Genomic DNA, 56,285 nt, shown 5'->3' with positions numbered 1-56,285 from the left:
CCCGGCGCAGATAGAAAGCCTTGAAGTCGACGGCGCGGCGCCGCGCGGCTTCCGTCATCAACTGAGTTCCAATGAGATAGCCGCTGAGCACGAAGAAGATGTCGACGCCGATCCAGCCATAGGGCCTAATGCCGGCGAGCGGCAGCGGCGTCGCCTCCACCGGCAGATGCACCAGCATGACGAGGAGGATGGCAAGCGCCCGCAACAGATCCGGCCCCAATGTCCTTGGAGTGGCGGCGGATTCGAGCGGTACCGCCTCGCCCAGCGGATCTGGCAGCTTGGAGCTGGCAACAGTTATGGTGTTCACGGCTGGGGTTCCCGTAAATGGCTGGTGAATACCGATGGACATGCAGGAGATACTGTTGATTGCCTGCCTTGTATCGGAATTCCCGCCAGCCGTAACGAGCCATCCCCGGCAAGATAGAATTAACCTAAAATTTTCGTAAAATCTTGTCGAATGGAGGTTAACGCGTCCAATTCGACACCCTTGCGGCCCATTCCCGGCGCAGTACGGCATAGACACATTCATCGCCCCATATGCCGTTGAAACGATCGTTTTCGATCAGGAGTGCCTCACGGCGAAGACCCAGCCGTTCGACGACGCCAATGGATCCGGCATTTTTCGCATCCAGCCGTGCAAAGATCCGCTGAAAGCCGAATTTTTCGAAGCCGAGAGTAATCATGGCTTGTGCCGCCTCGGTGGCATATCCCTTCCTGGCATAAGCGGGGTTGGAGGTATAGCCAAGCTCGGCTTGAAGCGCCGCCTTGTTTGCGAATGTCAGGCTGACATCACCGACCAAAGCATCATCCTCCCGCCGAATGGCAGCACATAGCAGCGTATCTCCGTCCTCGGCGAAAGGAGAGTTCAGATTGAGATCGAAACGCTCTCTCATCACTTCAGGCGAAGGCGGATCGCGATACAGGAACCGATAGATTTCCGGCAGGGAGCGGTAGGCGCTATAGGCTTTAAAATCCTCCGGCACAAAGCGGCGGAGGATGAGCCGTTCGGTCGATGCGAGGGATTTCGCCTCGTTGGACGTCATCGGGAAGGATATCCGGAAAATGATCCCCCCGGCCAAAGACCGGGAGGACGATTGAGACCAGCGCGCTTACTCGGCGTCCGCGCTCGACAGCGTTTCCAGCGTCGGCATGGAGGTGATGTTGTAGCCGGCATCGACAAAATGGACTTCGCCGGTGACGCCTGCCGCCAGATCCGACAGGAGGTAGAGCGACGACGAGCCGACCTGGTCGATGGTAACAGACTTGCGCAGCGGCGCGTTGCGCTGGTTCCACGACAGGATGGCACGGGCGTCGGAAATGCCGGCGCCGGCGAGCGTGCGGATCGGGCCGGCGGAAACGGCGTTGACGCGAATACCGCGCGGGCCGTAATCGGCGGCGAGATAACGAACGGAAGCCTCAAGCGCCGCCTTGGCGACGCCCATGACATTGTAGTTCGGAATGACGCGCGTCGAACCATTATAGGTCAGCGTCAGCATGCTGCCGCCTTCGGTCATCAGTTCGGCGGCGCGCTTGGCGATCTCGGTGAAGGAGAAGCAGGAAATCACCATGGTGCGGGTGAAATTCTCCCGCGTGGTGTTGGCATAGAGCCCCTTCAGCTCGTTCTTGTCGGAAAAGCCGATGGCGTGGACAATGAAATCAAGCCTGCCCCAGCGCTCCTTGATCGCGTCGAAGACGGCATCAACGGAAGCCAGATCCTCGACATCGCAAGGCAGCAGGAAATCCGAACCGACTTCGGCTGCGAGCGGCTTGACGCGCTTGCCGAGCGCCTCACCCTGAAAGGTGAAAGCCAGTTCCGCGCCTTCGGCTGCAAGCGCCTTCGAAATACCCCAGGCAATCGAGTGATTGTTTGCGACGCCCATGATGAGGCCGCGCTTACCCTGCATGATTCCCGTCATTGCCTTATCCGTTGTAGCGCTGGAACACGAGCGTGGCGTTGGTGCCGCCGAAGCCGAAGGAATTCGAAAGAGCGATATCGAACTTGGCGTTGTCGATGCGCTTGCGCACGACGGGCACGCCTTCGAATTCCGGATCGAGTTCGGTGATATGGGCGCTTTCGCCGATGAAGCGCTCCTGCATCATCAGGATCGAATAGATCGATTCCTGAACGCCTGCGGCGCCGAGCGAGTGGCCCGTCAGGGACTTGGTCGACTGGATCGGCGGGATCTTGTCGCCGAAGACCTCGCGGATCGCGCCGATTTCCTTGCTGTCGCCCACCGGCGTCGAAGTGCCGTGGGTGTTGATGTAATCGATATCGCCCTTCACGGTGGCGAGCGCCTGGCGCATGCAGCGCACGGCACCCTCGCCCGACGGTGCGACCATGTCGTAGCCGTCCGAAGTGGCGCCATAGCCGACAATCTCGGCATAGATCTTGGCGCCGCGGGCCTTGGCATGTTCCAGCTCTTCCAGAACCAGCACGCCAGCGCCGCCGGCGATGACGAATCCATCGCGCTTGACGTCATAGGCACGCGAGGCGGTTTCCGGGTGGTTGTCGTTGAAGTCCGAAGACATGGCGCCCATGGCGTCGAAGAGGTTCGACATGGTCCAGTCGAGATCCTCGTGGCCGCCGGCGAACATGACGTCCTGCTTGCCCCACTGGATCATCTCGGCGGCATTGCCGATGCAGTGCGCCGAGGTCGAGCAGGCGGACGAGATCGAGTAGTTGACGCCGTGGATCTTGAACCAGGTCGCCAGCGTTGCCGAGGCGGTCGAGGACATCGACTTCGGCACGGCGAAGGGGCCGATGCGCTTCGGGCTGTTGTTCTTGCGGGTGATGTCGGCCGCTTCGATCAGGGTGCGGGTCGACGGACCGCCGGAGCCCATGATGATGCCGGTGCGCTCGTTGGTGATATCGCCTTCCTCGAGGCCGCTGTCGGCGATCGCCTGCTTCATGGCGACATGGTTCCAGGCACCGCCCTGCGACAGGAAGCGCATGGCGCGGCGATCCACCAGATCGGTTGTGTCGATCTTCGGCGAGCCCCAGACCTGGCACTTGAAGCCGTGCTCGGCGAAATCGGGAGAGAAAGAAATGCCGGATTTGGCGTCGCGCAGCGAGGCGGTCACTTCTTGAGCATTGTTTCCAATCGAAGAGACAATACCCAGACCCGTAACAACTACCCGTCTCATGTCGATGACCTTTTCTAAAACGTCTGTCTTTGTGGAGGCGGCGGCGCCGCGGTTCAGGCGACCTTGTCCTTCGACAGGCCCACGCGCAGGTCCGTCGCCTGATAGATGGTTTCCCCATCGGCCTTTAGCCAGCCATCGGCGGTGCCGAGCACCAGACGGCCGCGCATGACGCGCTTGAAGTCGATGCCGTATTCGAGAAGCTTCGTATCCGGGCGGACCATGCCCTTGAACTTCACTTCGCCCGTCGAAAGCGCCATGCCGCGGCCGGGCTCGCCGAGCCAGCCGAGGAAGAAGCCGGTCAGCTGCCACATGCCGTCAAGGCCGAGGCAGCCCGGCATGATAGGATTGCCGGCAAAATGGCAGGGGAAATACCAGTCATCGGGGCGCACATCGTATTCGGCGCGGATGAAGCCTTTGTCGAAGGCACCGCCGGTCTCGGAAATTTCAGTAATGCGATGGACCATCAGCATCGGCGGCAGGGGAAGCTGCGCGTTGCCCGGGCCGAACAGTTCGCCGCGGCCGCAAGCCAGGATTTCCTCGTAATTGAAGCTGGACTGTCTCGTCGTCATAAAAATTCCGTTTCCCCCGCATGAATGCCGATGGATGTGAAGCTTTAGTGCAAGATGGACAGAAAATGAAGCGAAAGCATTGGACTCTCATTCATCCGTTCGATCGACCGCACTAGCCGTTATGTGGTGGTCGCATACAGGAACGCCAGAGCCGCGACCAGAGCGAATTGCGCCAAAAGCCGGTTTTTTGCGGCTTTTGAGCACCTTCCCACCCCATTGAAACTATTGAAAGCAATCAAGGCAAAAGTTATATGGCTTAGTAAAGAATTATAGAGATCAGGAATCCGGAGTCCCTGAATGGCAGAACATGCCGAAATCGCGATCGAAACCAGGCTGCGCAATGTGGGCCTGAGGCCGACCCGACAGCGGATTGCGCTGGGAGACCTTCTCTTCGCCAAGGGCGACCGCCATCTGACGGTGGAGGAGCTTCATGAAGAAGCCGTCGCCGCCGGCGTTCCAGTTTCGCTCGCGACCGTCTACAACACGCTGCATCAGTTCACCGAGGCCGGCCTGATCCGCGTGCTCGCCGTCGAAAGCACCAAAACCTATTTCGACACCAACGTCTCCGATCACCATCACTTTTTCGTGGAAGGCCACAATGAAGTGCTGGATATCCCGATCAGTAACCTGACGATCGACAACCTGCCCGAACCGCCGCAAGGGATGGAAATCGCCCATGTCGACGTGGTGATCCGCCTGCGCCGCAAGCAGAGGCAGTAGGCAGTAGAACGACTGCCTCTCAGCTCACATCACATCGTCCGGATGCCGGCCTGGCTTGTGATGATAGGTCGGAAATGTCCAGCCGAACCAGAGCGCGCCGCCGCGCACCGCAAAGGCGGCAATCACGCCCAGCCCCGCAGAGGCGTAAAGCGGCAACATCGTCGCATTGGCGGCGGTGAAGACGCCAGCGCCGACGATTGACGCCGTCACATAGATTTCCGGGCGCAGCAGGACCGAAGGCTCATTCGCCAGCAGATCGCGCAGGATGCCGCCGAACGTTGCCGTCAGCGCGCCGGTGACGATCGCGACGGTGGGTGAGCCTGTCGCCGCCATGCCCTTGGCGGCTCCCATCACGCAATAGGCCGATAGTCCCACGGCGTCGAGCCAGATGAGCAGCCTGTAGCGCGATTCAAAGAGATGCGCGGTGAAGAAGACCAGGACGCCGACCACGGCGCAGATGATGATATAGGTCGGATTCAGCACCCAAAAGACCGGCACTCGGCCCAGGACGATATCGCGCAGCGTGCCGCCGCCAATGCCGGTGACGGCGGCCAGGAACAGGAAGCCAATCAGATCGAGCTGTTTGCGCGAAGCCGCGAGCGCACCGGTTGCGGCAAAAAGAGCGACGCCGGCATAATCAAGAAACGAGAGAAGCGACATCGAAAACTCCAACGAGGCGCCGGCGATTTTCTCGAAATGAATCACGACGGCAAGGGCCGCGCAAGCCGGCTGATGCAAAGATCTCGCAGCGGCCGCTGCTGTTATCGTGGCCGCGACGGCGCTTCGAAGAGGAATCCCCCGTGAAATCCCTGCTGATCGTGATCCTCAATCTCATCGCATTCGTGATCATGCCCGCAGTGGCCGAGGCGCAGCAATCGATCCTGCAGGATCCCGTCGCATTCGAGAAGGATCACTTCACCAAAAGCTGCGACGGTCAGGCGAGCTTCGGCGACAATTTCGCCACTCAGCAGGATATCAATAACGACAAGCTGATGGATATCGTCGTTAACGAGGGCGAGATCACCTGCAAGGGCGAAAAAGGCCCCTACTGCACGGACGAAGGCTGCCCCTACAATTTCTACGTCCAGGTGGCCGAGGGCGGCTACCTGCTCGTCGCCACTGCGCGGATCTACAGCTACGATTTCATCCAGCGCTTCGGCAACATGGTGCTGGTCATGAAAATGCATCCGCGCTTCTGCGACCGCAAGGACGGCGAGGACCGCTGCGAGATCACCGTCAGGGTCCGCGGCGTCAAATTCGTCACGATCTCGAAGAAGTAGGCTTTACGGCCCGGGGGCGGGTGGTTACGCCCCGGGGCACGTAGTTACGGCCCGGGATAGAGCGCCGATGTCCGGCCGACGGCGTAATAGCCGACCAGGCCGACCCATTCGCGCAATCCTGTCGCCAGCAGCTGTGCGTTGCGCGAGGGCTGGGTAAAATCGAGGCCCGGCGTTTCCTTGCCGGTGCTTCGGTAGTCGACCGGCCAAGGCACGACATCGATGCCCTGCCTGCGGAAGATGCCCATCGAGCGGGGCATGTGGAAGCCTGATGTGATGAGCAGGCAATTCGAAAGCCCGTTCTGCGCCAGCAATTCCTTCGTGTTGACCGCATTCTCGAAGGTGGTGCGCGAGGTGGTGTCGGCAACCATGCGGTCTCTGGGAATGCCGAGTGCCGTAAAGAAGCGCTCGGAAATCACGGCATCCCCCTCATAGGTGCCGCCGATCGAGCCATCGCCGCCCGAGATCACGATGCGCGCCTGCGGATATTTCTGCGAGAGACGCAGCGCTTCGACCAGGCGATCGCCGGCCGAATCGAACTCATAGCCGCCACGCGCGGTCGTTACCTCGTTCTGCGTGGCGCCGCCGAGGACGATCATGCATTTGAGGTCGGCGGGATCGGTTGCGGGATGCGGAAAACGCTCCTCCAGCCCCTGGACGACATAGGCGCCGGCCGTCGTATAGAGCGAGACGAACAGGATAAGCACCGACAGCAGCGAGGAGACAATCACGGTGGCGCTCCAGCGCAGAAGAGCGGCGATAAATGCCAGCAGTACGAAGAGAAATGCCAGCGAGAGTGGCTGACCGAAAATCCAGACAAGTTTCGAAAAAACGAACACGGCATATCCTTAGGCTTGTCGGCAAAACGATTCGTTTTTCTCCCTAGCAGATTTTTGTGCACTGCAATGTGGCTATTTCGGTCGCCGCACCGTGGACGCCGAAATAACGAAGCGCTGATTGAAGCGGCGCTGCAGCGGGCGGGGGATGAAAAGCGTCGACAGCGCCAGGACGAGAGCGACCATAGAAACCAGCCAGAGCGCATGTGCGCCAAAGGCGCCGGCCAGAAGTGCGCCGATGATGGCGCCCGAGATCATGCCGCTCCAGGGCACGATCTGCACCGTCCAAAGAAAATCCCGATCCCCCAGGAGAAAACGGCCAAGACCGCGTCCGAAGCGCGACAGCGCGCCGGTGACATAGGTGAGGCCGATCGGCAGGCCCTCGATATGCTCGACCGTGGCATTGACCATGCCCATGGCAAGCACCACCAGATAGAACTGCACCAGAACCAGCGACGGCTCCGCGAAGCCCGCGGCGGCGGCCAGAAGGATGCTGACGCAGGCAAGCACCACGAAAGCTCGCCGGTCCGCCGCATGGGCAATGACGATGCCGAGCGCATTGCCGATGATGAATGTCAGGATGGCCGAGAACAGCACCGCCGCATGGCCGAACTCGCCCATTCCGAGGGCGATCGCCGCCCGTGTCGTATTGCCGGTCATGAAGGACACGAAATTGCCCGTCAGCATCAGGCCGACGGCATCGGTCATGCCCGCCAGAAAGGCGATCGAGGCAACGAGCAGAAACCCCGTCACGGTACGGCGGGTCTTGATGAGACGACGGCGGCGCTGTCTGGTCATGGGCGATTCGGAGTGGGTTGCGGACGGTCGGAGGCTAGCATGAAGTTGGGGGAATGCGGAGTATCTACCAAGTTGTCGATAGAGCGATACGGGCGTGTCTCTTAGAGCAACCTCTTCCTTGCAAATGCTCTGCCAGAATGAGACTTCAGATAGGCCTCAAACTCAAGAGCACGGTATTTGTCAGGAAAGGCAGAATACCAGGGAAGAACCCACGGCATGAACTTTGCGGTGTGGGTCGACTTACCGGCATTGTGGTCGGCAAGCCGCTGCCTGATGGTCCGAAGTCGATCCGGTATATTGCTGGTCGGGAAAATCCACGCTTTGAAGGATGTAAACGTACCACATCCCCATCTCGATCGATTGGCATCCGGTGATTCGAACGCAAATTCTATATGCAATCGAGCGTGTCTTTGTACCTGGAAATGTTTTATGGAGACTCCACCGCGTCGTCGCCCTACGGGCTTTACCGGGCACTGCTTCGGCCTAACGGTTTCCCGCGGCTGCGCCACGCGAAGCCCGTAAGGGCGAAGCGTGGTGGAGCTAAGCGGGATCGAACCGCTGACCTCTTGCATGCCATGCAAGCGCTCTCCCAGCTGAGCTATAGCCCCATCAAGATGGTGCCGTTTGACCGGCCCTGGGTCCCTTCCAAGCGCTTCGCCCGTCGGGGTGGCGGCTTATTACTTGTGGTTTTCACAGATAGCAAGCCGAAAAATTCGGCCCGGGAAAATTTTTCTTGAGACCCGGGCCGACTGTCGTTCAGATTAGACGTCGTCTTCGTCGCCGGTGACGCCGATGATGTCGCTCATGTCGTCATCGTCTTCATCTTCGTCGGCTTCCAGGAAGGTATCGTCGTCATCGTCGCCGATTTCGACATCGTCATCGCCGATATCCGGAATGTCGTCGCCGCCTGCCGCATCATCGGCGTCCTCGAGGGAGACCAGTTCGACTTCCGTGTTTTCGGTATCGACTTCGGCCACTTCGTCTTCTTCCGGAACTTCCTTGGAAGCGGAGGTTTCCTCGAAGAAGGACAAGGGCCAGGACTTGCCTGTATAGGGCGAGACCACCGGATCCCGGTTCAGGTCATAGAACTTCTTGCCGGTATCGGGGTCGGTACGTTTTGTTCCAAGTTCCGCTTTCGCCACTGTCAAAGCCTCATGAATGGCCGAATGAAAATTCGGCAATGCCGGGGAAGCCGGCGTTTTAAGGGAAATATCAGCCGGTCCCCTTAATCGTTGCGGCCGTTTCTGTCAAAGCTAAAGTTCATGCCGCTTCGCACGCAGTTTTCACGCATTGCGGGATGACTGGGGAATGGGCCTGTGCTAACCAGCCAGCGTGAACCGCAGAACATCTGGCCAAGAACGATCTCAGCCAGCACAGAATGCGGATGGAATACCGGCATCGCAAAGGAATTGCCTATGCCGCACGATACCCTCCCCCAACCAGCCGTGGCACGCCGCTCGGCCGGCCTTTCCGGTACGATCCGCATTCCCGGCGACAAATCCATTTCCCATCGCTCCCTCGTGTTCGGCGGCCTTGCTTCGGGCGAGACGCACATCAAAGGTCTGCTCGAAGGCGAGGACGTGCTTAACACCGCCGGGGCCATGCAGGCTCTTGGCGCTACGATCCGCAGGGACAGCGATGCCTGGATCGTCAACGGCACCGGCAATGGCGCGTTGCTCGCGCCCGAGGCACCGCTCGACTTCGGCAATGCCGGCACCGGCTCCCGCCTGACCATGGGCCTGGTCGGCTCCTACGATTTCAAAACAACCTTCGTCGGCGATGCTTCGCTGTCGAAACGGCCGATGGGCCGCATTCTCGATCCGCTGTGCCGCATGGGAACACAGGTCAGCGCCGCTACGGGCGACCGGCTGCCCGTCACCCTGCATGGGCCAGGTGTAACGAGCCCGCTGACCTATCGCGTGCCGATGGCCTCGGCACAGGTCAAATCCGCCGTGCTTCTGGCAGGACTCAATGCACCTGGCATTACGACGGTGATCGAGCCAGTCATGACCCGCGACCATACCGAAAGAATGCTCGCCGGTTTCGGCGCAGCACTTTCGGTCGAGACCGACGCAGCCGGCGTGCGCACCATCCGGCTCGAAGGCCAGGGCAGACTCACCGGCCAGACTATCGACGTTCCCGGCGATCCCTCCTCCGCCGCCTTCCCGCTAGTGGCGGCCTTGATCGTGCCCGGCTCCGACATTACCATCCGCAACGTGCTGATGAACACGACGCGCACCGGCCTCATCCTGACACTGCAGGAGATGGGCGCGGATATCGAGATCCTCGACCGGCGCGTGACGGGCGGCGAGGATGTCGCCGATCTCCATGTGCGCTCCTCGGCGCTCAAGGGTGTCACCGTGCCGGCCGAACGCGCGCCGTCGATGATCGACGAATATCCCGTGCTGGCCGTCGCGGCCGCTTTTGCGGAAGGCACAACGATCATGCAGGGGCTGGATGAGCTCCGGGTTAAGGAATCCGATCGGCTCTCGGCTGTCGCCGAAGGATTGAAGCTCAACGGTGTCGACTGTAGCGAAGGCAGGGATTCGCTGACGGTTCGCGGCAGACCTGACGGTAAGGGCCTGGGCAGTTCCAGCGGCACCGAAGTCAGGACTCATCTCGATCATCGCATCGCCATGAGCTTCCTCGTCATGGGGCTTGCCAGCGAGCACCCGGTTTCGATCGACGATTCGGCCATGATCGCCACCAGCTTTCCCGAATTTTTTGCTATGATGACAAGATTGGGCGCGACGATCGGGACCGGCGGTTAATAGACCGTGCAATGCCCAGGGCGGCGGAAGCTGCGCCGCCGGACTGCATTGCAGCCCCGATGGAAGACACATTACCGGCATTGAAATCGATGTCCAGACGATTGACGGCAAATGGAAGGTGAGCCAGAACCGGACGCTGGCTGACCGACTGGCATCGCCGAGGGCCTCGCTGTGCTCGATCGTACAGCCGTGGCGGAAGCGGCCGAACTGGTGCGTCGCTCCAGACAATAACGAGAGACCGCGTAGGGACGGAAGAAGACATGATCATCGCTATTGATGGGCCTGCGGCTGCCGGCAAGGGAACCCTGGCGCGCCGGATCGCCGAAACCTATGGTTTTCATCATCTCGATACCGGCCTCACCTACCGCGCCACCGCGAAGGCGCTGCTCGATGCTGGGCTGCCGCTCGACGACGAGGCTATCGCCGAAGGCACGGCGCGCAAGGTCGATCTGGCCGGGCTCGACCGGACGGTTCTGTCCAGGCACGAGATCGGCGAGGCCGCATCGAAGATCGCCGTCATGCCGGCAGTCCGCCGGGCGCTGGTGGAGGCTCAGCGACGCTTTGCCGAAAAGAAGCCGGGTGCGGTGCTCGACGGCCGCGACATCGGCACGGTGGTCTGCCCTGACGCACCGGTGAAGCTCTATGTGACGGCCTCGGCGGAAGTGCGCGCGAAGCGGCGCTATGAGGAGATCGTCGATGCCGGCGGCAGCGCCGATTACGACGCCATTTTCGAGGATGTGAAACGGCGCGACGAGCGCGACATGGGCCGCACCGACAGCCCTTTGAAACCAGCTGAAGACGCGTACTTGCTAGATACCTCAGAAATGAGTATAGAAGCGGCGTTTCAGACGGCAAAGTCGATCGTCGACGCCGCTCTGAGCCGAAATGCCTGAAAATTATGAGCGGCTTTCGCGCGCCCAGCGCCCGGAACCGCCGATTTCAAAATAGCCTGACATTCCGTCCAAGCGCCGGATAGCTTTCCTTGAATGGAAAGCGGACTGGGGTCAGGCCCGTTAACACGAACCACCGGCGCATCAGTGTCCAGATTGCATGAATCAAGGACACGCCAGGAGATTTTATGTCTGTAACTTCCCCCTCTCGCGAAGATTTCGCGGCCCTTCTCGAAGAATCCTTCGCCAAGAACGATCTGGCTGAAGGCTATGTCACCAAGGGCATCGTCACCGGCATCGAAAAGGATGTCGCGGTCGTTGACGTCGGCCTCAAGGTCGAAGGCCGTATCGCACTGAAGGAATTCGGTGCACGCGCCAAGGACGGCACGCTCAAGGTTGGCGATGAAGTCGAAGTCTACGTCGAGCGCATCGAAAACGCGCTTGGCGAAGCCGTTCTGTCGCGCGAAAAGGCTCGCCGCGAAGAAAGCTGGATCAAGCTCGAAGCCAAGTTCGAAGCTGGCGAGCGCGTTGAAGGCGTCATCTTCAACCAGGTCAAGGGCGGCTTCACCGTCGATCTCGACGGCGCTATCGCCTTCCTGCCGCGTTCGCAGGTCGACATCCGTCCGATCCGCGACGTCACCCCGCTGATGCACAACCCGCAGCCCTTCGAAATCCTCAAGATGGACAAGCGCCGCGGCAACATCGTCGTTTCGCGTCGCACGGTTCTGGAAGAGTCCCGTGCCGAGCAGCGTTCTGAAATCGTTCAGAACCTCGAAGAAGGCCAGGTTGTTGACGGCGTCGTCAAGAACATCACCGATTACGGTGCGTTCGTTGACCTCGGCGGCATCGACGGCCTGCTGCACGTCACCGACATGGCATGGCGCCGTGTGAACCATCCGTCGGAAATCCTGTCCATCGGCCAGCAGGTCAAGGTACAGATCATCCGCATCAACCAGGAAACCCACCGCATCTCGCTCGGCATGAAGCAGCTCGAGAGCGATCCGTGGGACGGCATCCAGGCCAAGTATCCGGAAGGCAAGAAGATCTCCGGTACCGTCACGAACATCACCGACTACGGTGCGTTCGTCGAGCTGGAGCCGGGCATCGAAGGCCTGATCCACATCTCGGAAATGTCCTGGACCAAGAAGAACGTTCACCCCGGCAAGATCCTGTCCACGAGCCAGGAAGTCGAAGTCGTCGTTCTCGAAGTCGATCCGACCAAGCGTCGTATCTCTCTCGGCCTGAAGCAGACGCTGGAAAATCCGTGGGCAGCATTCGCCCGCAATCATCCGGCTGGCACCGAAGTCGAAGGCGAAGTCAAGAACAAGACCGAATTCGGTCTGTTCATCGGCCTCGACGGCGATGTGGACGGCATGGTTCACCTCTCCGACCTCGACTGGAACCGTCCGGGCGAGCAGGTCATCGAAGAGTACAACAAGGGTGACGTCGTCAAGGCTGTCGTTCTCGACGTTGACGTCGAGAAGGAACGCATCTCGCTCGGCATCAAGCAGCTCGGCAAGGATAGCGTTGGTGAAGCTGCTGCTTCCGGCGACCTGCGCAAGAATGCAGTCGTTTCCTGCGAAGTCATCGCAGTCAACGACGGCGGCATCGAAGTGAAGCTCGTCAACCACGAAGACATCATCTCGTTCATTCGCCGCGCCGATCTGTCGCGTGACCGTGACGAACAGCGTCCGGAGCGTTTCTCGGTTGGTCAGGTTGTCGACGCCCGCGTCACCAACTTCTCCAAGAAAGACCGCAAGATCATGCTGTCGATCAAGGCTCTGGAAATCGCAGAAGAGAAGGAAGCCGTTGCTCAGTTCGGTTCTTCCGACTCGGGCGCTTCGCTCGGCGACATCTTGGGTGCGGCTCTGAAGAACCGCAACGCCGAATAATCTTCGGCAGACGCTTGGAAACAAAAGACCCGCCGGAGCGATCCGGCGGGTTTTTCTTTATCGGTTTAGCCGCGCCTATGCCGCCGTCCTCCGAGACGGCCTAAAGCGCATCGCGATCTTTCAGATTCGCTTCTTGCGCTTCAGGTCTTTGATTTTGCGGATGTCGTTGCCGCAAAATCGCTGCACACTTTTGCGCGACATGCTTTATTCCCACGCCACCATGCGCCGATAGAAATCGAAGGCGTGATCGTGCAGCGGATCGCGTGACGGCTGCGGCAAGGCAAGGTGATCCGGCGCGGCCTCGTCAAGAGGAGGCACAAGCCCCGCGTCTGCTTCGTCGGAAGTCTCTTCAGCTTTCTGCGACGCTTCTTCCGCTTGAGCTTCGTCTTGATCCTGCTGATGCGCCGTCTCTTCGTCCCGGGCGCCGCCGCCTTCTTCGTCGTCGACGGGATCGACGCGGTTGAGCAGTTTCGATTCGCCGGTTTTGACTGGGACATCGGCGGGCAAATAGTTCGCCACCACAAAGGGAACGCCGAGCGGCAGGGGTGCGGATAATCCCGTCTGCTCCGCAGCCTCGTACATTCCCATCGGCGCTGCGGACGACGGCTGCGGGCTGCCGGGGAGCGCGGCGGCAGGCGCGTCGAGCTGATCCGTCAACGATACCGGCACGGCCGAGGCCAGGCTTCTCGCGTTCTCGTTGACGACGGCCGGCTGTGATGGCGGTGGCATTGCCGCATTGGCCGTCAGCGCCTGTGCGATGATCTTCTCGACCGAGGACGCAGGATTGCTGATGATCTGCTCAAGGTCGGAACTGGTCGCCATCGCGGGCGGGTCGATGACGACCTGCAGCCCCTGCTTGATATCGGCTTGAATCTGCTGGATATCACGCGGCACCGACGGCGGCGTCAGCGGCGATCTGATCAAGGCGATTTCGGTCGGAAGTTCGGCTTCGTCACCGATCGCGGTCAGCAGTGCTACCATGGCAAGATCGTCGACAAGGGACGCAAGCTGCGAAGCAGCCGGGTGCGCACCGGCGGCAACGCTGCCGGTAACGGCAGCTTGCGGGGCAGACGGCGTCGCGCTTTGCGCGGACATCTGGACCGGAACCGTCTGGGCTGCAGCCAGTGCGGCTTGCGTGGGAGGTGCGGCTTGTGTGGGAGCACCCTGTTGCGACGTCTGCACCGGCGCGGATGTCGGCGGGGCCGCGGGCTCCGCTGCCGATGCGATGGGCGTGGGCGTGGGCGTGGGCGTGGGCGTGGGCGTGGGCGTGGGCGTGGGCGTGGGAAGCAACGGCTCTTCTGCGGCGGCCGCAAGGGCCGTTGCCAGGGTGGCCAGATCGGCCGCTCGCTGCAGCGGGGTCGAGGCCGGCGCCTGCGGGACCGGCGCTTCCGTCCTGCCGGCATTCTGACCGTAGGAATTGACGACGGCTTTCAGCACTGCGTCAGGTTCGGCGGCTGACGCCGGCTCCAGGCTGAGAGCCAGCTGGATCGCGTGCGGGGTCTCCGGATCCTCCAGCGCCTCGGCAAGAAGCGGCAATGACACCCGCATGTTCATCTGCGTATCCATTCGCTGTTGGGCGACGACGAGCTGTTGTGGCGTTAGGCTGCGGATCGCGGCGGCAACGCGCTGCGCATAGGCGGCATTGTTCTCGCCCGGTTCACGTGAAACGTTCACCACCTGACTCGCGGCATCGATAGCGGACAGGAGGCTATCGAGCATCCGTTCGCGGGCCGCAACCAGGAGCATGTTCAGCTTGCCCTCGACGCTGGCATTGATCGTGCTCGATAGAACGGCCAGCGGCGTCGCAGCAGTCTGGAGGCCGGAGGTCTCCGCTGTCGCAACGATCGGCTTTTCTATGGGCGCACCCACGGCGGACACGGCACCAACGGGAAGCAACATGACATGCTCCTTTGTCTGGCAAATCTGTCTGGCAATGCGACGATGGAAGCGGAGGCAGGTTCAATCAGGGTCCGCTCATGCGGCCGGTGGGTCTTCGAGCACCGGATAACCGGAAGAGCGAAACGCGAACGCGTCGGGCTGGAAGCCATATGGAAAGATAGCAGCCCGTTTCTTAACAGATTGCTAAATAAAAAAGGCCAATGCCGCTTTCACGGCACTGGCCTGTGGATTCTCCCGCGGAACGAGGCGATCAGCTGTGCGCGAAGATATCGGCTTCTTCCCAGCCGAGGAGATCGAGCTTGGCGCGGGTCGGAAGGAAGGCAAAGCAATCATCCGCATAGTCCATGCGGCCGTCGCGCAGCAGCCGTTCCGTCAGCTTGTCGCGAAGCGCATGTAGATAGAGAACGTCGGAAGCCGCATATTCGAGCTGCGCCGGTGACAGCGTTTCCGCGGCCCAATCGGAGGATTGCTGTGCCTTGGAGATATCGACGTCGAGCATCTCCTTGAGATTATCCTTCAGGCCGTGGCGGTCGGTATAGGTGCGGCACAGGCGCGAGGCGATCTTGGTGCAGAAGACCGGCGTAGTGGTGACGCCGAACGTATGGAACAGGACAGCAATGTCGAAGCGGCCATAATGAAAGATCTTCTGGCGGGCAGGATCGGCAAGCATGGCGACGAGGTTGGGTGCCTGCTTCTGGCCGGCGGCAATGCGGATGACATCAGCGGTGCCGTCACCCGACGAAAGCTGTACGACGCAAAGACGGTCGCGGCGCGGAATGAGGCCGAGGGTCTCGGTGTCGATGGCTATGGCGCCGGTATAGTGGGCGGCATCTTCGGCGGAAATATCACCTTCGTGATAGCGGATGGTGGCAGCCATGAAATTCTCCCGGCGCTGTATTCGAAATTCGCTTTTCGTCCGTTCTATAGAACAGACGAGGCGATAACGATACCGGATAACGATGCAGGCGCCGTTCAAAATGTCGGCGGGGTGTTGATCCAGAGCAATATGGTCTCGCCATCGTGGCGATTGCGCCAGGAATGATAGCGGCGGCTTTCGAAATAAAGGGAATCGCCGGGCAACAGATCGAAAAACTGGTTGCTGTCGAGCACCAGTTCCAAACGCCCGGCAAGGACATGGATGAACTCCTCGCCCTCGTGTCGATAAGCGCCCTCGCTCGCCGCGCCCGGCGCAAGCACGAAGCGATGGCAATCCATCATCCTCCTACCCTCGGCAAGCAGCTGGACGGTGACGCCCGGCGTCGTCTCCGGCCAGGCACGCCATTCGCCGGATCGGATGAGTGCCGGAACATCCTCGCGCTCCTCGCCAGAAAGGCGTGACACCGTCGTTCCGTAGTACTCCGCCAGGTCATGGAGGGTCTTGAAGCTGACACCCTGAGAGGTGCGCTCCAGGGTCGAGAGAGTCGAGGACGTCATGCCCATATCGGCGGCGACCTGCTCCAGCGTCTTACCGGCGGCATGGCGCAGCGAGCGAAGCCTGCGGCCGATCTCCGATGAAGCCGATTGCTCGCCATTCTCCAGGCTCGCTGCGCCACCCTCTTCTGCCTCCAGTGCCTCGCGAATCGCTGCCGGATTGAGACCGCGCTCCGCCCGAAACCATGCAATGCGCTTCAGGCGCGCCACGTCTTCGGCGCTATACTGACGGTGCCCGGTCTCGGAGCGAAAGGGCACGACAAGCCCCTGGCTTTCCCATAACCGCAGCGTGGAGGCCGATACGCCGGCAAGACGCGCCGCTTCCGCCACCTTATAGCGCACGGGGTAGCGCTCGGGCTCGATGCTGCTCATTGCCAATTTCCCTGATCCCTTGTCTGTCGACCCGTCTAGCATGGATGAAGCGCCTTAACGCGCCTTAAAAATGCACGACGCTGCATGAGAGCCTTTGGCGCCTTCTTGCCAGTCGCACAAAATCCCGCTTGAAATCTTGCAGGAAAAATGTAGGAGTTTTCTAAATAAATTGCAGAACTTCTGCAAGATAATTCGAAACAGCTTACTGGGAGCGACTGCGATGACTTTAACCGAGCGGAAGAACGCCGCCATTTCCCGCGGCGTCGGCATGACGACGCAGATCTATGCAGATCGCGCCGAAAACGCCGAAATCTGGGACAAGGAAGGTAATCGCTATATCGACTTTGCCTCCGGCATCGCCGTGGTGAATACCGGCCATCGGCATCCCCGCGTCATCGCCGCCGTCAAGGAACAGCTCGACCGCTTCACGCATACCTGCCACCAGGTCGTGCCTTATGAGAGCTATGTGCATCTTGCCGAGCGGCTGAACGCGATCGTCCCCGGCGATTTCGCCAAGAAGACGATTTTCGTGACGACGGGTGCCGAAGCGGTCGAAAACGCCGTCAAGATCGCCCGTGCCGCTACCGGCCGCTCCGCGATCGTCGCTTTCGGTGGCGGTTTCCACGGCCGCACCTTCATGGGTATGGCGCTGACCGGCAAGGTCGCGCCCTACAAGATCGGCTTCGGCCCGATGCCGGGTGACGTCTTCCATGCGCCCTTCCCGGTACCGCTGCACGGCATCAGTGTCGAACAGTCGCTGGCGGCGCTGAAGAAGCTCTTTGCCGCCGATGTCGATCCGCAGCGCGTGGCCGCAATCATCCTCGAACCCGTACAGGGCGAAGGCGGTTTCTATCCGGCGCCCTCAACCTTCATGAAGGCGTTGCGCGAGATCTGCGACCAGCACGGCATTCTCCTGATTGCCGACGAGGTACAGACCGGCTTTGCGCGCACCGGCAAAATGTTTGCGATGGATCACCACGAGGTGGCGGCCGATCTCGTTACCATGGCAAAGAGCCTTGCCGGCGGCTTCCCGCTTGCCGCCGTCACTGGCCGCGCCGAGATCATGGATGCACCCGCTCCAGGCGGCCTCGGCGGCACCTATGGCGGCAATCCGCTCGGCATCGCCGCATCCCATGCGGTGCTCGACGTCATCGCCGACGAAGGCCTGTGCGACCGCGCCAACCAGCTCGGCTCGCGCCTGAAACAGCGGCTGGAATCGCTGCGCGACAAGGTTCCCGAAATCGCCGATATCCGCGGTCCCGGCTTCATGAATGCCGTGGAATTCAACGACGCGGCGACTAAGCTGCCGAGCGCGGATTTCGCCAACAAGGTACGGCTGATCGCCCTCGACAAGGGGCTGATCCTGCTCACCTGCGGTGTCTATGGCAATGTCATCCGCTTCCTGTCGCCGATCACTATTCAGGACGGCGTCTTCAGCGAAGCGCTCGACATTCTCGAGGCATCGCTGATCGAGGCGAGCGTTTCCCGCTGATCGTCGCCATCAGCATTTTCTCATTTGTCCGTCCGTGCGCCCTGCCGGGCGAAACCTGTCGGAGTGCAGACCATGTCCTTTACAACAGCAATGACCAAGCATGTTCCCTTCTCCTCGCGCCTCCTGCGCGCCGCCGGCTATATCAACGGCGCCTGGACCGGCGGCGGGGCGACGAAGACTTTCGATGTCATCAATCCCGCGACCGGCGAAGTGCTTGCCTCGCTGCCGGATATGGGTGCTGCCGAAACGACGGCCGCCATCGACGCCGCCTATGCCGCGCAAGCCGCCTGGGCCGCCCGGCCGGCCAAGGAACGGGCCGCAATCTTACGCAAATGGTTCGACCTCATGGTCGCCAATGCCGACGAGCTAGCCGCAATCCTGACGGCCGAAATGGGCAAGCCGCTGCCGGAAGCGAAAGGCGAGATCCTCTACGCCGCCTCCTATGTCGAATGGTATGCGGAAGAAGCCAAGCGCATCTACGGCGAAACCATTCCCGCCCCCTCAAACGACAAGCGCATGGTCGTCATCAAGCAGCCGGTCGGCGTCGTCGGCACGATCACGCCGTGGAACTTCCCGGCGGCCATGATTGCTCGCAAGATCGCGCCGGCCCTTGCCGTCGGCTGCACCGTCGTCTCGAAGCCTGCCGAGCAGACGCCGCTGACGGCGATCACGCTTGCCGTGCTTGCCGAAGAGGCGGGCGTTCCCGCCGGCGTTCTTAACATCATCGTCGGCCTCGACGGGCCGGCGATCGGCCGCGAGCTCTGCGGCAATCCGAAGGTGCGCAAGATCAGTTTCACCGGCTCGACGGAGGTTGGCCGCATCCTGATGCGCCAGTGCGCCGACCAGATCAAGAAGGTCAGCCTCGAGCTCGGCGGCAATGCGCCCTTCATCGTCTTCGACGACGCCGACCTCGACGCCGCCGTCGAAGGGGCGATGGCTTCGAAATACCGCAATGCCGGCCAGACCTGCGTCTGCGCCAACCGCATCTATGTCCAGTCCAACGTCTATGACGCCTTCGCCGCCAAACTCGCAGCCAAGGTGGGCGAACTCTCTGTCGGCGACGGCTTCAAGGCGGGAGTATCAGTCGGGCCGCTGATCGACGAACAGGGTGTCGCCAAGGCCGAAGACCATGTGCGGGATGCCGTCTCGAAGGGTGCCCGCATCGTTGTCGGCGGCAAGCGCATCGAAGGTGCCGGCACCTTCTTCGCGCCGACCATCCTGACCGGCGTCGACCGGAGCATGAAGGTCGCCCGCGAGGAGACCTTCGGCCCGGTGGCGCCGCTCTTCCGCTTTGACACCGTTGAGGATGTCATCGCGCAGGCGAACGACACCGAATTCGGCCTCGCCGCCTATTTCTTCGCTGGCGACCTCAAGAAAGTCTGGCGCGTCGCCGAAGCGCTGGAATATGGCATGGTCGGCATCAATACCGGCCTGATATCGGCGGAGACGGCACCGTTCGGCGGCATCAAGCAATCGGGTCTCGGCCGCGAAGGCTCACGCCATGGCGCCGACGACTATCTGGAAATGAAGTACCTCTGCATCGGCAATCTATAGCCCGCACATCAAGTTGAGGTAATGTGAACGCGGCCCTGCCACAGCCGGGCCGCGCTCAAACGGCCGGTATAAAAGGCGCCGGTATCGAGATTGAGCCTGAGACCATCGACTTCGGCCTGCCGGATCGGTGTATGGCCGTGCACGATCAACTTCGGCAGCGGCTGCGCGCTGTCGTGGAAGCGCGAGCGGATGAAGACAAGATCGTCGTCCTGCTGCTCGGAAATCGGTCTGTCCGGATCGATGCCGGCATGAACGAACAGCACCTCGGGCGTGTCCAGCAGGATCGGCAGGCGCCGCAGAAAATTGACGTGATCATCAGGCAGCCAAGTCCTTATAAAAGTATCGAGCTGCTTCTGCTTGGGATATCGCTCCCTCAATTTCTGGATATCCACCCCATAGGACGCGAGCGTTGCATCGCCGCCGAGCGCCACCCAATCATCGAGCGATATCTCGCCGTCAATATAGGCGAGCATGGCCATCTCGTGATTGCCCGTCAAGCAGATGCGGTCGAAGCCATTCGGCGGCGACGCCATCAGGCGGCCGACCACCTGCGCCGAGGCTGGGCCGCGATCGATGAAATCGCCGAGCATGATTATGAGCTTTCGGCCCGGCAGCCCTGCCGCGTCTGCAAAAATCTTGCGCTCCAGTGCGCTAAGGAGATCGTAGCGGCCATGGACATCGCCGATGACGTAGGTGGGCATATCGAGATGTTCGAGCCATTCGCGACTCCGGCGATGAGCGAAGCCACTGGCCATTTTTTCGCGTATCCTAGATGCCGCCATGAAACTGCCTTTCGAGCGCACACCCCGGAACGCCTCAATTATGTCTGCAAAAAGGACTCAAAAGCGACGATTCTTTGCCAAGAAAGCAAGAATCGCGCCCATGATCGATATCGCGATCGGCCAAGGCCTGCGATAGCGGATTGCCTTACGGCAAAGCGTCCCGAATGACGCCTTTATGCATGGAGAAAGTTGACAGTGGGTATCCGCAATCCTATCGCGCTCGCCAAGCCGGCGAAATCGATACCGCATCAAACTGGAACTTCGCACTCATGGCGCCTGTAAACTTATCGTGAAGCCCTGATGGATCCGACGACAGCGCTCCAACTCTGCCGCTTTCTTCACGATGCGTCGCTGGTGCTTCTATGGGGTGCGAGCGCCTATCTCTGCCTGCTCGTGCCGAAAACGCTGGCCGACGCCGTCTGGCGCCTGTCCGCAAGGATGTTCGTCGCAGCGACCGCCATTACGGCCGTGACGGTGCTGGCGGCACTCCCCATAACCATGGCGAATCTCGGCAATGGATGGGGCGATGCGCTAGATGCCGGCATGATTCATGACGTGCTTTTCGAGACCACAGTCGGCCTGGCCTGGCAGGCACAGGCAGTTGCGGCCGCAGTCATGGCCGGCGCCTTCCTGCTGCCGGAAAGCTGGCGGCGGCGCGGGCTGGCGCTGGGTTCGGGCCTGGGGCTTGCCTTCCTTTCCTTGACCGGGCACGCCTCGATGCTGGAAGGCTGGCTGCGGCAGGTGCATCGTGCCAACGATGTCCTGCATGTGCTGACCGCCGGCGGCTGGCTGGGAGCGCTCGTGCCGCTGATCCCCATTCTGCGGCTTCTCGACCGAGCGGATTGCCGGGCGGAAGCGCTGCTGGCGCTGCGTCGTTTCTCCAGTGCTGGGCATGTCGCCGTCGCGCTCGTCATCATCTCCGGCGTCGTCAACGTGATGCTGATCCTGAAACGGCTACCGACGGACTGGTCGTCGCCCTATCAGAAGCTGCTTGCCATCAAGATTGCGCTGGTCGCCGTCATGGCGGTGGTGGCGATCGTCAATCGCTATGTCTTCGTTCCCTGGAGCGGCCGTAACCATAGCCGCGCTCTGCAGGCGCTCCGGCTTGGAAGCATCGCAGAGATCGTCATAGGCATTGTCGTCATCGGGCTGGTCGCCGTCTTCGGCATGATGGAGCCGGTCTAGCCGCCGAGCGATTTCACGACCGCGCGAACGGCCGCCGGATCTTGCATCGCCGGCTTGTATTCCAGACCCACCCTGCCCCGATAGCCTTGGGCGTACAGCCAATCCAGCCGCTTCGCCAGATCGATATGGCCGGTGCCGGGGTCGTTACGGCCGGGATGATCGGCGATATGGATATGGACGATGCGGTCGATGCGATCGCCGACGACCTCACGCGTATCCTCGCCCATGACGGCCGAATGATAGAGATCGTAGACGATGCCGATTTCCGGGCGACCGACCTCATCGACGATATCGAGGCCTTCCATGGTCGAGGACAGATAATAGCCGGGATGATCTATCCTCGTGTTCAGCGGCTCGAGGCCGAGCCGGACGGCGGACCCTTCGAGAATATCGGCACCGGCGCTGAGAGCAGCGACGATGGCCGCCCGCTGCTCGGCACGCGAAAACTCCGGCAGATCGTCGCCGGCCTGCGCAATCAGAACCGGTGCGCCGAGACGTTGGGCGACAGCAGCGGACTCCCGCAACCCCTTCAGCCATGCTTCCTTGTTTGCCGGATTTGTCAGCGCGATCATCGGCTCGGCGACGATGCTCGAAACGGCAATGCCGGTCTCGGCTGCGGCGGCGGCGATCGCATCGAGATCCTTGTCCGTCCAACGCCAGAACTCGACCGCATCGAGCCCGGCCGCATACGCCAGCCGGATACGATCGGCAAAAGCATCACCGTCGCGCGCAAACAGCCACTCGATACAAGCCGAAAACTGCCGCATGAGATCCTCCTCCCTCATCGGTCAGGAGCAATGCGCGAGATCATGCGTGACCGCAAGCCTCTCTAGCGATGATATTGCTGCGACGGCCGCGGCATCGAAGGTTTAATGGCCTCTACTTTCACTGCGGAGAGCACGCGCATGTCGCGCCGGAAATCGGAGGGCGTCATCCCGGCAATATGGCGGAAGGATTTGTTGAAAGCGCTGATCGAGCCGAAACCACTGTCCATCGCGACCTGCAGCACATTGGCGCCGTCGCGCATCAGCATCGCCTGGGCGCGCGAAAGGCGCAGCAGGCTCACATATTTCGCCAGCGTCATGCCTGTCGATTTCTTGAAGAGGTTCATGGCGTATTTCGGATGGAGATTCGCGGCCTTGGCAATATCGACCGTATCGATGTCATGCAGGAAATTTTCGGCGATGAAATCACACATGCGCGCCAGGCTGCGCGAGGATTGCGGATGAGCCTGCTCATTCACCGGATTCGCCGGCTTTTCCGGCACCATGCGATAGGGCTCGAAGGCGATGCGCTCCAGACGCAGGAGGAGTTCCGCGACGGCATGTTCTGCCTTGGCGCCGTCTTCGGACATGACATAGCGGTGCCACCGCGCGAAGTTCTCGTCATCGGCGGCATCGGTCGCCGAGCTGATCAGGGTCTGTCCGCGAATGAGGCGGCCGGAGATATCGAGCGGCAGCCGCAGGCGGAAGAAATGGACAAGCGGCAGATGCGCGCCGGCATAGATCGCATCCTCCGACAGTTCGTCCAACAGATGCGGCTGACCGCCCCAGAAAAGGCAGATCTCGCCCGCTCTCAAAGTAAGCTCGTGATCGCCGATGCGGTAATGCACGGTTCCGCGGACGATGTAATTGACTTCCACCTGTGCGTGCCAATGCGGCTTTGCCATCGGCAACGGGTGGTTATGAAACATCTGCAGGACGTTTGGGAGCCCTTCGACACTGCTCGCACCCGGCTGATAAACCGCCCTTTGACCCACCTTACTTTTCGCCAAGTCGATGTTCCCTTTTTAGGAGACAGAAGCGTACCGGCGGATAGTTTAAGCGTGTTCTACTGAGGACGGCAATTGAAAAGGGAGGATTTTCAATGCGTTTAAAACTTGCTGGAGCGACGGCACTTGCTGCCCTGCTCGCTTCCGGTTCTGCCTTTGCTGAGCAAACCACCATCACTGTCTGGAGCTGGAACATCGCCGCGTCGGCGCTGAAGTCCACTGTCGAGGGATTCAACAAGAAAAATCCTGATATCAAGGTCGAGGTTCAAGACATCGGCAATCCGCAGGTCTTCGACAAGATGCTGGCTGCTTGCGCTGCCGGCGGCGATGGCCTGCCTGATGTCATGTCGATCGAAAACCACAAGGCTTCGATCTTCTGGAATCGCTTTCCGGACTGCCTGACCGACCTGACGAAGCTTGGCTACAACGATCAACTGAAGAAGCAGTTTCCGGATTTCAAACGCGCGGAGCTTGAAGTCGGCGATGCCGCCTACGCGATGCCGTGGGATTCCGGTCCGGTCACCATGTTCTATCGCCGCGACATGTATGAAAAGGCAGGCGTCGATCCGGCAACGATCAAGACCTGGGACGATTTCATAGCCGCCGGCAAAAAGATCTCCGCCGCCAATCCGGGCGTGATCATGACGCAGGCCGATCTCAACGGCGACACCGAATGGTTCCGCATGCTCGCCAATGAACAGGGCTGCGGCTATTTCTCGTATGACAGCCAGAGCATCACCGTCAACCAACCGGCCTGCGTCAAGGCTCTGGACAAGGTGAAGGAGATCAAAGACGCCGGCCTGATGAGCGCGGCGAACTGGAACGAGAAAATTCAGGCGAACACGGCAAGCAAGGTGGCATCGCAGCTCTATGGCGGCTGGTATGAAGGCACCGTCCGCTCCACCTCGCCGGATCTTGCTGGCAAATGGGGTGTCTACCCGATGCCGAGCATGACGGCCGACGGTCCGCATGCGGCCAATCTCGGCGGCTCGTCACTCGCCATCGCCAGCGGCTCGAAGAACAAGGAAGCCGCCTGGAAATTCCTCGAATACACGCTTGGCACCAATGAGGGCCAGGTAACCATGCTGAAATCCTTCGGCCTCGTGCCGTCGCTGCTGACCGCGGTCCAGGATCCCTTCGTCAATCAGCCGCAGCCCTATTGGGGCGGTCAAAAGGTCTGGGCCGATATCCTCACAACCCTGCCGAAGATCCGCCCGAGCCCAGGCACTCAGTATTTCAGTGATGCCGACGAAGTCATAAAGGCTGTCCAGACGAAATATCTCGCCGGCGGATATCCGAATGGCAAGGCTGCGCTCGACGATGCGGCTCAGCAGATCGCTTCGGCGACGGGTCTGCCGATCGCGAAATGAGTGACACCGCCGGGCGTGCTTCCCAAGCCGCGCCCGGCCTCCCCGCCGCCCTAGAATCAAAGACGTAGAGCGTGACGTCGTCCGAAAACCGCCTACACTTTTCGGCGTCACGTTCTAGGGCGGCGGGGATGCGATGTTACGCATCATTTTCCTGCGTATAAAGGAGAAGGCTTTCATGCGGTTGCGAAACCGGAGCGCCTACGCGTTCCTTGCACCCTATCTTCTGGTATTCGCCGCTTTCTGGGTCTGGCCGATCATCGATTCGTTCCTGATCTCGTTCCAGAATACCCGGGTCAATCCGTGGACCTTCAATCTGTCGCTCAATTGGGGGCGGCTGTTCGGCGATCCGGCATTCTACAACGCGCTTGAAAATACGCTGATCATCCTGATCGTCCAGGTGCCGGTCATGATCACGCTCGCCACGGTCATGGCGGTGCTGCTGAATTCACCGCTGTTGAAGGCACGCGGCATTTTTCGCTTTGCTTTCTTCGCGCCCGTCGTCGTTGGAGAAGTGGCCTATGCCGCGGTCTTTCGCCTGATGTTCAACGTCGATTTCGGCATCATCAACAAGCTGCTCGGCAGTGTGAGCATCGCGCCGGTGTCGTGGTTCGCCGACTCCCACGCCGCCATGGTGCTCATCGTTATCGCCGTCACCTGGCGCTGGGCGGGTTACAACGCCATCATCATCCTGTCCGGGCTGCAATCGATCCCAGAGGATGTTTACGAGGCTGCAACCCTCGATCGCGTCAGCCGCTTCAAGCAGTTCATCCACATCACCCTGCCGCTCCTGAAGCCGATCATTCTGTTCTGCGTTGTCCTGTCCGTCATCGGCACCATGCAGCTCTTCACCGAGCCATATCTGATTACCAACAGAGGAGGCCCCGGCGGCGGGACGGAAACGCTCGGCCTGTTGCTGTATCGCCAGGCTTTCCAGTCGACCAACTTCGGCTATGCCTCCGCGATCGCCTATACGATGGCGGCGCTTGCGGTAGCCATCTCTCTCCTCAATCTCTGGGTAGGGCGCGAACCAAAATGAAATCAAAATCCAGATCCACTCTGATCCGCTCGATCGCGTTGCACGGCCTGCTGGCGCCGCTCGCCATCATCTGGCTGTTTCCGCTCTGGATGATGTTCGTCTTTTCGACCATGCCCGATTACGGCATTTTCAGCCCCGGCATCATCCTGACACCGTCGACGGGTTTCATGGACAACTTCCGAAACCTACAGGCCGACACCAACTTCGTCGGCGCGATGACGATCTCCATCGTCGTTGCGGTCACCTACACCTTCCTTTCGGTGCTGCTGACATCGATGGCCGGATGGGCTCTGGCGCGTTACCAGTTCGCCGGCCGTTCCGGCGTCATCGGCATCATCCTCGGCACGATCACCCTGCCCTACTCCGTTGTCGTCATCCCGCAATTCATCATGGTGGCGCGCGATTTCGGGCTGGCCAACTCATGGGTCGCGCTGATCGTACCACCGCTCTTCAACTCGCTCGGCGTGCTCTTCATGCGCCAGGCCTTCTCAATGATGCCGGGCGAGCTCTTTGATGCCGCCCGCGTCGAGGGCGTCAAGGAGTGGCAGATTTTCCTGCGCATCGCCCTGCCGCTTGCAAGGCCGACGATGGCAGCACTCGCCATCATCCTATTCCTGGCCTCCTGGAACAACTATCTCTGGCCGCTGCTCATTAACTCCCGGCCTGGGATGATGACGGCACCCGTGGCGCTCGGAACGCTGATCGGCCTCACCAGGGTCTCCTGGGGCGGCATCATGGCCGGTGCCGTGATGCTGACGGCGCCGATCCTGGTGGTCTTCGTTCTCCTGCAACGCCACTTCATCGCCGGCATTGCCGCCGGCGCAATCAAATAATTCCGGGAGATCCGTATGGCTGAACTTTCTCTCACCAATATCGTCAAACGCTACGGTTCGCTGGAAATCATCCACGGCGCCAATCTCGAGGTGAAGGACGGCGAGTTCGTCGTCTTCGTCGGACCGTCCGGATGCGGCAAGTCCACACTGCTGCGCATGATTGCCGGGCTGGAGGATATTTCCGGCGGCGAACTGAAGATCGGCGGGCGCGTGGTCAACGACATGGAGCCGGCCGACCGCGGCATCGCCATGGTCTTCCAGTCCTATGCCCTCTACCCGCACCTGACCGTCGAGCAGAACCTCAATTTCGGCCTGCGGATGAACGGCAATCCCAAGGCCGACACCGACCGCCGCGTCAAGCAGGCGGCCGAGATCCTGCAGATCACCGAACTGATGCAGCGCCGGCCGAAACAGCTTTCCGGTGGCCAGCGCCAGCGCGTCGCCATCGGCCGCGCCATCGTGCGCGAGCCGCAGATCTTCCTGTTCGACGAGCCGCTCTCCAACCTCGACGCCGAGCTGCGCGTGCAGATGCGCGTCGAAATCTCGCGCCTTCACAAGAAGCTCGGCACGACGATGATCTACGTCACACACGACCAGACCGAAGCCATGACGCTCGCTGACAAGATCGTCGTGCTGCGCGGCGGCAATATCGAACAGGTGGGCGCGCCGCTCGATCTCTATGACGACCCGGCAAACCAGTTCGTTGCCGGTTTCGTCGGCTCGCCTAAGATGAACTTTCTGCAGGCCGAGGTTACGGATAACCAACCCAGCCGCATCGCCGTGGTGCTCAAGGGCCAGCGCAATGTGCGCCTGACGCTGCCGATCACCTCCGCCAAGCTCGAGATCGGCCAGCCGGTGACACTCGGCGTTCGCCCGGAGCATTTCCTCGAAGGCGGGCGCGGGGAGGTCGACATGATCGTCGACGTCGATGTCGCCGAGCATCTCGGCAACACCAGCTATATCTACGCCAATATCGAAGGCGGCGAGCAGATCGTCATTGAGCGCGAGGAGTCCCGCAACACGGGCAACCGCGACAAGCTCACCGTGGCGCTGGCGGCCGCCAAGACATTCCTGTTCGACAGCGCCGGCAACCGATTGCGGTAGGCGCTTCCCATTCCCCCAAGACAGCATGCAGATTTAGGAAAGGATCGTTCCATGACCACTGAGACACCAATCCGCTGGGGCATTATCGGCCCCGGCAGGATCGCGCAGACTTTTGCCGATGGTATCGCCCATTCCCGCAGCGGCAAGCTGGTGGCCATCGCCAGCCGCAACCCGGACAAGCCAGGTCTCGGCGACGGTTTCCCGGGCGCGCGCATCGTTAGCGGTTATGAAGCCCTGCTCGCCGACAAGGAAATCGACGCCGTCTATATCGCTACGCCGCACACCGGCCATGCCGAATGGGCAATCAAGGCGATCCGTGCCGGCAAGCATGTGCTCGTTGAAAAGCCGATCGCGCTTTCGGCTTTCGATGCGGAAGCCATCTACTATGAAGCCAAGAAGGCCGGTGTCTTCGCCGGCGAAGCCTTCATGTATCGCGTCCATCCGCAGACGGCGAAACTGATCGAACTCGTCAAGAGCGGCGTGATCGGCGACTTGCGCATCATCCGCTCATCCTTTGGTTTCAATATGGGCAAGGTCAATCCGGATCACCGGCTGTTTGCCAATGAGACGGCCGGCGGCGGCATTCTTGATGTCGGCGGCTATCCGGTCTCTATGGCCCGCCTGATCGCCGGTGCGGTCGATGGCAAGCCGTTCCTCGATCCGGAAAAAGTCTCGGGCGTCGGCCACCTCGGCCAGACCGGTGTCGACGAATGGGCTTCCGCCGTCCTGAAGTTCCCGAACAACGTTATTGCCGAAGTGTCCTGCTCGATCATGGCGAACCAGGACAACACGCTGCGCATCATCGGCTCCGAAGGCCGTATCGAAGTCAAGGACTTCTGGTTCGCCTCAGGCCACAAGGGCGGCATCGGCAAGATCGACGTCATCAAGGGTGGCGAGACAGAGACGATCGAGGTCAAGGAAGATCGCTGGCTCTATTCTTTCGAGGTCGATGCGGCCGGCGATGCCATCCGCGCCGGAAACAAGGAATTCGCATATCCCGGCATCAGCTGGGCCGATTCGATCGGAAACCTCAAGGTGCTCGACCAATGGCGCACGTCGATCGGCCTGGAATATAGCGTCGAGAAGGCAGCAAAACGGACGAAGAACATCGCCGGCGCGACCGTCACCAAGGGCAACAGCATTCCGAAGCGCAGCATTCCGGGTATCTCAAAGCCGGCATCGATCGTCACGCTCGGCTTCGAATTCTTCCCGAATTTCGCAGCCGCCTCGCTGACGCTCGACGCCTTCTATGAAGCTGGCGGCAATGCCTTCGACACGGCCTATGTCTATGGTGGCGGCAAGACGGAGAGCATCTTCGGCGACTGGCACACCAGCCGCAACGTGCCGCGCGAGGAGATCGTGCTGATCGGCAAGGGTGCGCATTCGCCGCTCTGCTATCCGGATGTGATCGCCAAGCAGCTCGACCAATCCCTCAACCGCCTGAAGACCGACTATGTCGACATCTACTTCATGCATCGCGACAATACCGACGTTCCGGTCGGCGAGTTCGTCGATGCCATGGATGCCGAGGTGAAGGCCGGCCGCATCCGCGGCATCTTCGGTGGCTCGAACTGGACGCGCGCCCGCTTCGACGAGGCGATCGCCTATGCAGAGAAGAACGGCAAGACGGCACCGGCGGCCCTTTCCAACAACTTCTCGCTTGCGGAAATGCTCGACCCGATCTGGGCCGGCTGCATCGCCGCCTCGGACGATGAGTGGAAAGCCTGGCTGAATGCGAAGCAGATCCCGAACTTCGCCTGGTCGAGCCAGGGCCGCGGCTTCTTCACCGATCGCGCCGGCCGCGACAAGCGCGACGACGAGGAATTGGTTCGCGTCTGGTATTCCGACCGCAATTTCGGTCGTCGCGACAGGGCGATGGAACTGGCGCAGAAGCTTGGCCGCAACCCGATCCATATCGCACTGGCCTATGTCGTCGCGCAGCCCTTCCCGGTCATCCCGCTGATCGGCCCGCGTACGATCGCCGAGCTGGAGGATAGCCTTTCGGCGCTCGACATCAAGCTGACGCCGGAACAGGTGAAGTGGCTCGAGGGCTGAAATAGGTCTGGCGCCGTCAAGCAGCGCTGAAACAAAAAGCCCATCCGGAGGACTGGATGGGCTTTTTCGTGCCTGCCTGAATGACCATCAAACGATCACGCGGCAAAGTCGAATGTCGTCGCATCAGCCCCTTCGAGCCGCAGCAGATAGGCCTTGCGCTCGAGACCGCCGGCGAACCCGCGCAAATCACCGGCCGATCCCACGACGCGATGGCAGGGTGCGATGATCGAGATCGGGTTGCGACCATTGGCGGCACCGACCGCACGGATCGCCTTAGCCGAGCCGATCTCGGTCGCAATCTGGCGGTAGCTGCGCGTCTCGCCGAAAGGGATGGCGAGCAGGGCCTGCCATACCTTCTGCTGGAATTCCGTTCCGGCAAAATCGAGCGGCAGGTCGAAAACCTGTCGTTTGCCGGCGAAATATTCGCGGAGCTGCTGCTCGGTTTCCACGAGCACGGGATGGCTATCGTCTTCGGCCACGATCAGCAACGGCACACGCCCTGGGCGATCATTGTCCCAAAGGATCGCGGCAAGCCCATCATCGCTGCCGACGAGCTTCAAGGCGCCAACGGGCGAATCGATGATCCGATAGACATACTGCTTTTCCGCATTTTTCTGCGCTTTGGTCATGCCGATATCCTTTCTTTGAATTGCGCTCATGGCATCGGGCGAGATTGCCTCTGATGGAGCACTTATGTCGCTATTGGACCTCAAATGACGGTCGGCAACCACCCGAAAACGGCCAACGGGCACGAAAATCCCGGCATATCCGGATTCATGCGGACAGCCTTAAGATGACGCGGGCAACAGGCTCAGACTTGGGAAAGTGGCTGGGATTGTGTAAAACCATAGAGAGACAGATCATCAAGCATGCGGAGCCCGATATGACAGTTCGCCCGCCACGCAATTTCAATCCATCGCAAACCAAAGAAACCAGCCTCGGCATTCTCGAATATGAGATGCTATCGGAACGCGCCAGCACACTCGGCCATCATGGCATGAAGGTGGAGACAGCGCTTGCCGCGCTGCAGGAGGGCGAAGCCAAGGGCAAAGAGGGCGTGGAGCACGAGCGGCTGGTGGATATCGCGGCGCAAGCCGTCTGGGCCATGTTCATCCATCGCGAGATCTGCGGCCTGCGCAACGGCCGCGACGTCATCCAGCGCTACGGCATTCCGAATAAGGTGCTCGCGCGCCTCGGCGCCAGCCCGAGACATCCCTGACTATTAGGATTTCAAGATCGCCTGGAAACGCGGATCGAAGGCGTGGCCGATCGGCTCCGCCGCCGCACCGCGCGCCACTGCCCAAGGATCGGTCATGCCGAGCTGCAGGCGCGGCAGCAATCGATCGGGACGATCGGCATTGGAGGGCAACAGCGGCTGCATCGCAGCCATCAGCCGCGTTGCCAGCGCTGGGGGCGCGCCGCCGCACAGAATAACCGTCTGCGGATCGAAGATAGTTTCGATGAGCTGCACGCTCCAGCGTAGGTCGATCGCCGCCCTTTCGATCCAGGTAAGGATATCGGGATCGTCGGCAGCGGCGCGCTTATCTATCAGCGAATAAATATCAGGCGCCATCGGATCGACGCCGAGGTGATCGTAGAGAGAAGCCAGCGAGGCGCGATGCTCCAGCTGGGTCTGCCTCCCGCCTGATGTCAGCAGCGCCATGCCGATTTCGCCGGCATTGCCATGGGCGCCGCTATAGAGCTCGCCGCCGAGGATGAGCCCGGCACCGATACCATAGCCGACATAGAGGCAGACGGCATGGTCGAGGCCATGTGCGGCACCCACCATGCGCTCGGCGGTCGCGCAGGCCGCGGCGTCGTTCTGCAGAGTGACGTTGAGACCAGTGCCCGCAGAAAGCGTTTCCAGCAGCGGAAAGCGCTGCCAGGCACCCATCATCCAAGGATTGTCGGCATCCTCCTGCTCGATTCCGAACGGACCCGGCATCGCGGCACCGAGGCCGACGAGGCGCTTCTCCGCCTGAGCCACGCGCTCCTTCAATTCGCTGCGCACGTCTTCCACGAGCTGCAAGACGACGGGCGTACCTGTCGCCGGTCCACCTGCCGGTAGGTTCGCTTCCTTGCGTATCAGCACATTGCCGACGAGATCGACGGCGATGGCGCGGGTGATGTGACGGTCGATCTGCAGGCCGATGGCGAAAGCGCCCTCTGGCACAAGACTGTAGGGCGTCGAAGGCTGGCCGCGGCCGCGGCGCACCGTTTCCCTCGATGTGACGAGCCCATCGTTTTCCAGCTCCTCCATGATGTTGGAGACAGTCTGTTTCGTCAGGCGGGTGGCGCGGGCGAGATCGGCGCGAGAGAGCGCACCATTCAACCGCAGGGCATCGATGATCACCCGCCGGTTATGGGCGCTGGTGCCCTCGTGGTTCGTTCCGCTGGTAGCCCTGATCGGGCGAATATCGTTCATCTGTTTTTGCCTCTTGACAGCAATAGAATATTGAAGAACAAATTAGTCAAGACAATTGACTTAAAAGAAACCACAGAGTTTCATCAGGGAACGCAAGGGAGCCTCGAAGCTCCAAAACGCGCCGATCGATGCTCGGCAGCCAACCCGGCCAATTGCCTGCTCGACAACTGATGGCGACGTCAGCCGCCATTGGAAAAATCGCGTGACTGTCAAAAACCGGAGGCTGGAATGTTGAAATCATTGAACAAGACATTGCTCGGCGCAGCGCTGATCGGCGTATCCTTCGCCTCGCACGCCTTTGCCGAAACCACGATCAATGCCCTTTTCATGGCGCAGGCTGCCTATAGCGAAGCCGATGTGCGTGCCATGACGGATGCCTTCTCCAAGGCCAATCCAGACATCAAGGTCAATCTCGAATTCGTCCCTTATGAAGGCCTGCACGACAAGACCGTGCTCGCGCAAGGATCCGGCGGCGGCTACGACGTCGTGCTCTTCGATGTGATCTGGCCGGCCGAATACGCGACCAACAAGGTTCTGGTCGACGTTTCCTCGCGCATCTCTGACGACACGAAGAAGAACGTGCTGCCGGGTGCATGGACGACGGTCCAGTATGACGGCAAGTACTATGGCATGCCGTGGATCCTCGATACCAAGTACCTGTTCTATAACAAGGAAATCCTAGAAAAGGCCGGCATCAAGACGCCGCCGAAGACCTGGGACGAACTGAACGAACAGGCCAAGATCATCAAGGACAAGGGTCTTCTCGCCACCCCGATCGCCTGGAGCTGGTCACAGGCCGAAGCCGCAATCTGCGACTACGCCACGCTCGTCAGCGCCTATAAGGGCGACTTCATCAAGGACGGCAAGCCGGACTTCCAAACCGGTGGCGGCCTCGATGCCCTGAAATACATGGTCACCAGCTACAAGTCCGGCCTCACCAACCCGAACTCCAAGGAATTCCTCGAAGAGGATGTCCGCAAGGTCTTCGAAAACGGCGATGCCGCCTTCGCGCTGAACTGGACCTACATGTACAACATGGCGAACGACCCGAAGGACAGCAAGGTCGCTGGCAAGGTCGGCGTCGTGCCGGCGCCGGGCGTTGCCGGCAAGAGCGAGGCTTCCGCGGTGAACGGCTCGATGGGTCTCGGCATCACGTCGGCCAGCAAGCATCCCGACGAGGCGTGGAAGTACATCTCCTTCATGACCTCGCAGGCAACGCAGAACCAGTATGCGAAGCTCAGCCTGCCGATCTGGGCCTCGTCCTATAGCGATCCGGCCGTTACAAAAGGCCAGGAAGAACTGATCGCGGCCGCAAAGGTCGGCCTCGCTGCCATGTATCCGCGTCCGACGACGCCGAAATATCAGGAACTGTCGACCGCACTTCAGCAGGCGATCCAGGAATCGTTGCTCGGCCAGTCCTCTCCGGAAGATGCGTTGAAGTCTGCTGCCGACAATAGCGGTCTTTGATAATCTCATCGGGCGGCGCCAATCGCCGCCCGCCTCTTACCTCCTCCATGAAGAATGAAAGAAGGGGCCTGCCATGTCCGGCACCTCCATGACAACTCGCGCCTGGCTTTTGATGCTGCCGCTGCTTGTGGTGATGATCGCCGTCATCGGCTGGCCTCTCGTCGACACGGTCGGCCTTTCTTTCACTGATGCCAAGCTGGTGGGAACCGGCGGCAATTTCGTCGGCATCGACAACTACACCAAGATGCTGGCGAACTCCAATTTCCAGCGCACCCTGATTACCACGGCCTGGTTCGCGATCGTCTCCGTTGCCGCCGAAATGGTGCTCGGCGTGCTGGCCGCCCTGCTGCTGAACCAGAATTTCAAGGGCCGCGGCGTGCTGCGCGCGCTGATGATCCTGCCCTGGGCGCTGCCGACCGTCGTCAACGCGACACTGTGGCGGCTGATCTACAATCCCGAATATGGCGCGCTCAACGCAGCCCTCACTCAGCTTGGCCTCATCGACGCCTACCGCTCCTGGCTCGGCGAACCGGGCACGGCGCTGACGGCGCTCATCGTTGCCGACTGCTGGAAGAATTTCCCGCTCGTGGCGCTGATTGCGCTCGCCGCCCTGCAGGCCGTGCCGCGTGATATCACGGCTGCCTCGCTGGTTGATGGCGCCGGCCCCTTCAAGCGCTTCCGCTTCGTCATCCTTCCCTATCTTGTGGGGCCGCTTATGGTGGCGCTGGTACTGCGCACCATCGAGGCCTTCAAGGTCTTTGACATCATCTGGGTGATGACGCGCGGCGGCCCGGCAAACAGCACGCGCACACTATCGATCCTCGTCTATCAGGAGGCTTTCTCCTTCCAGCGAGCGGGGTCCGGCGCGTCACTCGCCCTCATCGTCACGCTGCTGGTCACGCTACTTGCCGCGGCCTATGCCGCCCTAGTGCGCAAAACCGCAGGGAGTGCCGCCTGATGGAACGCCAAAGCCCGCTCTTCACCTGTTTCATCTATGTCTGCGCCCTCCTCCTCGCCATCGTTATCCTGGCACCGATCGCCTGGCTCTTCATCATGAGCATTTCGCCGGCTGCCGATCTCGCTGCCAAGCCGTTGCGCTGGTGGCCGCAGACGGCGGATTTCTCGCGCTACAAGCTGCTGCTGTCGACGCTGGAAAACAGCGAGGGTGCCGCCTTCACCTCGTCGCTGCGCAACAGCATCGAAGTCGCAGGCATGGCGACCATCGCGGCGATCGCGCTCGCTATCCCCGCCGGCTGGGCCGTGTCGCGCACGCCGTCCGTCGGATGGTCGCTTTCCATGGTCATCGCCACCTATATGCTGCCGCCGGTGGCGCTTGCCGTGCCGCTCTATATGGGCCTTGCCCATCTCGGCATGCTCAACAACGTTTTCGGCCTGGCGCTCGTCTATCTGACGATTCTCGCGCCATTCACGACCTGGCTGATGAAATCCGGCTTCGATTCCATTCCGAAGGAGATCGAAGCGGCTGCCATGATCGATGGCGCCGGGCTGTTCCAGACGCTGCGAATCATTACGTTGCCGCTTGCGATGCCCGTGATGGCGACCTCAGCGCTTTTTGCCTTCCTGCTAGCCTGGGATGAATTCTTCTATGCGCTGCTCTTTACCTCGGACCAGCGCGCCAAGACCCTCACTGTCGCCATTGCCGATCTCGCCGGCGGCCGTGTCTCGGATTACGGACTGATCGCGACTGCCGGTGTGCTAGCCGCCCTGCCCCCGGTGCTGATCGGCCTTGTCATGCAACGTGCCCTGATCTCGGGCCTGACCAATGGCGGCGTCAAGGGATGACCATGACCCAAGAGAAAACCCGCCCCGCAGGCCTTGCTGCCATCGACCGCGAAATGGCCCGCCAGCATGCCGATGCACTTGCCTCCTTCGAGGCTGCGAGCGATATGGCCGCCAAGGCCGCTGCCTCGCTGAAGCGCACCGGCAGGCTCTTGCTACTCGGCATGGGCGGCTCGCATGCTGTCAACCGCGCCGTCGAGCCGCTCTATCGCGCCGCCGGCATCGATGCGATCGCCCTGCCGCTCTCCGAACAGCTCGGCCAGCCGCTGTCGCTTGATGGCCGCACGATCTTCATGACCTCGCAATCCGGTGAAAGCGCCGAAGTGCTGCGCTGGTTCAACGAGACGGGCGGCACTGCCGATACTTTCGGCCTGACGCTGGAGGGCAGCTCCTTTCTTGCAAAAAACGCGCTTTCTCTTGTCGGCGCCGGCGGTACCGAGCTTGCCTTTGCGGCAACCCGCAGCCTCACCGTCACCTTCGCGCTGCATCTGGCGATCTTCACCGCCCTCGGGCAGGATCCGGCGCCTGCGCTCGCCGTGCTTCGCACGCCTGAAACGCTCGATATTAAGCCTGCGCTCGCAGCACTCGCCAATGTCGCCACAGTCGTCACCTCGGGCCGCCGCCTGCAGGGCGTGGCCGAGGCTCTTGCGCTCGGCCTCACCGAACTGTCCCGCCGTCCGTGCTTCTCGCTCGAAGGAGGCCAGCTGCGACATGGTCCGATGGAAATGCTTGGCCCCACGATCGGCGCGGTGCTGTTCCGGGGCAATGATGCGACGGCGGACCTCGTAACGGCCATGGCCGTTTCCGCAGTCGAGACGGGTGCCCCAGTGATCGTCTTCGATGGCTCCGAGGAAGAACCGGTGCCCGGCTGTGTCACGCTGCGCTTCAAGCCGGAAACCGGACTTGCCGCCATCTTCCAGATGCTGCCCGTCGCCCAGTCGCTGATGATCGCCTTTGCCGACGAGCGCGTGGAGAATGCCGGCACGCCGATACGCTCCACCAAGATCACCCGGAGCGAATGAATGAAGCCGCTTGCAGTCATCGGCAATGTCAATATTGACCTGATCCTCGGACCGGCGGCGCCATGGCCAAGGGCCGGCACGGAGATCATCGTCGATCATGACGAACTGCGCGTCGGCGGTCAGGCGGGCAATAGCGCGCTTGCCTGGGAGGGCCTCGGCGTTGATTACGAGATCGCGGCCAATGTCGGCAGCGATCAGTTCGGACGCTGGCTCAGCGAGGCATTTGGCGCGCGCAGCAGCAAATGGCCTGTCAGCCCTGAGAGCACGACGCTCTCGGTCGGCATCACCCATCCCGATGGCGAGCGTACGTTCTTCACCACGCGCGGCCACCTGCCGAGGTTCAATCTCGATGACGTGTTTACGGTTCTCAACGGCGAGAAGCTTGCTGGCGGCTATGCGCTGCTCTGCGGCGCCTTCCTCACAGAAGATCTCACGCGGGATTACGATGCCTTGTTCGACTGGGCTGACAAGCACGGGATCACCGTCGCACTCGACACCGGTTGGCCGCTCGATGGCTGGACCAAGGAGAATTGCGACGCCACGCGGCGCTGGCTTTCCCGCTGCGGCGTAGCGCTCATGAACGAGGTCGAGACGACGACCTTGGCCGGCATGAATGATCCGGCCGAAGCCGCTCGCGCGCTCCATACCCTGATGCCCGAAGGCGCGATCTTCGTCGTCAAGCGCGGTCCGGACGGTGCGATCGCCATCGATGCCGACGGCGTGCTGGCTTCGGCCGCGGCACCAAAGGTTACCGTCGTCGACACGATCGGCGCCGGCGATGTCTTCAATGCCGGCTTCCTGGCCGCCCTTGCCCGCGGCGAGCCGCCTGCGGCCTGCCTTTCGGCGGGGACCGCGGTCGCGTCCCGCGCCATTTCCACACTGCCGCGCAGCTACGGCCCGGCCCAAGCATCCGAGGAGGCCGTTCAATGAGCGCGCTCGAAATCCAGAACATCCGCAAGAGCTACGGCGAAGTGGAGACACTGAAAGGCATCGATATTTCGCTCGAAAGCGGTGAGTTCCTGGTTCTGCTCGGCTCGTCTGGCTGCGGCAAGTCCACGCTTTTGAACATCATCGCTGGGCTTGCTGAGGCCACCAGCGGCGATATCCGCATCGGCGAGCGCTCCGTGCTCGGCGTGCATCCGAAGGACCGCGACATCGCCATGGTGTTCCAGTCCTATGCGCTCTATCCGAACCTCTCCGTTCATCGCAACATCGGCTTCGGCCTCGAAATGCGCAAAGTGCCTGCAGCAGAGCGCGACAAGGCGGTGCGCGAGACGGCGAAGCTTTTGCAGATCGAGGCGCTGCTGGAACGCAAGCCGAGCCAGCTTTCCGGCGGCCAGCGCCAGCGCGTGGCGATTGGCCGGGCGCTGGTACGCAAGCCGGAAGTCTTCCTCTTCGACGAACCGCTCTCCAATCTCGACGCCAAGCTGCGCATGGAGATGCGCACCGAGCTGAAGCGCCTGCACCAGATGCTGAAGACCACCGTCGTCTATGTCACACACGACCAGATCGAAGCGATGACGCTCGCGACCCGCATTGCCGTGATGCGCGATGGCCGTATCGAACAGCTCGGCACGCCGGACGAGATCTACAATCATCCGGCAACGCTCTATGTCGCGACCTTCGTCGGCGCGCCGCCGATGAACCTTTTGAATGCGACCGCCGATCAGGGTTCGCTCCGCATCGACGGAACCTCGATCACGCTGCCGATGCCAGCGACGAAAGCTGGCATCAGCCAAGGACAGCAGCTTGTGGTCGGTATCCGGCCGGAAACCCTGCGTCTTGATGAGCACGGCTTGCTTGAGACGATCTGCGAAGTGGCAGAGTTGACCGGCCCCGAGCTGATCGTGACCGCGAAGGCGGGTTCGCAGCGGCTGATGGCCTGCCTGCCGCCGCGCACCGTGATCGCGGAGGGACAGACATTCAAGCTCGGCTTCGACGCGAGCTCGCTGCATCTCTTCGACCGCGCAAGCGGCCAGCGCTGCGAATAGGCCTTTAAACCCAGGAATATGATCGCCTCGATCCTCAATGGGCCGGCGACCATCGCCACCGAAGCAAAAGCGCCGGAAATTGCACACTTTTGGGGCTGTCTTCAGCGGCTGCCCATTCCTATTCAGCATATTGGCGGCCGCGCTCTTTCTTAAAATATAGTTAAAGAAATCCACGCAATTATCTAAAAATACTTGATAATTTTGTGATATTTCAAAAACCCTGCAATGTACCCGCAATTCTGACGAGCAAAATAACCTGCATCTCCTAACACCGATCCGTTTCCCGAGACGGGCGGCACGGGAGAGAAGCAGAAACCGTTTCCGGTTCTCCAACGCAAACAGAGACCTTGCGAGCCAACGGGTGGCGCATGGGTTTCGTATGGAGTTATTAATGTCTCTCAGCGCAAGAACGATTTCGTTCGCCACTTTGGCTCTGGCGGTTGCGACCAATGCCTTCGCCGGGCCCCGCCCGGCAGGCGCTGCATCAAGGAGATGCAGTCGCCGTACAGGATGGTGTTGCGGCGGGGCGCATTATGCGTCGTTCTGTTCGGTTTTCGGCTTGCGGATGGTCAAGCGCCCGTTGAGCGGCAGGGCTGTAAGCGTGATGTTGATGCCTTCGCCGTCACTATGTGTCCATCCCGCGCCTACTCTCGTCCAATGCGCTTTGTCGCCTTCTCCCTCTACAACATAGACGGCGTAGTCGGGTTTGCTCTTTTGGGTCGGTTTCATGTTCGGTTCTCCCGTTGGTTATCCGGCTGCGCCTATCGTGGCCGGTCGGGGGATTCTGGCGACCGCGTTTTCTGAGCCGAAGGCGGACGCAGGCAACGGCAACACGGGAGCGTAGCGAATGGAGCGGGCAGCCGATTGCCGGCGGCAGAAACCGGGCGCATACCCCGACCGTTCCGGCCGCGTGGCTCAGCCGGTAACGGAGAACGACAGGAAGGTGGCCGGGGCAAACACCGCAGCCTTTTGCGATCGGAAGCCGACGACAGCCGCTTGTCACATTGGACGGGAGGCAACTGACTAATCAGGGGCTATGCGATGAACAGCGGTTGTCCCGCCCCTATCCTCAGGGCGATTCCGTCAAAGTATCCGGCGCGTCAAAACGTCTGCGGCCACCGCTGATGAGCATGCATGACGGTGATAATCTCAATGTCCTGATTGACGCGGTATGGAATTATGTAGGGAATATCCGCGAGCACCACTTCACGGGTGCCCTTGATGCGGCCGGCACGTCCCGTCGCCGGAAAGTCCGCCAGTATGTCAGCAGCCGACACAATCCGCGCGACAACACGCGCAGCAGCGTCTGGATCGTCTTTCTGGATATACTCACCAATCTCATCAAGCCGCCGCAACGCTCGCAGCGTCCAGCGGATGCGTTTCCGACTCATGATTGACGGGCAGACTTGACGTACTTGCCGACAACCTTCGCCACATCATCATCGCTGGCAAATTCACCCCGGTTGGCTTCGGCCAACCCAGCCTCGATCTCGGCGAGCTGCCACTCTTGCTGTTCAACAAACGCCTCGATGGCCTCGGCCGCCATGTACGCGCGGGAGCGATCCAGCTTTTCCGCGATCTGATTAAGCTTGTCCGCGGTTTCATCCGAAACCCGCACAGTAAATGCAGCAGTCATGGCATCTAACTTTCTTTGGTTCACTATAATTATTGGTGAACCAATGTGGTTCGTCAAGGTTCTCGTGATATGGGCCTGGGGGCGATTGTCAGGAATACGCGATGCCACCCTCCAGATCGAGCGGCGGTAATACATCGTTGTCATGGGAAAATTTGGTTGTGGGGGCTCGCAACTAATCATTCCTGCGATTGTTCACGCGGGACATACCAAAGCTGGCACCATAACAATGACATTTTTGGCCCTGGCACGTCCGAGCCGCCGTGGGTAGGCATCCGGTCTGGGCCGCGCAGGAATTACTCAACAGTCTCCGCAGACACCTCCTCTTCGGGTGCCTGATCAAGCCGCCGAACCGCGCCGGACGCAAGTGCCGCGCGTCGCCAACCAAAAAGCTGAGAAGGATCCATGTCGTGGGCACGCGCAACCGCAGAGATGTTCGCGCCCGGAACGAGCGCTTGCTCCAGGATCAGAGCCTTATCCTTATCTGACCAAAACTTCGGCTTTCGCCGCTTCCGGACGGGTTCAGCCGTCAGAATCACGAACGTCCGGCCCTGATTCATATCTTCACTCATAGAATTCCCCGCATGATTCATGCGGAAAATGAGCGATATCGAGCCGCTATGCTACGTGGGGTCGCCTATACGCTTACAAATAACACCCCGTGGATCGGCAGTCATAGCTCTGAACCACGGAACAGTCCCCTGCCCTTAAACGCCTACACAAACGGATTGGAGATTGCCTGAAACGTCGCGGGTTTGATCCGGTCGCTATCAGCCACGAAGTCACGTAGCCGAACGGATATCCGTCTCGGTGAAGTCGTTGCCCTTGAACAGCAACGGTTCACCGAAATCCTTGGCGAGAGCGTAGGCAAAGCAGTCGCCGAAATTCAGCCCGGCCTTGTGCCGGCCCTTCCCGAAATCGAGGAATGCCTCGCGCGCCAGATGACCCTGTTCAACTGTTACAGGTTCGATATCGATCGCTGCACGGCGGAAGAAGGCATCGGCCTGCCTCATACCTTCCGGCCCGAGCTGTTTCTCGATCACCAGGGACAGTTCCAGATAGTTCGCCACACTGATCCGGCTGGCTGTGGAATCGTAGATCAGTCGCGTGAAGGCAGCTGCCTCCGGTTCACCGTAGAGGATCGCCACCATGGCGGATGTATCGATAATCATTTCGGCAGGCCGTCCTCGTCATAGAGGAGCTCGGCGTGATCGGCGTAAGGCCGCTTCAGGTGAACCGCGGCCCTGTCAGCGATCGCCAGAAGCTCTTCGACGGAGGCCCTACCCCTCTGTTTTTCGATTTGCGCATACCGCTCCCGCAGCGCGTCGGTCACGACACGGCTCATGCTCTGCCCGGTCGCATGGGCAATCGCCTGAGCCAGGCGATGCGCTTCGGGATCTTTCACGTTGAGGCTCATGTGGAGGTGCTCCGCTTCTACCTAATCAACCAATCTTCTACCATTCTACCCCATTGTAGCGCAACGACTAAGTCTGGAAGACAATCAAGAGCAGCATGGTTTCGGGGGAAATTACGCCGATCTCAACCGGCAAATGACGGCGACAGCGGCGGCACTCAGGCGCGACCGTCCGGCACGCAACCGGCATCGGGCGGCGAAGGCCAGAACTGACATGCGGACGTGGCAGATCGAGCGACGAAAGCGGACGCGCCATCTGATCGAACTCGGCGGGCTCGTCGTCAAATCCGGCGTTGTCGAACTGACGAACGATGATCGCGCCGTCATTCTCGGCGCGCTCATCTGAATGGCCGAAAAGCTTAACAGCGAAGACGGTGAACGGGCGCGGGAACTGTGGGCCGGAAAGCGGAAAGAGGCGTTCGAGGCGGAACGTCCAGCAGACGCGCATGAAAGGACTCAACCGAAGCAGGATCGGACGTAACCGATGGCGGGCGGAGCGGACCCCACATCGCAGCGCTGCCTGACATCAAAGCATTGGGTTTGACGATCGAGCTTCTTTGATAAGCCAGTTTGCGAACACTTGTATTGGTCCCCCACTCAATCGGATCGGCTCCGGCAGGATGAGGCAGAAGGTCTTGGAGATCGACGTGCCATCAGGCCAGGGTGCGACCAAGCGACCTTCCGCCAATTCGGCTTCGATATAGAGGCGCGGCACCAGCGCAACGCCGAGGCCGGCCAACGCGGCTTCGATTTGCATGGAGTGAAGATCGTAACGGGCACCAACCGCAGGGTTGGTTAGCTCGATACCTGTTTCCTGCGCATAGCGTTGCCAGACGTCCGCGTTCTGGCGTCGATGAAGGCGCGGCAGTTCATCGAGAGATGCCATGCCTTCGCCTTTACCGAGAAGAGCCGGATGGCAAACGGGAACCAATGTCTCTTGCAACAGGCGATGCGTTCTCATTCCCGTCCATGCGGGGTGCTCGAAATGGATCGCGGCATCGAAACCGCTTCCGGCAAGCACAAAAGGCTCCATCCGTTCGGCAAGATGCACGGTGATATTCGGGTGCACTTCGCGGAACCGCGCCAATCGTGGAATAAGCCAGCGCGTGGCAAAGGTCGGGATGGTGGCGATGTCGAGGCTCGCGCCATCGCTGGGCTGCCCCATTAGGTATTGGCTGTCTCGTTCCAGCCGGTCGAGCGTCTCGCGAACCTGAAGCGCATAACGCTCTCCATTTGGCAGAAGCCGAACGCGATTGCCGACCCGCTCGAACAGCGTGACGCCGAGGAACGCTTCCAGCCGAGCGATCTGGCGGCTGATCGCCCCTTCGGTCAGAGCCAGCTCGTCGGCAGCGCGCGCGAAGCTTCCATGACGAGCGGACGCCTCGAACGCCATGAGTGCGGAATTGCTGGGAATCTTGCGGCGCATGACGGCTCCTGACAGGATGGCTTGGCATTCGACCCCCTGCCACCTTGATATTCAATCACTGAAGCATGATTCAATATCGATATACAGGCAAGAATTGGCGATCCATCATGAGAAAATATCAACGATAGACAAGCCGGAAGCGCTGCGCTTTCGGTCGAAGGTGGCGCGATGATCTATACGGTAGAATGCAGCTTTGCTGATCCAGCCAGCGAAGCGGAATGGAACGACTTTTACAGCCTGGACAAACTGCCAGCGCTCATTTCTGTGAGCGGCTTCCATACCTCGCAGCGTTTCAAGGCGTTGAGCCCCGGCTGCCCTGTCTATCTCGCCCTTCATTCGATTGATGGCCTCGATATTCTGACGGGTGAGGAATATCGCCATAAGGGCGGCGGCAATTTCGCACGCTGGCAGCAGCACATCATCGACTGGCACCGGAACCTCTACGGCGGCGTCGAGCGCGCGCCAGCGATTGGCGATGGCGAATATCTGGCGTCAAGCGCAGCAGGCCCCGAGCCGCTGACCCGGCTGGGCCTCACCCCATATGCGATGCACGCGGTCGCTATGGAGAAGTTCCCGGAACACCGCTGGCTCGCCAAGGTGGAGCGCGGCAATGCGCCTGACATCGAACATCTTCCGGAAGGCGTCCATGTCTATGTGCCGATGACGGCGCAGTTGACGAACGACGGTAACGCCGCTGTCGGGAAGGCGCGGTAGCACCGATGCCGAATGTCACGATCTACATTCCTGCGGACAGGATGCCGCCGGACGCAGCTCTCGTAGGCCTCACGGAGCAATGCACCGAACTTTGCACCGGCATCCTTCGGGCCGCGTTGGAGAAAGTGCATATCGTCTATGTCTCTGTCCGGCACGGTCGGGGGCACCCCGCTTTCGCGGAAATCCGATATCGCCTTGAGCCATTTCGGACGCAGCCGGTCATGGCGCAGTTCATGGAGGGGCTGGACGACGCCATAAGACGCAATACCGACCTCACCGCGCGCATCCGTTGCTTTGGCTATGAAGCCTCGAGCATCCACGCACGAAATTGAGCCGACGCCTGGAGGAGAACCATGTCTAGTCTCGTATTACCCAACCATCAGATCGGTGACTTGACGATCACTGCCGTCAGTGATGGCTATCTCCATGCCAGTTTCGATTTTCTCGCGAACATCGACCCGGTTGACGCCTCGCGTATGCAGGAAAAAGCAGGGATAGCGGATCATACCTCGATCCATATCAACTGCTATCTGGTGCGCGGAGGCGGCCGCACGGTTCTGATAGACGCAGGTGCGGGCGGCCTCAAGCAATGGGGCGGCGGATTGAAGACCACTTTGCTGCTCGCGGGCATTCAGCCCTCGGAGATCGACGCGATCCTGTTGACGCACGCCCATCCCGATCATGTTGGAGGGCTGATGGACGCTTCAGGGGAAGCCGTCTTTCCGAATGCCGAACTTGTCGTCCACCGTCGGGAAGCCGCGTTCTGGCAGGACGACAGCAATCTGAACCGTGCGCCCGAACGCGCCCGTGGCAACTTCCTCGTGGCCCGTCAGGCATTCGACGGCTATCGCGAGCGGCTGCGCACCTTCGATGCCGGTGAGGTCCTTCTCGGCATGTCGGCGGTTCCGCTTCCGGGCCATACCGCGGGGCACACCGGATATCGCCTCGAATCCGGCGGTCAAAATCTGCTGGTTTGGGGAGATATTGTCCATTTCCCCGAGATTCAGATTCCGCGGCCCGACGTGTCGATTGCGTTCGATCAGGATGCACATCTCGCCGCCGAGACACGAACGAGGCTGCTGGACCTTGCCAGTTCGGAACACCTACTAATTGCGGGGATGCACCTTGGCGAACTCGGTTTCGCTCAAGTCGAGCGAAGGAGCGCAACCTACAGTATCGCTTATGAGGAATATCGATCTCTTGCCTGAGGCCGAATTGTTGGCTCAGGGTAACGTCAAAGACCGTACCACCAGTGGCGCGCTGCGCAGGTTCAATCCGATCCGATTTGGAAACCGGGCGCAGAATTTGCGCCTAGGGCGACGGAATGCGTAGGCGGCGAAGTAAGGCACTGGGCGAAGAACGGGTAATTACTATTGCTGGCGGCCGCATCCCGATGGTCGCCCTGATTCAGACGCTCGCTGTTGCAGGTCACGTTCGAATTCGATTCTGACGGTTTTCTAGCGGGGAACCCCGCTGAGCTTGAAAGAGATATCGAGGCAGCCTATCGCGACCTGTTCGCAGGAATTTGGCAAATCAATCATGATTGCCACGAACTCCCTTTTTCCGCCGATATTCGCAACCGTGACGGAGAGGCGGTAATAATTGCTACCCTCTTTATGAGAGCACTTGGGCACTATCAATCGACGGTTATTTTGCTTGGCAAAGGTCTGATCGCCACCGCAAGAGTTACGCTCAGAGAGCGCTCGTTGAAGCTACTTTCAAGATACGTGCCATTGCCATCAACCCCGATACGTTCAAGATCTTCATCATCGAGGACCCTGTGTATCGCCAAAAGCTGATCAACAAGGCACGAAACAGAACCGTCACTTTGATCACTGTCGGCGTTTGATAGTTCGCTTTGCAGTTTGGCTGAGGATCAGACGCCTCCACTATTTCTGACAGGGATCGTCCCCCGTATGGTCCGAAACGCATCGGCGGGTTCGCTGCCCGGGTGTGTAGAACCCGGCCGGCCTTGGCCGATCAGACTATTGACGCGTATAGTGTTAGAAGGGGACTATTCTACGGCGAGAATAGTAATTGTTTCCACGACAGAGCTGTTATATTTTTCTATTAAAACGTGTACTGAGTCGGGTAGAGATGGGATACTGGGATACTATACCGGCCAAGGCCGGCAATATTCGACATTACACCAGAGCAGCGGGCTGGATCGCCTACGACGATGTTGTGGACGAGGACGGGCGCGTTACCGCATCCGGTTCACATCATGCCGTAGAATTAGCTCTCAGCGTTGCGCTGAACGCCTCAAACCTCGCTGTTCTCAGCGGAGCAGGTTCGTCATTTTGTGCAAAAAACAGCGAGGATGGCTCACTCCAGGCGCCGGGAATGAGCGATCTATGGGACGCAGTGGTTGCCGATGTGACCCAACCAATATTCGACTCTGTTATCGCCCTCATTCCGAAGGCAACCGTAATTGGAAAGAACATCGAGAAGCTGCTAACGCAGAGTAAGATCTATGTTGAGCTCTTTGACGATGCCAATGCGGTCAAAGTCGAAGAATTCATCACCGCCGCTGAAAAGGCCATCGCAAAACGGGTGGATTTCGTCAAGGAGAGCACTGATTTCAGCGCCCACGCCGCGTTAATTCGCAAAATCGCAAGACGTGGAATAAGAAAGCCGCGCGCGAAGATTTTTACAACGAATTATGATCTTTGCTTTGAGTACGCCGCCCAAACCCAGCGTTTCACCGCGATTGACGGATTTTCGCATTCAATCCCGCAAGTCTACGATTCCGGGCACTTTGCTCATGATATCGTAAGGAGGGAGGCAGCGCATGACGGCCCGAACTACATCGAAAACGTTTTCCAGCTCTACAAGCTTCATGGGTCACTTGATTGGCGGCGCAAGGAAGCGGAAATTGTCCGTTCCCGAGACAACGCGCTCGGAACGCCGCTCCTGATCTATCCGCGTGATAGCAAGTACCAGCAGGCTTTTGAGCCCCCCTACCTCGACATGATGGGGGCATTTCAAACAGCTATCCGCGAGCCAGACACAACTCTGATCATTTCGGGTTTTGGCTTTAACGACGATCACATTGTCAGGCCGATTTTCGCGGCGATCGAAGCCAACATGACGTTGCGAGTTGTTGTATGCGACGTGGCATTTCTTGCCGAGGCCGCACTTGATGGCGCCGCCCATATTCTGCCTCGCGACCATTTTATGCAAAACTACGCGAACGAAAGCTTCAAAAAGCTCAAACGCCTGGTCGACATCGGTGATGAGCGTATCACGATCCTAAACGGCAGGTTCCAGGATCTTGCGCTGGCTATACCCGACCTTGTTGCGCAGACGGAACGTGAACGTCATGCCGAGCGCATTAAGGTTCTGCATGAACCGTTGACGGATATCTTCCAATGACAAAGCGGAGCCTTGTCGATCCGGATCGTTATATCGGAACGGCGACCGTTATCGGTGCCTCTACGATACAGGTCAACCTGCCAAAGGCAACAGCGCGCGCCGAGAAGCGCGCACTCGCAAAAGGCGCTGTCGGCGACTTTATTTTCATCGACTGTGAAACAGTAAAGCTTCTCGGACGGATCATAGAAGTGAAGGTGCCGGACGCCGAGCGCTTGTTTGTGGAGCCTGCGCTCGGCTCGCCACCAGAGCCTCATCCAATCGGTCGAGTACAGTTGCTGGCCTCGGTAGACCAGAAACAGGAAAAGCTCCTCCGGGGTCTCCGGGCCTATCCTCGCGTTGGCGATGCAGTCTATCGGGCCGACCCCGCCATGTTCGGCGAGCTTATGGCGAATTCGCTTTCAATGCAGGGCGACAATCTTCTCGATCTCGGCTTCTTGGATGCGGGATCGGGCATTAGGCTCAAACTGCCACCGGAAAAGCTGTTTGGCCGCCACTGCGGTGTTTTTGGCGCAACGGGGGGCGGAAAGAGTTGGACGCTGGCAGCACTCTTAAACCAGATCAAGACCGCCGGCGGTAAATGTATCCTCTTTGATCCAACCGGAGAGTTTGCGGACGTTTCGGCAGTCTCGAAACACTATGCTTTCGACACCGCCGAAGCTGGCGCGACGCAGGTGCATTTTCCGTTTTCGCAGATGACGGAGGACGACCTCTTCGCGTTGTTCAGACCGGCGGGTCAGACGCAAGGCCCCAAACTTCGCGAAGCTATACGGAGCCTCAAACTAGTTCGGGCGGCGAATGGCACTGCTCCGGCAGAAGTTGTATTTTTCGAAAACAGGCTGGTTACCAAGCGCAATCGCCCCCGCGCGCCGTTCTTCCAGGCGCTTGGGCTGCATCGCGCCGCGATTCAGTCGCCGTTCTGCAATTTCAATATCGAAAACCTGGCCGATCAGCTCCATGCGGAATGCGTCTATGCCTCGGACAGGGATGTTCAGACGAATTGGGGAAGGATAGACGATCAAGCGGTAGGCTATTGCGAAGGTTTGATCGCACGCATCCGCATGCTAATACATTCCTCTGAATTGGCATGCCTCTTCGGCACTGCCGGGCAATCTCTTGCAAACGCCCTCGATCAGTTTTTCAACAATGAGACCGATGACATCATCCGAATATCGTTCAAGAATGTGCGCTTCGAGCATAACACCCGAGAGATTTTGCTAAACGTCATCGGTCGGTTTCTTCTGAGCAGGGCTCGTGAAAATACCTTCCGAGACAAACCTATGATCACGTTATTGGATGAGGCGCATCAGTTTCTTGGTCGGACAGTCGGCGACGAATACGGCAATGTGAGGCTGGAAGCTTTTGGCCTTATCGCCAAAGAGGGCCGCAAATATGGTCTGACAACGATCATGGCGACCCAGCGTCCTCGCGACATTCCCGCCGATGTTATTAGCCAGCTCGGCACGTTGATTGTGCATCGCCTGACAAATGACGAGGATCGCCACGCTGTGGAACGCGCTTGCGGCGACCTCGATCGGGAAGCGGCCCTTTTCATACCTACGCTTGCGCCGGGCGAGGCCATTGTTGTCGGCCCCGATTTACCCGCTCCGGTTCCCGTCCTCATTCATGAGCCACCGGCGCCACCGAATTCAAAAGGGCCGAACTACGCCAGGTACTGGGCAGCAAGGAAGAAACCCACTGAAGTGTAAGCCAGACCGGGGCACATTGCTGGACGCATTTCCAAGAGCCAAGCAGGGTCTTGAGAATGTTCGCAATGGAGGAGATCGTTGGGGAAACCTTTTTTGAAGACGGTCCCGGAAGCGTCTGATTTGGTGGCAAGACGTTCCGGCAGACTATCGATCTTGTTCAGGTCGATTAAGCGCCGCAGAGCTTTGCCGGGTCGCCTAGGATCGGACCGAGTATTCAATGCAGCCGATGTCACTCATGCGGCAGCACTTCTGTCACGACATTTAATTGATCTTTTACAGCTTGTAGTGGCAGACTGCTCCAGAGCAAGAACTTCGAAGAATGCGTGGCATGGCAAAAAGACCGTTGATACAAAAAGGCGTGGCGGAACTTGAAAAGTTGTTCGATCAACAGCGGGGCGATCCGCAATTTCTTGGCGATCTGATCGAGGAGCTGTCCGAGCAAAAAACCCGACGGGCGCAGGAACTGCGGCAACGTGCCATGCAGGCGAAAGGCACAACGGATCAATCACCGGCAGCACCTGTGGAGAACCACAAAACAGCTCCGCACCGCTCGCCGGACATCGCTAGCGCCATGTCTGATAGACCTGCAACCGCACCTCCCAGACAGATGCCAATCCCGAAAGATCCCGCGCCGGTAGCGACCCGCGCGCCGCTTGAGCGGCCCCCTGTCAGCAATGACGCCGGAAACGTCCTGTCGGCATGGACCGCAATGGAAGTTTTGTCTCCTCCATCTTTTGGCAAGCCCGAGGATTTGGCGGGCAAGGACCGCTACCGCATCGCCGCGATCGACAACGAAGTTCTCCCCTGGGAGAACGGTGGTGAGAAAAGCCGCCCCAACCAGAAACTGTATTATCAGGTCATTCTCGGCAGCATCGATATGGAAGCATCGGTGTCTGCCTTATTGGCCGTTTACACCGACAGCCGCGCCGAGCGTCCGCAAGCGCGCGGCGCGGCAGTCCTCGCCACGATCATGGTGGACCGCGATGGCCGCCCCGTGGAGGACGAGGCTGTTTCCATTTCCAGCTTCGGTTGGGGAATTCCGGTGGCACTGAGCGGCAGGCTGCGCGATCTCGGGCAATGGTCACAGGCGGAAAAGAAGCTCTTAGAAGACCTGACAGCAAGGGTCACCGTCGAGGACAAGGACGGCAACCGGCTGCCACTCACGCGGAAAACTATTCAGAACGCCTATGATTGGCTTGTCAAAACAATCGGTCTCTCGGCCGAATTTGCCAAGCCGCCGACTTTCGCTGTGCGGTCGTACCAGTATTTCAAGCTGCAAGACCCGCCGGAATCGATCCTGCTCAATTCGTTCTTTCTTGACGATCTGGCAACAGCCCGCTCGCTCGTCACTTCCGGTAAGGCGACACCAAACCTCAAGCGCTATCTGGGCGTCCTCAAACCGCGTAGCCGCCGCAACCTGATGAGGGATAACGCCGCGCTTGCCGATGCGTTGGAACCTCAGAAATTTCCAGTGGGGTCGTGGCCGGGCGACGGGCGACATCCGCTGGCACTTCTCCAGCAATGCGCGGTCAATCTCGCCCTTCACGATCTGAAGACGGATGGCATACTGGCGGTGAACGGCCCGCCCGGCACCGGTAAAACAACGCTTCTTCGCGATGTCATCGCGGCCCTTGTTACGAAGCGGGCGGAAGTCCTGTGCACCTACGACGAGCCCGAAAGCGCCTTTATCCATTCGGGTCAGAAGCTGAAGAAGGGAAACGCCTTCGTTCACCTCTACCGATTGGACAACAAGATCAGGGGCTACGAGATGATCGTCGCCTCCTCCAACAACAAAGCGGTGGAGAATGTCAGCGCCGAACTGCCCGCCATGCAGGCGATAGCGGCGGACGCCGGCAGCCTGCGGTATTTCAAGACGGTATCGGATGCGCTTTTACAGCGCGACATTTGGGGTGCCATCGCGGCGGTTCTTGGCAATGGCAAAAACAGAAGCGATTTCCGGCAAACCTTTTGGTGGGACGAGGATGTCGGTCTCCAGAGGTATTTGCAGCAGGCAAGCGGCAATCCGCAGTTCATCACCGAGAAGACGGAAACTGGGACGAAGCAAAGGCCGCCGCACATTGTGGTCAAGGAAAATGCGCCGGAGGATCATGACGAGGCGCTGCGGCGCTGGAAGAAAGCCCGCCAACATTTCCGCAAGGTTGCGGCATCCGCCAAATCCGCATTGACCGAATTGCAGAAGGCCCATGATCTCTTGCGCTCCATCCGGCAGAAGCAAGAAACGGTTGACGGCCTCGCTATCGAAGTCGAGGCCATGGCTCCGGTGTTGGCGCAATTGCTGGAGCCTGCCCGGAGCGCGGTATCCGCATTCGAGAAACAAAAGGGAACCGTGGAAGCGCTGGAACGGGACCGCGACGCTTCCTTGAAGCTCCGTCCGGGGTTTTTCAGCCGCCTTTTCGGCACGCAGACCTATCGGTCATGGCATGCGGCGCACGACACCATCTCCAAACGCTTCGCGTCCGAACGGGCGACCCTTTCTCGCCTGGCGGCTGACTCTGACGGGAAAAAGTCGGAGCATGCGCGGGCCAATGGCGAGCTTCAAAAGATGCAAGCCTCGATCACCGGATTGACCGAGGCGCTGAACCGCGAACGGAGCGCGTGCGAAGAGCTTGCCCGCCGATATCCCGGCACATTCATCTCGGATGATTTCTTTGACCTGCGGCATCAGGAAAAGCAGAGGAGCGCGCCTTGGCTTGACGCAAACGCAGCCCGCCTACGAAACGATGTCTTCGAAGCGGCAATGGCCCTGCACAAGGCCTTCGTGGATGCAGCGGCCAAACCGATCCGGCATAATCTCAACGTGCTGCTGGACGGCTTCGGCACGCGCTCGTTGGGAAGTCCCGAGAAAGACGCGCTGATTCCCGACATGTGGTCCACCTTGTTCCTGTTGGTGCCGGTGGTGTCCACGACGTTTGCCTCGGTCTCGCGGATGTTCACGAAAATCGGGCCGGAAGCCTTTGGATGGCTGCTCGTGGACGAAGCGGGCCAGGCTTTGCCGCAGGCGGCTATCGGCGCGTTGATGCGGACGCAACGGGCGATGGTCGTGGGCGATCCTATCCAGATCGAGCCGGTTGTCGTCCTGCCCGACCAGTTGACCGAAGCCATGTGTCATCAATTCGGGATCGATCCGCTGATCTACAATGCGCCCGGAGCCTCGGCACAAACATTGGCCGACAGTGCCACCGAATATTACGGAACATTCAAGACAAAGTTCGGAACGCGCGAAGTCGGTGTTCCGCTGCTTGTCCATCGCCGCTGTGCCGAGCCGATGTTCGGCATCTCGAATTCCATTGCCTACGAGAACCTGATGGTCCAGGCGAAGGTCGCAAAACCCTCCGCCATCCGGGATGTTCTCGGCCCGTCCAAATGGATCGATGTCCAAGGACGCGGGCAGGAAAAATGGTGCCCGCAAGAAGGCACTACGCTACTGGCACTGTTGCGTCAGCTTCGGGACAACGGGTGCGTTCCCGACTTCTATGTGGTGACGCCGTTCGTCGTGGTGCAGGACCGCATGCGGGAAGCGTTGCGGACGAGCGGCCTGCTCGATGGCTGGGTCGAGAACCCCTATCAGTGGGTTCGTGACCGTGTGGGAACGGTTCACACCGTTCAGGGCCGTGAAGCCGAAGCCGTCTTTTTCATCCTGGGCGCTCCCGATGCTCAGCAGCGCGGCGCGCGCGGCTGGGCCGGCGGCCGCCCCAATTTGCTGAACGTCGCGGCGACGAGAGCCAAGGAGGCGCTTTACGTCGTCGGCAATCGGGGCCTCTGGAAAACCGCGGGCGTGTTTCAATCGCTCGACGATTTCCTCGACTGAGACCGTTCATGGGATGCCGCAGCCGAAACGGCGGTCGTGGTCGAGGGGCGCGAAAGCCCATCGCTTGGTTCCAAGGGCAGGAACGCTCTTGGTCGAATGGGCGGTTACGGGTTTGTCTTTAGAATCAGTAGCTTGACCTAAAGTATATCTGAAACCGCCGGACTTTGCCCGTAGACATAGAGCGATTTATACAATAATTTCAGAAGCTTACCGTTTTTGGATGGGCACTAGCTAGCATCGAAGCCGCCGTAGGCCTCTTCAATCTTTTCATAGAGCCGGAGGGTCTGATAGAGCGTTCCGATGACGAGCTGGTAGTGGGAGATGTCATCGAAAGACAAAGACACGTTCATACGATCCTTAAGCCATTTATCGGCCGGTTTGTATCCACCGATCTTCAACTCCCATACTGCGCTCGGAATCGCGTCGAAAAACTGCGTCGCATTTATCCAGACCTTGCCGTCCTTGTACCGCACCTGTCGAACCTTGTCGTCACCATCTACGGGGTAGGAGGCCATGTCCCCTGCAGGCTTGCATGAAGCGTGCTTAAGTTGGTGGCAGAGCCGAAGCTCGTGGCCAAGTTCGGCCATCCTGTCAAAAAACTCGGGACTGGACGGATATGGCACTCGCGGGAAGCTGGACTTCAGAAACTCTCGATAAGCGTCCTGATAACTTGTCGCATGCAGAACCCCATATATGTAATCGAAAACTCTTTCGGGCTCCTGCGCGCCTTTGCCCCCTGCCTTCCTGATTCTCGCCCAGACCTTGGGATCGAAATTCGGCTCGTGCGTTTGCAGGAGTCCTTTCTTTTCAATCGTATATAGCGGAAAGAGCGTGTTTATGTTGTAAGCGTCAAAGGCCTTGTGCGCGGTCAATTCCGTCGTCACGAAGACGCCAAATGAACCGTGAGATTGCTTGGGCGCGATCAGGGCGATGTTGTCGCGGCCAATCATCTGGATCATTGTGCGGCCGTTTGGACGCGCCAACACGCCTCCCGATTTATCGGTATAATAAATCGACCGCACGTCAAATGGTCGGTAGAGAATGGGCTTGATGTAGGATTTCGAAGGGCCGGTATTCTTCAGGTCTTCGAGCGCCCACTCAACCCGCCAGCTCTCGACATCCTTACGAAGATCGAACTCCTCCCGCGCCTCCTCGACTTTCATCTTCGACGCGCGTGTCAACCGCTTCAAAAGGTCGCTGTCGTCAATGTCGATCACGAATTCATCGCGAGCGGTGACAATGCCTGCACCGCTCGCCTTAAATAACTCATCGAGGCGGAAGCCCTTTTTCCAATCTTCCTCGCCAAGGGTGCTGCGGGGGACAAAGTAGTAGAAAGGCTCCTTCGGCGTGATCGGAGTCCATCTGATGTCCTTGAGACGCTTCTCGGCCAAGAATTTATATTTGGACTCTCTGCTGCCCCAAAGCTCGGCATGGCTGACCTTCGCCAGCTCCTTCGACTTCCCCGCGCGCTTGAACGCAACGATGATGCTCACACCCTGCTGGATATCGAAAACGTTGATGTCCACCCCGCCTGAAGGGTTTTTTTCCAGCTTATTGGAATTTCCATGCAGATCGAGGATGTAGATATGCGAAAAAGTCCTTAAAAGGTGCCATCGCATGCCCCGGAACGTCGGATTATCGATGTAGCCGTGGTTCGTAATGTATCCGAGAATACCTTCCCCGTTCTTCTCTACAAAGTACTCTCCAAGGCGAATGAATTTGACATAATCGTCATTCAGCCAGTGCTTTTTCTCTCCGAAGTGAACGCCATTGACGTACTTGTAATCTTCAATGCTAACGATCAATTCACCCTTGTTGCTGGAAATGCCCCGATATGGAGGATTCCCCATAGCCACCATGATGGGCGTGTTCTTTTTGATATAGCTGGCTTCATTGCTTTCGCGGCTGAACCATTCGATCAGCGGCAGCTTATCTACTTCTTCATCCGCCTTCTGCAAGCTGTTAGTGAGATAGACATTCAGGCGCGGCGGGGTCGAACCCTTCGGCTTATAACCGGTCTCTTCCAGCAAGATTTCAAGCTTCATATGGCACATGGCATAGCTCGCCATGAGCAGTTCGAATCCGTGGAGGCGTGGGATGAGGTGCTGCTCGACGTAGCTGCTCCACATGCCTTGCTGCTTTTTAAATCTCTCGTAGATTTTCACGACTGCCTCCGCAAGGAAGGTTCCCGTGCCGGTGGCGACATCGAGAAGCTGGACCTTGTGGACCTCTTTATCCACTTTCACCGTCGTCTTCTTGGTGGCCTTGCCCTTGAGCGTGGCGTTCTGGGCGTCCACCTTAATGGTTACGGTGCTGGTATCCGAGAGGCCCTGAGCCAAGTGGAATTCATCGATCAGAACATCATCAACGGCGCGGACGATGAACTGCACGACCGATTCCGGCGTGTACCACACGCCCCGCGCTTCCTTCTTTTCAGGATTGTATGCCCCTAGGAATGTCTCATAGAAATGTAGGAAGGGGTCGCTTCTACCCGTTCCCCGATTGAACGTCGGCAGCATCGCTTTGACATCGGTTGCTCGAAACACATCGCATAGCTCGTCCACAATCCATTCGGCTCGTTCGTCAAGCTTCGTGCCGACATAGGTGAACAGCTCGCGTAGGAACGGGTTGCTGCGAGGGATGAGCTTGTAAGCCTCTTCGCGGGAGAATGTCTCCGGCGTGTGATCGTGCAGACGGGCGGTAAACAGACCATAGGCAAGCGTCTCCGCATAAATGTCGGAGAACTCTTCGCTCGTGACTTGATGCAAGAGTACCTGCTTGAACGCTTCATATTGATCATGCAGGCTGGAGTCCTTTTCGCTGGCGAGGATGTTACTGAACACGTCTTTGACCAGAACCGCCTTTTTGGCCATCATTCCAGCGAGGACCTTGGCGCTTTTGATCGTCTGGGTTTTGTAGTCGGCGAAAGCTTCGTAGTAGCTAACCAGCCGCTCAAAATTGTCGGGAATTGCGATCACTTTGCCTTTGGTGACCTTGGCAATCTGTATCGTCGCTATCTTTTCGCCAGAGCGGTAGAACCGGAACTCCAGATAATCGGTGAGGATGAGGTTGTCCAAGCTATGGAGATAGCGGGCCATCTGCTCGCTTTCCTCAGCCTTGTCCAGCGAGACGCCGATATCCTTCGCTTCGATGTAGCCGACTGGCACGTCTTTTTTCTGAAGGATATAATCAGGGGCTCCGCAGGCTTGGCGCTTGGGTTCGTTGGTGAGATCAAAAACGTCTTCCAACAGCTCATCGGACAGCTTTACAAGGGATTCCCGATAAGTGTGTTCAGTTGCGTTACCCTTTTCATACTTTCGCGCAACGTCGCGCACGTAATCGGCTAGCGCCTTCATGTCCCCACCCTAAGAAGAAAAGCAGAATCACGGATTCCGGAAGAGATGTCGATACAATACGAAGGGAAAATAGCGTGCAAGACGAAATATTTAGTATCGGGAGTTGGCTAGGGTGCGGCTCATGACCCGGCGCAGCGGCACGTAGGGGTGGCGAAAAACTTCTGAACGAAAGCGTCTCTGGTTTAGGCAAACGGAGGCAGAGAAGACAAAACCGCCCCTGTCAGACAGAGGCGGTTATTGAATTATGTCTGAATTGGTTGCGGGGGCAGGATTTGAACCTGCGGCCTTCAGGTTATGAGCCTGACGAGCTACCGGGCTGCTCCACCCCGCGTCACCAGCGTAAACC

51 protein-coding genes, 2 tRNA genes and 2 pseudogenes (1 of these 55 running past the window's edge) are annotated in these 56,285 nt (G+C 59.7%); 26 read left to right on the top strand and 29 right to left on the bottom strand.

The genetic code is table 11. The features are described from left to right. The 5 genes from FHT84_RS28185 to fabA all read right to left on the bottom strand — a co-directional run. On the bottom strand, positions 1–307 hold the 5' portion of the coding sequence (locus tag FHT84_RS28185) for an acyltransferase (RefSeq protein ID WP_183765369.1). Its footprint begins 920 nt before the window's first position; 307 of the gene's 1,227 nt are visible here — the first part of the coding sequence; the start codon lies at positions 305–307; its stop codon lies off the left edge, out of view. Positions 308–464: 157 nt separating this feature from the next. Continuing rightward, on the bottom strand, positions 465–1,043 hold the full coding sequence (locus FHT84_RS28180) for a GNAT family protein (RefSeq protein ID WP_183765366.1): 579 nt from the start codon (positions 1,041–1,043) through the stop codon (positions 465–467). Between the two features lie 66 nt (positions 1,044–1,109). Then, entirely contained in the window at positions 1,110–1,916 is an 807-nt protein-coding gene (gene fabI, locus FHT84_RS28175; RefSeq protein ID WP_183765363.1) for an enoyl-ACP reductase FabI, read from the bottom strand. Between the two features lie 4 nt (positions 1,917–1,920). Next, positions 1,921–3,144: a beta-ketoacyl-ACP synthase I gene (fabB, locus tag FHT84_RS28170; protein WP_183765360.1), complete on the bottom strand. Its 1,224-nt coding sequence runs from the start codon at positions 3,142–3,144 to the stop codon at positions 1,921–1,923. Between the two features lie 53 nt (positions 3,145–3,197). Further along, on the bottom strand, positions 3,198–3,713 hold the full coding sequence (fabA, locus tag FHT84_RS28165; RefSeq protein ID WP_004127724.1) for a 3-hydroxyacyl-[acyl-carrier-protein] dehydratase FabA: 516 nt from the start codon (positions 3,711–3,713) through the stop codon (positions 3,198–3,200). 297 nt (positions 3,714–4,010) lie between these two features. On the opposite strand from fabA, the gene irrA reads away from it, so the two are divergent. Continuing rightward, a complete protein-coding gene (gene irrA, locus FHT84_RS28160; protein ID WP_112340065.1) occupies positions 4,011–4,433 on the top strand; it encodes an iron response transcriptional regulator IrrA in 423 nt (140 codons plus the stop codon). A 24-nt stretch (positions 4,434–4,457) separates the two neighbouring features. On the opposite strand, the gene FHT84_RS28155 is transcribed toward irrA, so the two are convergent. Then, a complete protein-coding gene (locus FHT84_RS28155; protein WP_112340118.1) occupies positions 4,458–5,093 on the bottom strand; it encodes a trimeric intracellular cation channel family protein in 636 nt (211 codons plus the stop codon). Positions 5,094–5,233: 140 nt separating this feature from the next. Here FHT84_RS28155 and FHT84_RS28150 point away from each other — a divergent pair, with 140 nt between their 5' ends. Further along, positions 5,234–5,713 carry a hypothetical protein gene (locus FHT84_RS28150; protein ID WP_112340064.1) on the top strand — a complete coding sequence of 160 codons (480 nt, stop codon included), beginning with the start codon at positions 5,234–5,236 and terminating at the stop codon, positions 5,711–5,713. A gap of 44 nt (positions 5,714–5,757) precedes the next feature. Here FHT84_RS28150 and FHT84_RS28145 read toward each other — a convergent pair whose 3' ends face one another. The 5 genes and pseudogenes from FHT84_RS28145 to FHT84_RS28125 form a co-directional block, all read right to left on the bottom strand. Beyond that, positions 5,758–6,549, bottom strand: a complete 792-nt coding sequence (locus FHT84_RS28145; protein ID WP_183765357.1) for a YdcF family protein — start codon at positions 6,547–6,549, stop codon at positions 5,758–5,760. Between the two features lie 72 nt (positions 6,550–6,621). Continuing rightward, positions 6,622–7,344, bottom strand: a complete 723-nt coding sequence (locus FHT84_RS28140) for a YoaK family protein (protein WP_112340062.1) — start codon at positions 7,342–7,344, stop codon at positions 6,622–6,624. Positions 7,345–7,445: 101 nt separating this feature from the next. After that, positions 7,446–7,689, bottom strand: a pseudogene (locus FHT84_RS28135) (GIY-YIG nuclease family protein). Positions 7,690–7,876: 187 nt separating this feature from the next. Continuing rightward, positions 7,877–7,952, bottom strand: a tRNA-Ala gene (locus FHT84_RS28130). 153 nt (positions 7,953–8,105) lie between these two features. Continuing rightward, entirely contained in the window at positions 8,106–8,486 is a 381-nt protein-coding gene (locus FHT84_RS28125) for a TIGR02300 family protein (protein WP_095436113.1), read from the bottom strand. 273 nt (positions 8,487–8,759) lie between these two features. Here FHT84_RS28125 and aroA point away from each other — a divergent pair, with 273 nt between their 5' ends. The 3 genes from aroA (at position 8,760) to rpsA (ending at position 12,897) form a co-directional block, all read left to right on the top strand. Then, positions 8,760–10,115 (top strand): 3-phosphoshikimate 1-carboxyvinyltransferase, encoded by a 1,356-nt coding sequence (gene aroA / locus FHT84_RS28120; RefSeq protein WP_183765354.1) that lies wholly within the window; start codon positions 8,760–8,762, stop codon positions 10,113–10,115. A gap of 260 nt (positions 10,116–10,375) precedes the next feature. Beyond that, positions 10,376–11,008 (top strand): (d)CMP kinase, encoded by a 633-nt coding sequence (gene cmk / locus FHT84_RS28115; protein WP_113251469.1) that lies wholly within the window; start codon positions 10,376–10,378, stop codon positions 11,006–11,008. 185 nt (positions 11,009–11,193) lie between these two features. After that, a complete protein-coding gene (gene rpsA / locus FHT84_RS28110) occupies positions 11,194–12,897 on the top strand; it encodes a 30S ribosomal protein S1 (protein WP_112340059.1) in 1,704 nt (567 codons plus the stop codon). A gap of 204 nt (positions 12,898–13,101) precedes the next feature. On the opposite strand, the gene FHT84_RS28105 is transcribed toward rpsA, so the two are convergent. The 3 genes from FHT84_RS28105 to FHT84_RS28095 all read right to left on the bottom strand — a co-directional run bounded on the left by FHT84_RS28105 (position 13,102) and on the right by FHT84_RS28095 (position 16,599). Then, positions 13,102–14,796: a hypothetical protein gene (locus FHT84_RS28105; protein ID WP_183765351.1), complete on the bottom strand. Its 1,695-nt coding sequence runs from the start codon at positions 14,794–14,796 to the stop codon at positions 13,102–13,104. A gap of 250 nt (positions 14,797–15,046) precedes the next feature. After that, a complete protein-coding gene (locus FHT84_RS28100) occupies positions 15,047–15,673 on the bottom strand; it encodes a ribonuclease D (protein WP_183765348.1) in 627 nt (208 codons plus the stop codon). A 95-nt stretch (positions 15,674–15,768) separates the two neighbouring features. Then, on the bottom strand, positions 15,769–16,599 hold the full coding sequence (locus FHT84_RS28095) for a MerR family transcriptional regulator (RefSeq protein WP_112340057.1): 831 nt from the start codon (positions 16,597–16,599) through the stop codon (positions 15,769–15,771). Positions 16,600–16,819: 220 nt separating this feature from the next. Between FHT84_RS28095 and FHT84_RS28090 the strand changes: the two genes are divergently transcribed. Next, positions 16,820–18,091, top strand: a complete 1,272-nt coding sequence (locus FHT84_RS28090; RefSeq protein WP_183765345.1) for a 4-aminobutyrate--2-oxoglutarate transaminase — start codon at positions 16,820–16,822, stop codon at positions 18,089–18,091. A gap of 72 nt (positions 18,092–18,163) precedes the next feature. Further along, positions 18,164–19,645 carry an NAD-dependent succinate-semialdehyde dehydrogenase gene (locus FHT84_RS28085; RefSeq protein WP_183765342.1) on the top strand — a complete coding sequence of 494 codons (1,482 nt, stop codon included), beginning with the start codon at positions 18,164–18,166 and terminating at the stop codon, positions 19,643–19,645. Positions 19,646–19,653: 8 nt separating this feature from the next. On the opposite strand, the gene FHT84_RS28080 is transcribed toward FHT84_RS28085, so the two are convergent. Beyond that, complete coding sequence (locus tag FHT84_RS28080) at positions 19,654–20,400, bottom strand: metallophosphoesterase (RefSeq protein ID WP_245430231.1); 747 nt, start codon at positions 20,398–20,400, stop codon at positions 19,654–19,656. A gap of 327 nt (positions 20,401–20,727) precedes the next feature. Between FHT84_RS28080 and copD the strand changes: the two genes are divergently transcribed. Continuing rightward, positions 20,728–21,612, top strand: coding sequence for a copper homeostasis membrane protein CopD (copD, locus tag FHT84_RS28075; RefSeq protein WP_112340053.1), 885 nt, complete (start codon positions 20,728–20,730; stop codon positions 21,610–21,612). On the opposite strand, the gene FHT84_RS28070 is transcribed toward copD, so the two are convergent. Together FHT84_RS28070 and FHT84_RS28065 are read right to left on the bottom strand one after the other, a co-directional pair. After that, positions 21,609–22,379 carry a TIM barrel protein gene (locus FHT84_RS28070; RefSeq protein ID WP_113251465.1) on the bottom strand — a complete coding sequence of 257 codons (771 nt, stop codon included), beginning with the start codon at positions 22,377–22,379 and terminating at the stop codon, positions 21,609–21,611. The genes copD and FHT84_RS28070 overlap by 4 nt on opposite strands. A 62-nt stretch (positions 22,380–22,441) precedes the next feature. Then, the gene (locus FHT84_RS28065; protein ID WP_245430232.1) at positions 22,442–23,392 is read right to left on the bottom strand and encodes a helix-turn-helix domain-containing protein; all 951 of its coding nucleotides are present in this window, start codon (positions 23,390–23,392) and stop codon (positions 22,442–22,444) included. A gap of 86 nt (positions 23,393–23,478) precedes the next feature. Here FHT84_RS28065 and FHT84_RS28060 point away from each other — a divergent pair, with 86 nt between their 5' ends. The 5 genes from FHT84_RS28060 (at position 23,479) to FHT84_RS28040 (ending at position 29,781) form a co-directional block, all read left to right on the top strand. Beyond that, on the top strand, positions 23,479–24,753 hold the full coding sequence (locus tag FHT84_RS28060) for a sugar ABC transporter substrate-binding protein (RefSeq protein ID WP_183765339.1): 1,275 nt from the start codon (positions 23,479–23,481) through the stop codon (positions 24,751–24,753). 175 nt (positions 24,754–24,928) lie between these two features. Next, positions 24,929–25,789 (top strand): sugar ABC transporter permease, encoded by an 861-nt coding sequence (locus tag FHT84_RS28055; RefSeq protein ID WP_113251463.1) that lies wholly within the window; start codon positions 24,929–24,931, stop codon positions 25,787–25,789. Continuing rightward, complete coding sequence (locus FHT84_RS28050; RefSeq protein ID WP_112340049.1) at positions 25,786–26,622, top strand: carbohydrate ABC transporter permease; 837 nt, start codon at positions 25,786–25,788, stop codon at positions 26,620–26,622. Before FHT84_RS28055 ends, FHT84_RS28050 begins: the two co-directional genes overlap by 4 nt. Positions 26,623–26,637: 15 nt before the next feature. Then, a complete protein-coding gene (gene ugpC / locus FHT84_RS28045; protein ID WP_112340048.1) occupies positions 26,638–27,726 on the top strand; it encodes a sn-glycerol-3-phosphate ABC transporter ATP-binding protein UgpC in 1,089 nt (362 codons plus the stop codon). Positions 27,727–27,777: 51 nt separating this feature from the next. After that, a complete protein-coding gene (locus FHT84_RS28040) occupies positions 27,778–29,781 on the top strand; it encodes an aldo/keto reductase (RefSeq protein ID WP_183765336.1) in 2,004 nt (667 codons plus the stop codon). Between the two features lie 95 nt (positions 29,782–29,876). Here FHT84_RS28040 and FHT84_RS28035 read toward each other — a convergent pair whose 3' ends face one another. Beyond that, on the bottom strand, positions 29,877–30,410 hold the full coding sequence (locus FHT84_RS28035; protein WP_112340046.1) for a methylated-DNA--[protein]-cysteine S-methyltransferase: 534 nt from the start codon (positions 30,408–30,410) through the stop codon (positions 29,877–29,879). A 254-nt stretch (positions 30,411–30,664) separates the two neighbouring features. Between FHT84_RS28035 and FHT84_RS28030 the strand changes: the two genes are divergently transcribed. After that, positions 30,665–31,000, top strand: a complete 336-nt coding sequence (locus tag FHT84_RS28030; protein ID WP_183765333.1) for a DUF6665 family protein — start codon at positions 30,665–30,667, stop codon at positions 30,998–31,000. A gap of 3 nt (positions 31,001–31,003) precedes the next feature. Here FHT84_RS28030 and FHT84_RS28025 read toward each other — a convergent pair whose 3' ends face one another. Next, the gene (locus tag FHT84_RS28025) at positions 31,004–32,206 is read right to left on the bottom strand and encodes an ROK family transcriptional regulator (protein WP_112340044.1); all 1,203 of its coding nucleotides are present in this window, start codon (positions 32,204–32,206) and stop codon (positions 31,004–31,006) included. 228 nt (positions 32,207–32,434) lie between these two features. On the opposite strand from FHT84_RS28025, the gene FHT84_RS28020 reads away from it, so the two are divergent. The 6 genes from FHT84_RS28020 (at position 32,435) to FHT84_RS27995 (ending at position 38,486) form a co-directional block, all read left to right on the top strand. After that, positions 32,435–33,673, top strand: coding sequence for an extracellular solute-binding protein (locus tag FHT84_RS28020; RefSeq protein ID WP_112340043.1), 1,239 nt, complete (start codon positions 32,435–32,437; stop codon positions 33,671–33,673). A 73-nt stretch (positions 33,674–33,746) separates the two neighbouring features. Next, positions 33,747–34,631 (top strand): sugar ABC transporter permease, encoded by an 885-nt coding sequence (locus FHT84_RS28015; RefSeq protein ID WP_112340042.1) that lies wholly within the window; start codon positions 33,747–33,749, stop codon positions 34,629–34,631. Further along, a complete protein-coding gene (locus FHT84_RS28010) occupies positions 34,631–35,476 on the top strand; it encodes a carbohydrate ABC transporter permease (RefSeq protein WP_095433470.1) in 846 nt (281 codons plus the stop codon). The genes FHT84_RS28015 and FHT84_RS28010 overlap by 1 nt, the downstream gene beginning before the upstream one ends. Then, complete coding sequence (locus FHT84_RS28005) at positions 35,473–36,495, top strand: SIS domain-containing protein (RefSeq protein ID WP_112340040.1); 1,023 nt, start codon at positions 35,473–35,475, stop codon at positions 36,493–36,495. Before FHT84_RS28010 ends, FHT84_RS28005 begins: the two co-directional genes overlap by 4 nt. Next, positions 36,496–37,425 carry a PfkB family carbohydrate kinase gene (locus tag FHT84_RS28000; RefSeq protein WP_183765331.1) on the top strand — a complete coding sequence of 310 codons (930 nt, stop codon included), beginning with the start codon at positions 36,496–36,498 and terminating at the stop codon, positions 37,423–37,425. Next, on the top strand, positions 37,422–38,486 hold the full coding sequence (locus FHT84_RS27995) for an ABC transporter ATP-binding protein (protein ID WP_183765328.1): 1,065 nt from the start codon (positions 37,422–37,424) through the stop codon (positions 38,484–38,486). Before FHT84_RS28000 ends, FHT84_RS27995 begins: the two co-directional genes overlap by 4 nt. A gap of 531 nt (positions 38,487–39,017) precedes the next feature. Here FHT84_RS27995 and FHT84_RS27990 read toward each other — a convergent pair. The 6 genes from FHT84_RS27990 to FHT84_RS27965 form a co-directional block, all read right to left on the bottom strand. Further along, positions 39,018–39,215 (bottom strand): hypothetical protein, encoded by a 198-nt coding sequence (locus FHT84_RS27990; RefSeq protein ID WP_112340037.1) that lies wholly within the window; start codon positions 39,213–39,215, stop codon positions 39,018–39,020. Between the two features lie 371 nt (positions 39,216–39,586). Then, positions 39,587–39,877, bottom strand: a complete 291-nt coding sequence (locus FHT84_RS27985) for a type II toxin-antitoxin system RelE/ParE family toxin (RefSeq protein ID WP_112340036.1) — start codon at positions 39,875–39,877, stop codon at positions 39,587–39,589. Next, positions 39,874–40,122, bottom strand: a complete 249-nt coding sequence (locus tag FHT84_RS27980) for a CopG family ribbon-helix-helix protein (RefSeq protein WP_112340116.1) — start codon at positions 40,120–40,122, stop codon at positions 39,874–39,876. The genes FHT84_RS27985 and FHT84_RS27980 overlap by 4 nt, the downstream gene beginning before the upstream one ends. 293 nt (positions 40,123–40,415) lie before the next feature. Next, positions 40,416–40,691 (bottom strand): transposase, encoded by a 276-nt coding sequence (locus FHT84_RS27975; RefSeq protein WP_112340035.1) that lies wholly within the window; start codon positions 40,689–40,691, stop codon positions 40,416–40,418. A gap of 210 nt (positions 40,692–40,901) precedes the next feature. Beyond that, on the bottom strand, positions 40,902–41,291 hold the full coding sequence (locus FHT84_RS27970; protein WP_183765325.1) for a type II toxin-antitoxin system VapC family toxin: 390 nt from the start codon (positions 41,289–41,291) through the stop codon (positions 40,902–40,904). Continuing rightward, positions 41,288–41,536, bottom strand: coding sequence for a type II toxin-antitoxin system VapB family antitoxin (locus tag FHT84_RS27965; protein ID WP_112340033.1), 249 nt, complete (start codon positions 41,534–41,536; stop codon positions 41,288–41,290). Before FHT84_RS27965 ends, FHT84_RS27970 begins: the two co-directional genes overlap by 4 nt. A gap of 211 nt (positions 41,537–41,747) precedes the next feature. On the opposite strand from FHT84_RS27965, the pseudogene FHT84_RS27960 reads away from it, so the two are divergent. Then, positions 41,748–42,014, top strand: a pseudogene (locus FHT84_RS27960) (conjugal transfer protein TraD). Positions 42,015–42,059: 45 nt separating this feature from the next. Here FHT84_RS27960 and FHT84_RS27955 read toward each other — a convergent pair. Next, a complete protein-coding gene (locus tag FHT84_RS27955) occupies positions 42,060–42,959 on the bottom strand; it encodes a LysR substrate-binding domain-containing protein (RefSeq protein WP_112340032.1) in 900 nt (299 codons plus the stop codon). A 168-nt stretch (positions 42,960–43,127) separates the two neighbouring features. Here FHT84_RS27955 and FHT84_RS27950 point away from each other — a divergent pair, with 168 nt between their 5' ends. The 4 genes from FHT84_RS27950 (at position 43,128) to FHT84_RS27935 (ending at position 48,754) form a co-directional block, all read left to right on the top strand. Next, the gene (locus tag FHT84_RS27950) at positions 43,128–43,673 is read left to right on the top strand and encodes a sugar ABC transporter (RefSeq protein ID WP_112340031.1); all 546 of its coding nucleotides are present in this window, start codon (positions 43,128–43,130) and stop codon (positions 43,671–43,673) included. A gap of 353 nt (positions 43,674–44,026) precedes the next feature. Further along, entirely contained in the window at positions 44,027–44,881 is an 855-nt protein-coding gene (locus FHT84_RS27945; protein WP_183765322.1) for an MBL fold metallo-hydrolase, read from the top strand. Positions 44,882–45,770: 889 nt separating this feature from the next. Continuing rightward, positions 45,771–47,048, top strand: a complete 1,278-nt coding sequence (locus FHT84_RS27940; protein WP_183765319.1) for an SIR2 family protein — start codon at positions 45,771–45,773, stop codon at positions 47,046–47,048. Beyond that, on the top strand, positions 47,045–48,754 hold the full coding sequence (locus FHT84_RS27935; protein WP_183765316.1) for an ATP-binding protein: 1,710 nt from the start codon (positions 47,045–47,047) through the stop codon (positions 48,752–48,754). Before FHT84_RS27940 ends, FHT84_RS27935 begins: the two co-directional genes overlap by 4 nt. A 229-nt stretch (positions 48,755–48,983) precedes the next feature. Here the strand turns inward: FHT84_RS27935 and FHT84_RS27930 are convergent, their stop codons facing one another. Further along, on the bottom strand, positions 48,984–49,259 hold the full coding sequence (locus FHT84_RS27930) for a hypothetical protein (protein WP_183765313.1): 276 nt from the start codon (positions 49,257–49,259) through the stop codon (positions 48,984–48,986). A 66-nt stretch (positions 49,260–49,325) separates the two neighbouring features. Here FHT84_RS27930 and FHT84_RS27925 point away from each other — a divergent pair, with 66 nt between their 5' ends. Further along, positions 49,326–52,583: a DEAD/DEAH box helicase gene (locus FHT84_RS27925; RefSeq protein ID WP_183765310.1), complete on the top strand. Its 3,258-nt coding sequence runs from the start codon at positions 49,326–49,328 to the stop codon at positions 52,581–52,583. A gap of 227 nt (positions 52,584–52,810) precedes the next feature. On the opposite strand, the gene FHT84_RS27920 is transcribed toward FHT84_RS27925, so the two are convergent. Both FHT84_RS27920 and FHT84_RS27915 read right to left on the bottom strand, forming a co-directional pair. Then, the gene (locus FHT84_RS27920; protein ID WP_183765307.1) at positions 52,811–55,939 is read right to left on the bottom strand and encodes a type ISP restriction/modification enzyme; all 3,129 of its coding nucleotides are present in this window, start codon (positions 55,937–55,939) and stop codon (positions 52,811–52,813) included. Between the two features lie 254 nt (positions 55,940–56,193). Continuing rightward, positions 56,194–56,270 (bottom strand) — tRNA-Met (locus tag FHT84_RS27915). Positions 56,271–56,285 lie beyond the last annotated feature (15 nt).

The sequence above is a fragment of the Rhizobium sp. BK289 genome (genome assembly GCF_014193575.1).
Lineage (GTDB): Bacteria > Pseudomonadota > Alphaproteobacteria > Rhizobiales > Rhizobiaceae > Rhizobium > Rhizobium tropici_C.
The sequence above is the reverse complement of the archived record's forward strand: the minus strand, read 5'-3'. Positions and strand labels throughout refer to the sequence as shown.

Excerpts from the sequence above, each read along its gene's own strand:
- FHT84_RS28155 (WP_112340118.1), bottom strand. The coding sequence starts at position 5,093 with ATGTCGCTTCTCTCGTTTCTTGATTATGCCGGCGTCGCTCTTTTTGCC.
- FHT84_RS27995 (WP_183765328.1), top strand. The coding sequence starts at position 37,422 with ATGAGCGCGCTCGAAATCCAGAACATCCGCAAGAGCTACGGCGAAGTG.
- FHT84_RS27940 (WP_183765319.1), top strand. The coding sequence starts at position 45,771 with ATGGGATACTGGGATACTATACCGGCCAAGGCCGGCAATATTCGACAT.
- FHT84_RS28055 (WP_113251463.1), top strand. The coding sequence starts at position 24,929 with ATGCGGTTGCGAAACCGGAGCGCCTACGCGTTCCTTGCACCCTATCTT.
- FHT84_RS27975 (WP_112340035.1), bottom strand. The coding sequence starts at position 40,691 with ATGAGTGAAGATATGAATCAGGGCCGGACGTTCGTGATTCTGACGGCT.
- FHT84_RS28080 (WP_245430231.1), bottom strand. The coding sequence starts at position 20,400 with ATGGCCAGTGGCTTCGCTCATCGCCGGAGTCGCGAATGGCTCGAACAT.
- aroA (WP_183765354.1), top strand. The coding sequence starts at position 8,760 with ATGCCGCACGATACCCTCCCCCAACCAGCCGTGGCACGCCGCTCGGCC.
- fabA (WP_004127724.1), bottom strand. The coding sequence starts at position 3,713 with ATGACGACGAGACAGTCCAGCTTCAATTACGAGGAAATCCTGGCTTGC.
- FHT84_RS27990 (WP_112340037.1), bottom strand. The coding sequence starts at position 39,215 with ATGAAACCGACCCAAAAGAGCAAACCCGACTACGCCGTCTATGTTGTA.
- FHT84_RS27935 (WP_183765316.1), top strand. The coding sequence starts at position 47,045 with ATGACAAAGCGGAGCCTTGTCGATCCGGATCGTTATATCGGAACGGCG.
- FHT84_RS28100 (WP_183765348.1), bottom strand. The coding sequence starts at position 15,673 with ATGGCTGCCACCATCCGCTATCACGAAGGTGATATTTCCGCCGAAGAT.
- FHT84_RS28035 (WP_112340046.1), bottom strand. The coding sequence starts at position 30,410 with ATGACCAAAGCGCAGAAAAATGCGGAAAAGCAGTATGTCTATCGGATC.
- copD (WP_112340053.1), top strand. The coding sequence starts at position 20,728 with ATGGATCCGACGACAGCGCTCCAACTCTGCCGCTTTCTTCACGATGCG.
- cmk (WP_113251469.1), top strand. The coding sequence starts at position 10,376 with ATGATCATCGCTATTGATGGGCCTGCGGCTGCCGGCAAGGGAACCCTG.
- FHT84_RS28060 (WP_183765339.1), top strand. The coding sequence starts at position 23,479 with ATGCGTTTAAAACTTGCTGGAGCGACGGCACTTGCTGCCCTGCTCGCT.
- FHT84_RS27925 (WP_183765310.1), top strand. The coding sequence starts at position 49,326 with ATGTCTGATAGACCTGCAACCGCACCTCCCAGACAGATGCCAATCCCG.
- FHT84_RS28030 (WP_183765333.1), top strand. The coding sequence starts at position 30,665 with ATGACAGTTCGCCCGCCACGCAATTTCAATCCATCGCAAACCAAAGAA.
- FHT84_RS28105 (WP_183765351.1), bottom strand. The coding sequence starts at position 14,796 with ATGTTGCTTCCCGTTGGTGCCGTGTCCGCCGTGGGTGCGCCCATAGAA.
- FHT84_RS27985 (WP_112340036.1), bottom strand. The coding sequence starts at position 39,877 with ATGAGTCGGAAACGCATCCGCTGGACGCTGCGAGCGTTGCGGCGGCTT.
- FHT84_RS27965 (WP_112340033.1), bottom strand. The coding sequence starts at position 41,536 with ATGAGCCTCAACGTGAAAGATCCCGAAGCGCATCGCCTGGCTCAGGCG.
- rpsA (WP_112340059.1), top strand. The coding sequence starts at position 11,194 with ATGTCTGTAACTTCCCCCTCTCGCGAAGATTTCGCGGCCCTTCTCGAA.
- FHT84_RS28085 (WP_183765342.1), top strand. The coding sequence starts at position 18,164 with ATGTCCTTTACAACAGCAATGACCAAGCATGTTCCCTTCTCCTCGCGC.
- FHT84_RS27920 (WP_183765307.1), bottom strand. The coding sequence starts at position 55,939 with ATGAAGGCGCTAGCCGATTACGTGCGCGACGTTGCGCGAAAGTATGAA.
- FHT84_RS28095 (WP_112340057.1), bottom strand. The coding sequence starts at position 16,599 with ATGAGCAGCATCGAGCCCGAGCGCTACCCCGTGCGCTATAAGGTGGCG.
- FHT84_RS27970 (WP_183765325.1), bottom strand. The coding sequence starts at position 41,291 with ATGATTATCGATACATCCGCCATGGTGGCGATCCTCTACGGTGAACCG.
- FHT84_RS28180 (WP_183765366.1), bottom strand. The coding sequence starts at position 1,043 with ATGACGTCCAACGAGGCGAAATCCCTCGCATCGACCGAACGGCTCATC.
- irrA (WP_112340065.1), top strand. The coding sequence starts at position 4,011 with ATGGCAGAACATGCCGAAATCGCGATCGAAACCAGGCTGCGCAATGTG.
- FHT84_RS28040 (WP_183765336.1), top strand. The coding sequence starts at position 27,778 with ATGACCACTGAGACACCAATCCGCTGGGGCATTATCGGCCCCGGCAGG.
- FHT84_RS28000 (WP_183765331.1), top strand. The coding sequence starts at position 36,496 with ATGAAGCCGCTTGCAGTCATCGGCAATGTCAATATTGACCTGATCCTC.
- FHT84_RS28005 (WP_112340040.1), top strand. The coding sequence starts at position 35,473 with ATGACCATGACCCAAGAGAAAACCCGCCCCGCAGGCCTTGCTGCCATC.
- FHT84_RS28140 (WP_112340062.1), bottom strand. The coding sequence starts at position 7,344 with ATGACCAGACAGCGCCGCCGTCGTCTCATCAAGACCCGCCGTACCGTG.
- FHT84_RS28070 (WP_113251465.1), bottom strand. The coding sequence starts at position 22,379 with ATGCGGCAGTTTTCGGCTTGTATCGAGTGGCTGTTTGCGCGCGACGGT.
- fabI (WP_183765363.1), bottom strand. The coding sequence starts at position 1,916 with ATGACGGGAATCATGCAGGGTAAGCGCGGCCTCATCATGGGCGTCGCA.
- FHT84_RS28015 (WP_112340042.1), top strand. The coding sequence starts at position 33,747 with ATGTCCGGCACCTCCATGACAACTCGCGCCTGGCTTTTGATGCTGCCG.
- FHT84_RS27945 (WP_183765322.1), top strand. The coding sequence starts at position 44,027 with ATGTCTAGTCTCGTATTACCCAACCATCAGATCGGTGACTTGACGATC.
- FHT84_RS28050 (WP_112340049.1), top strand. The coding sequence starts at position 25,786 with ATGAAATCAAAATCCAGATCCACTCTGATCCGCTCGATCGCGTTGCAC.
- FHT84_RS28020 (WP_112340043.1), top strand. The coding sequence starts at position 32,435 with ATGTTGAAATCATTGAACAAGACATTGCTCGGCGCAGCGCTGATCGGC.
- FHT84_RS28090 (WP_183765345.1), top strand. The coding sequence starts at position 16,820 with ATGACTTTAACCGAGCGGAAGAACGCCGCCATTTCCCGCGGCGTCGGC.
- FHT84_RS27950 (WP_112340031.1), top strand. The coding sequence starts at position 43,128 with ATGATCTATACGGTAGAATGCAGCTTTGCTGATCCAGCCAGCGAAGCG.
- ugpC (WP_112340048.1), top strand. The coding sequence starts at position 26,638 with ATGGCTGAACTTTCTCTCACCAATATCGTCAAACGCTACGGTTCGCTG.
- fabB (WP_183765360.1), bottom strand. The coding sequence starts at position 3,144 with ATGAGACGGGTAGTTGTTACGGGTCTGGGTATTGTCTCTTCGATTGGA.
- FHT84_RS27955 (WP_112340032.1), bottom strand. The coding sequence starts at position 42,959 with ATGCGCCGCAAGATTCCCAGCAATTCCGCACTCATGGCGTTCGAGGCG.
- FHT84_RS27980 (WP_112340116.1), bottom strand. The coding sequence starts at position 40,122 with ATGACTGCTGCATTTACTGTGCGGGTTTCGGATGAAACCGCGGACAAG.
- FHT84_RS28010 (WP_095433470.1), top strand. The coding sequence starts at position 34,631 with ATGGAACGCCAAAGCCCGCTCTTCACCTGTTTCATCTATGTCTGCGCC.
- FHT84_RS28025 (WP_112340044.1), bottom strand. The coding sequence starts at position 32,206 with ATGAACGATATTCGCCCGATCAGGGCTACCAGCGGAACGAACCACGAG.